This is a genomic window from Hyphomonas sp. GM-8P, from assembly GCF_003263315.1.
Lineage (GTDB): Bacteria > Pseudomonadota > Alphaproteobacteria > Caulobacterales > Hyphomonadaceae > Hyphomonas.
The window spans coordinates 1-56504 of record NZ_AWFE01000067.1 but is presented as its reverse complement, the minus strand read 5'-3'; the positions used below and the strand labels follow the sequence as shown (position 1 = coordinate 56504).

Annotated in this window: 53 protein-coding genes and 2 tRNA genes; 30 read left to right on the top strand and 25 right to left on the bottom strand. The window is 60.1% G+C overall.

The annotated features are described in order from the left end of the window. Positions 1-119 precede the first annotated feature (119 nt). A complete protein-coding gene (locus tag HY26_RS09140) occupies positions 120-635 on the top strand; it encodes a GNAT family N-acetyltransferase (RefSeq protein WP_051599971.1) in 516 nt (171 codons plus the stop codon). Positions 636-653: 18 nt separating this feature from the next. Next, positions 654-1700, top strand: a complete 1047-nt coding sequence (gene obgE, locus HY26_RS09135) for a GTPase ObgE (protein WP_112073464.1) — start codon at positions 654-656, stop codon at positions 1698-1700. A gap of 3 nt (positions 1701-1703) precedes the next feature. Here the strand turns inward: obgE and HY26_RS09130 are convergent, their stop codons facing one another. Further along, the gene (locus HY26_RS09130) at positions 1704-1931 is read right to left on the bottom strand and encodes a hypothetical protein (RefSeq protein ID WP_034766492.1); all 228 of its coding nucleotides are present in this window, start codon (positions 1929-1931) and stop codon (positions 1704-1706) included. Positions 1932-2023: 92 nt separating this feature from the next. Between HY26_RS09130 and proB the strand changes: the two genes are divergently transcribed. From proB to HY26_RS09115, 3 genes are read left to right on the top strand one after another with little or no spacing between them, the layout of a single operon-like run. Beyond that, entirely contained in the window at positions 2024-3148 is a 1125-nt protein-coding gene (gene proB / locus HY26_RS09125; protein WP_370453441.1) for a glutamate 5-kinase, read from the top strand. After that, a complete protein-coding gene (locus HY26_RS09120) occupies positions 3145-3597 on the top strand; it encodes a GNAT family N-acetyltransferase (protein WP_112073462.1) in 453 nt (150 codons plus the stop codon). The genes proB and HY26_RS09120 overlap by 4 nt, the downstream gene beginning before the upstream one ends. 14 nt (positions 3598-3611) lie before the next feature. After that, positions 3612-5084 (top strand): RimK family protein, encoded by a 1473-nt coding sequence (locus HY26_RS09115; protein WP_112073461.1) that lies wholly within the window; start codon positions 3612-3614, stop codon positions 5082-5084. Here HY26_RS09115 and HY26_RS09110 read toward each other — a convergent pair. Continuing rightward, positions 5081-6868 (bottom strand): long-chain-acyl-CoA synthetase, encoded by a 1788-nt coding sequence (locus tag HY26_RS09110; protein WP_112073460.1) that lies wholly within the window; start codon positions 6866-6868, stop codon positions 5081-5083. The genes HY26_RS09115 and HY26_RS09110 overlap by 4 nt on opposite strands. 187 nt (positions 6869-7055) lie before the next feature. On the opposite strand from HY26_RS09110, the gene HY26_RS09105 reads away from it, so the two are divergent. From HY26_RS09105 to HY26_RS09080, 6 genes are all read left to right on the top strand, one after another. Continuing rightward, positions 7056-7928: an acyl-CoA thioesterase II gene (locus HY26_RS09105; RefSeq protein ID WP_034766497.1), complete on the top strand. Its 873-nt coding sequence runs from the start codon at positions 7056-7058 to the stop codon at positions 7926-7928. A gap of 61 nt (positions 7929-7989) precedes the next feature. Beyond that, positions 7990-8066: transfer RNA gene (locus HY26_RS09100), tRNA-Pro, on the top strand. A gap of 31 nt (positions 8067-8097) precedes the next feature. After that, positions 8098-8406, top strand: a complete 309-nt coding sequence (locus HY26_RS09095; RefSeq protein WP_034766499.1) for an ETC complex I subunit — start codon at positions 8098-8100, stop codon at positions 8404-8406. Positions 8407-8428: 22 nt separating this feature from the next. Beyond that, a tRNA-Arg gene (locus HY26_RS09090) sits at positions 8429-8505 on the top strand. 157 nt (positions 8506-8662) lie between these two features. Further along, positions 8663-9328, top strand: coding sequence for a GntR family transcriptional regulator (locus HY26_RS09085; protein WP_051599837.1), 666 nt, complete (start codon positions 8663-8665; stop codon positions 9326-9328). A 3-nt stretch (positions 9329-9331) separates the two neighbouring features. After that, positions 9332-11062, top strand: coding sequence for an amidohydrolase family protein (locus tag HY26_RS09080; protein ID WP_112073459.1), 1731 nt, complete (start codon positions 9332-9334; stop codon positions 11060-11062). Between the two features lie 58 nt (positions 11063-11120). Here the strand turns inward: HY26_RS09080 and HY26_RS09075 are convergent, their stop codons facing one another. Together HY26_RS09075 and HY26_RS09070 are read right to left on the bottom strand one after the other, a co-directional pair. Next, a complete protein-coding gene (locus HY26_RS09075; protein WP_112073458.1) occupies positions 11121-11795 on the bottom strand; it encodes a TetR/AcrR family transcriptional regulator in 675 nt (224 codons plus the stop codon). 155 nt (positions 11796-11950) lie between these two features. Further along, positions 11951-14266, bottom strand: a complete 2316-nt coding sequence (locus HY26_RS09070) for a TonB-dependent receptor (RefSeq protein WP_112073457.1) — start codon at positions 14264-14266, stop codon at positions 11951-11953. Between the two features lie 351 nt (positions 14267-14617). On the opposite strand from HY26_RS09070, the gene HY26_RS09065 reads away from it, so the two are divergent. From HY26_RS09065 to HY26_RS09050, 4 genes are all read left to right on the top strand, one after another. After that, positions 14618-15910, top strand: a complete 1293-nt coding sequence (locus tag HY26_RS09065; RefSeq protein WP_112073456.1) for an MFS transporter — start codon at positions 14618-14620, stop codon at positions 15908-15910. Between the two features lie 80 nt (positions 15911-15990). Continuing rightward, on the top strand, positions 15991-16410 hold the full coding sequence (locus HY26_RS09060) for a heme-binding protein (RefSeq protein ID WP_034765574.1): 420 nt from the start codon (positions 15991-15993) through the stop codon (positions 16408-16410). A 51-nt stretch (positions 16411-16461) separates the two neighbouring features. Continuing rightward, complete coding sequence (locus HY26_RS09055; RefSeq protein ID WP_112073455.1) at positions 16462-17271, top strand: enoyl-CoA hydratase/isomerase family protein; 810 nt, start codon at positions 16462-16464, stop codon at positions 17269-17271. Between the two features lie 3 nt (positions 17272-17274). After that, a complete protein-coding gene (locus HY26_RS09050; RefSeq protein ID WP_112073454.1) occupies positions 17275-18828 on the top strand; it encodes an AMP-binding protein in 1554 nt (517 codons plus the stop codon). Positions 18829-18891: 63 nt separating this feature from the next. Here HY26_RS09050 and HY26_RS09045 read toward each other — a convergent pair whose 3' ends face one another. Further along, positions 18892-19470 carry a VOC family protein gene (locus HY26_RS09045; RefSeq protein WP_112073453.1) on the bottom strand — a complete coding sequence of 193 codons (579 nt, stop codon included), beginning with the start codon at positions 19468-19470 and terminating at the stop codon, positions 18892-18894. Between the two features lie 154 nt (positions 19471-19624). Here HY26_RS09045 and HY26_RS09040 point away from each other — a divergent pair, with 154 nt between their 5' ends. Further along, positions 19625-20017: a nuclear transport factor 2 family protein gene (locus HY26_RS09040; RefSeq protein ID WP_112073452.1), complete on the top strand. Its 393-nt coding sequence runs from the start codon at positions 19625-19627 to the stop codon at positions 20015-20017. On the opposite strand, the gene HY26_RS09035 is transcribed toward HY26_RS09040, so the two are convergent. Beyond that, a complete protein-coding gene (locus HY26_RS09035) occupies positions 20014-21165 on the bottom strand; it encodes an acyl-CoA dehydrogenase family protein (protein WP_112073451.1) in 1152 nt (383 codons plus the stop codon). The genes HY26_RS09040 and HY26_RS09035 overlap by 4 nt on opposite strands. On the opposite strand from HY26_RS09035, the gene HY26_RS09030 reads away from it, so the two are divergent. After that, on the top strand, positions 21164-21928 hold the full coding sequence (locus HY26_RS09030) for a TetR/AcrR family transcriptional regulator (protein WP_112073450.1): 765 nt from the start codon (positions 21164-21166) through the stop codon (positions 21926-21928). The genes HY26_RS09035 and HY26_RS09030 overlap by 2 nt on opposite strands. 115 nt (positions 21929-22043) lie before the next feature. Continuing rightward, positions 22044-22547 (top strand): flavin reductase family protein, encoded by a 504-nt coding sequence (locus HY26_RS09025; protein WP_112073449.1) that lies wholly within the window; start codon positions 22044-22046, stop codon positions 22545-22547. A 41-nt stretch (positions 22548-22588) separates the two neighbouring features. Here the strand turns inward: HY26_RS09025 and HY26_RS09020 are convergent, their stop codons facing one another. After that, on the bottom strand, positions 22589-25726 hold the full coding sequence (locus HY26_RS09020; protein ID WP_034765557.1) for an efflux RND transporter permease subunit: 3138 nt from the start codon (positions 25724-25726) through the stop codon (positions 22589-22591). A gap of 5 nt (positions 25727-25731) precedes the next feature. Continuing rightward, a complete protein-coding gene (locus HY26_RS09015) occupies positions 25732-26838 on the bottom strand; it encodes an efflux RND transporter periplasmic adaptor subunit (protein ID WP_051599833.1) in 1107 nt (368 codons plus the stop codon). Positions 26839-27107: 269 nt separating this feature from the next. On the opposite strand from HY26_RS09015, the gene HY26_RS09010 reads away from it, so the two are divergent. Further along, positions 27108-28004 carry an ROK family protein gene (locus HY26_RS09010; protein ID WP_034765554.1) on the top strand — a complete coding sequence of 299 codons (897 nt, stop codon included), beginning with the start codon at positions 27108-27110 and terminating at the stop codon, positions 28002-28004. Between the two features lie 5 nt (positions 28005-28009). On the opposite strand, the gene mmsB is transcribed toward HY26_RS09010, so the two are convergent. Genes mmsB through HY26_RS08990 form a run of 4 tightly spaced genes read right to left on the bottom strand, consistent with a single transcriptional unit; the run spans position 28010 to position 31603 of the window. Then, a complete protein-coding gene (gene mmsB, locus HY26_RS09005; protein WP_112073448.1) occupies positions 28010-28900 on the bottom strand; it encodes a 3-hydroxyisobutyrate dehydrogenase in 891 nt (296 codons plus the stop codon). Between the two features lie 24 nt (positions 28901-28924). Next, positions 28925-29698: an enoyl-CoA hydratase-related protein gene (locus HY26_RS09000; RefSeq protein WP_199288547.1), complete on the bottom strand. Its 774-nt coding sequence runs from the start codon at positions 29696-29698 to the stop codon at positions 28925-28927. 49 nt (positions 29699-29747) lie between these two features. After that, positions 29748-30101 carry a hypothetical protein gene (locus HY26_RS08995; RefSeq protein WP_112073446.1) on the bottom strand — a complete coding sequence of 118 codons (354 nt, stop codon included), beginning with the start codon at positions 30099-30101 and terminating at the stop codon, positions 29748-29750. A 5-nt stretch (positions 30102-30106) separates the two neighbouring features. Further along, positions 30107-31603, bottom strand: coding sequence for a CoA-acylating methylmalonate-semialdehyde dehydrogenase (locus tag HY26_RS08990; RefSeq protein ID WP_112073445.1), 1497 nt, complete (start codon positions 31601-31603; stop codon positions 30107-30109). A gap of 151 nt (positions 31604-31754) precedes the next feature. Between HY26_RS08990 and HY26_RS08985 the strand changes: the two genes are divergently transcribed. Beyond that, the gene (locus HY26_RS08985; RefSeq protein WP_112073444.1) at positions 31755-32648 is read left to right on the top strand and encodes a LysR family transcriptional regulator; all 894 of its coding nucleotides are present in this window, start codon (positions 31755-31757) and stop codon (positions 32646-32648) included. A gap of 87 nt (positions 32649-32735) precedes the next feature. Here the strand turns inward: HY26_RS08985 and HY26_RS08980 are convergent, their stop codons facing one another. Further along, positions 32736-34820 carry a TonB-dependent receptor gene (locus tag HY26_RS08980; RefSeq protein ID WP_112073443.1) on the bottom strand — a complete coding sequence of 695 codons (2085 nt, stop codon included), beginning with the start codon at positions 34818-34820 and terminating at the stop codon, positions 32736-32738. Positions 34821-35025: 205 nt separating this feature from the next. Between HY26_RS08980 and HY26_RS08975 the strand changes: the two genes are divergently transcribed. From HY26_RS08975 to HY26_RS08960, 4 genes are all read left to right on the top strand, one after another. Beyond that, entirely contained in the window at positions 35026-35703 is a 678-nt protein-coding gene (locus HY26_RS08975) for a Fe2+-dependent dioxygenase (protein ID WP_034765529.1), read from the top strand. 349 nt (positions 35704-36052) lie between these two features. Continuing rightward, entirely contained in the window at positions 36053-36889 is an 837-nt protein-coding gene (locus HY26_RS08970; protein WP_233351585.1) for an alpha/beta fold hydrolase, read from the top strand. Between the two features lie 88 nt (positions 36890-36977). After that, positions 36978-37718 (top strand): SDR family NAD(P)-dependent oxidoreductase, encoded by a 741-nt coding sequence (locus HY26_RS08965; protein WP_112073441.1) that lies wholly within the window; start codon positions 36978-36980, stop codon positions 37716-37718. Continuing rightward, positions 37718-38674 carry an alpha/beta hydrolase gene (locus HY26_RS08960; protein ID WP_112073440.1) on the top strand — a complete coding sequence of 319 codons (957 nt, stop codon included), beginning with the start codon at positions 37718-37720 and terminating at the stop codon, positions 38672-38674. Before HY26_RS08965 ends, HY26_RS08960 begins: the two co-directional genes overlap by 1 nt. Here the strand turns inward: HY26_RS08960 and HY26_RS08955 are convergent. The 4 genes from HY26_RS08955 to HY26_RS08940 all read right to left on the bottom strand — a co-directional run bounded on the left by HY26_RS08955 (position 38671) and on the right by HY26_RS08940 (position 42106). Beyond that, complete coding sequence (locus HY26_RS08955; RefSeq protein ID WP_112073439.1) at positions 38671-39213, bottom strand: GNAT family N-acetyltransferase; 543 nt, start codon at positions 39211-39213, stop codon at positions 38671-38673. The genes HY26_RS08960 and HY26_RS08955 overlap by 4 nt on opposite strands. Before the next feature lie 115 nt (positions 39214-39328). Continuing rightward, on the bottom strand, positions 39329-40495 hold the full coding sequence (locus HY26_RS08950; protein WP_034765605.1) for a CaiB/BaiF CoA-transferase family protein: 1167 nt from the start codon (positions 40493-40495) through the stop codon (positions 39329-39331). Between the two features lie 88 nt (positions 40496-40583). Then, on the bottom strand, positions 40584-40742 hold the full coding sequence (locus tag HY26_RS19415; protein WP_369802183.1) for a helix-turn-helix domain-containing protein: 159 nt from the start codon (positions 40740-40742) through the stop codon (positions 40584-40586). Positions 40743-41008: 266 nt separating this feature from the next. Continuing rightward, positions 41009-42106 (bottom strand): hypothetical protein, encoded by a 1098-nt coding sequence (locus HY26_RS08940; protein WP_158531461.1) that lies wholly within the window; start codon positions 42104-42106, stop codon positions 41009-41011. A 201-nt stretch (positions 42107-42307) separates the two neighbouring features. Here HY26_RS08940 and HY26_RS08935 point away from each other — a divergent pair, with 201 nt between their 5' ends. Beyond that, complete coding sequence (locus tag HY26_RS08935) at positions 42308-42613, top strand: hypothetical protein (RefSeq protein WP_034765510.1); 306 nt, start codon at positions 42308-42310, stop codon at positions 42611-42613. Positions 42614-42693: 80 nt separating this feature from the next. Here the strand turns inward: HY26_RS08935 and HY26_RS08930 are convergent, their stop codons facing one another. After that, a complete protein-coding gene (locus tag HY26_RS08930) occupies positions 42694-43326 on the bottom strand; it encodes a peroxiredoxin (RefSeq protein ID WP_112073436.1) in 633 nt (210 codons plus the stop codon). Between the two features lie 368 nt (positions 43327-43694). Between HY26_RS08930 and HY26_RS08925 the strand changes: the two genes are divergently transcribed. Then, positions 43695-44153, top strand: coding sequence for an Rrf2 family transcriptional regulator (locus HY26_RS08925; RefSeq protein ID WP_112073435.1), 459 nt, complete (start codon positions 43695-43697; stop codon positions 44151-44153). Here HY26_RS08925 and HY26_RS08920 read toward each other — a convergent pair. Genes HY26_RS08920 through HY26_RS08905 form a run of 4 tightly spaced genes read right to left on the bottom strand, consistent with a single transcriptional unit; the run spans position 44150 to position 47565 of the window. Further along, on the bottom strand, positions 44150-44653 hold the full coding sequence (locus tag HY26_RS08920) for a hypothetical protein (RefSeq protein ID WP_112073434.1): 504 nt from the start codon (positions 44651-44653) through the stop codon (positions 44150-44152). The two genes, HY26_RS08925 and HY26_RS08920, sit on opposite strands and share 4 nt — an antisense overlap. Before the next feature lie 2 nt (positions 44654-44655). Beyond that, positions 44656-44775 (bottom strand): cytochrome bd-I oxidase subunit CydX, encoded by a 120-nt coding sequence (gene cydX, locus HY26_RS08915; protein WP_034765495.1) that lies wholly within the window; start codon positions 44773-44775, stop codon positions 44656-44658. 30 nt (positions 44776-44805) lie between these two features. Then, positions 44806-45948: a cytochrome d ubiquinol oxidase subunit II gene (gene cydB / locus HY26_RS08910; protein WP_112073433.1), complete on the bottom strand. Its 1143-nt coding sequence runs from the start codon at positions 45946-45948 to the stop codon at positions 44806-44808. 12 nt (positions 45949-45960) lie between these two features. Then, positions 45961-47565 carry a cytochrome ubiquinol oxidase subunit I gene (locus tag HY26_RS08905; RefSeq protein ID WP_112073432.1) on the bottom strand — a complete coding sequence of 535 codons (1605 nt, stop codon included), beginning with the start codon at positions 47563-47565 and terminating at the stop codon, positions 45961-45963. Between the two features lie 129 nt (positions 47566-47694). Between HY26_RS08905 and cydD the strand changes: the two genes are divergently transcribed. Further along, positions 47695-49386, top strand: a complete 1692-nt coding sequence (gene cydD, locus HY26_RS08900) for a thiol reductant ABC exporter subunit CydD (RefSeq protein WP_112073431.1) — start codon at positions 47695-47697, stop codon at positions 49384-49386. Beyond that, a complete protein-coding gene (locus HY26_RS08895) occupies positions 49380-51026 on the top strand; it encodes an amino acid ABC transporter ATP-binding/permease protein (protein WP_112073430.1) in 1647 nt (548 codons plus the stop codon). The genes cydD and HY26_RS08895 overlap by 7 nt, the downstream gene beginning before the upstream one ends. Before the next feature lie 5 nt (positions 51027-51031). Here HY26_RS08895 and HY26_RS08890 read toward each other — a convergent pair whose 3' ends face one another. From HY26_RS08890 to HY26_RS08880, 3 genes are all read right to left on the bottom strand, one after another. Beyond that, positions 51032-52243, bottom strand: coding sequence for a DUF3422 domain-containing protein (locus HY26_RS08890; protein WP_112073429.1), 1212 nt, complete (start codon positions 52241-52243; stop codon positions 51032-51034). A gap of 129 nt (positions 52244-52372) precedes the next feature. After that, complete coding sequence (locus HY26_RS08885) at positions 52373-53494, bottom strand: PepSY domain-containing protein (RefSeq protein WP_112073428.1); 1122 nt, start codon at positions 53492-53494, stop codon at positions 52373-52375. A 185-nt stretch (positions 53495-53679) separates the two neighbouring features. Beyond that, positions 53680-53949 (bottom strand): hypothetical protein, encoded by a 270-nt coding sequence (locus HY26_RS08880; protein ID WP_146740201.1) that lies wholly within the window; start codon positions 53947-53949, stop codon positions 53680-53682. 571 nt (positions 53950-54520) lie between these two features. Here HY26_RS08880 and HY26_RS08875 point away from each other — a divergent pair. Both HY26_RS08875 and HY26_RS08870 read left to right on the top strand, forming a co-directional pair. Further along, positions 54521-55780 (top strand): site-specific integrase, encoded by a 1260-nt coding sequence (locus tag HY26_RS08875; protein WP_112073427.1) that lies wholly within the window; start codon positions 54521-54523, stop codon positions 55778-55780. Between the two features lie 111 nt (positions 55781-55891). Next, positions 55892-56371: a rhodanese-like domain-containing protein gene (locus HY26_RS08870; RefSeq protein WP_112073426.1), complete on the top strand. Its 480-nt coding sequence runs from the start codon at positions 55892-55894 to the stop codon at positions 56369-56371. The last annotated feature ends 133 nt before the right edge of the window (positions 56372-56504 follow it).

Genomic DNA, 56504 nt, shown 5'->3' with positions numbered 1-56504 from the left:
GGCCGCGGGAACGTGGCCGGATCGCACCAGACGATCAGTTTCCAGGGGGAGGCAGGCCACTGTCTCCCCCTTTTTCAATGCCTCCCCTGCCCGCTTACGACTCAGGAAGGAGTCACAGCATGTGCGCAGCCATAACGACCGACAGATTCGCCCTGCGGCGGCTCCGCGTGGACGATGCACCGACGATCACTGACCTGGTGAATGATCCGAAGATCTACCGTATGGTCGCCCGGATCCCGCCGCACCAGACGGTGGCCCAGTCTGCCGAATGGATCTCCAAGCATCCGGCCCGCCGGGAGCGGAATGCGGCACACATCTTTGCCATCGAACAGGCCGGTGAACTGATCGGCATTGTCGGCGCAGAGAGGGACGAGCTGCAGCTGCCATTCGAAATCGGTTACTGGCTGGCTCCGGCTGCCTGGGGCAAAGGCATCATGACGGAAGCCGCAGGCGCGCTGATCCAGTGGCTGCGCGAACGGGGCGAGCGCGGCTTTGTTTCGGGCTATCTGGCGGACAACCCTGCCTCCGGCCGCGTGCTTGAAAAGCTGCAGTTCATGAAGGCCGACCGGCGCCCCATTTTCTGTATGGGCCGCGGCGAGCGTGTCGACCATTTCGACATGGCGCGTGTCGGCTGATACACGTAAGAGAGCATCATGAAGTTCCTCGATCAGGCCAAGGTATATATTCAGTCCGGAACGGGCGGCTCAGGCTGTGTCTCCTTCCGGCGTGAGAAGTATATCGAATATGGCGGCCCGGATGGCGGCGATGGCGGCCGGGGCGGCGATGTCTGGGCCGAAGCGGTCGAGGGGCTGAACACGCTGATCGACTACCGCTACCAGCAGCACTTCAAGGCAAAGCGCGGCGGGCACGGCATGGGCAAGCAGCGCACCGGCGCGAAGGGCGACGATGTTGTGCTGAAACTGCCCGTTGGCACGCAAATCTTCGAGGAAGACCAGGAAACCCTCATCGCGGACCTGACAGAGGTCGGCCAGCGCGTGCTGCTCGCGCAAGGCGGTAATGGCGGCTGGGGCAATATGCGCTTCAAATCCTCGACCAACCAGGCCCCGCGCCGCGCCAATCCGGGCGAGGAAGGCGAAGAGGCCTGGATCTGGCTGCGCCTGAAACTGATCGCCGATGCGGGCCTGATCGGCCTGCCGAATGCCGGCAAGTCCACCTTCCTGTCGGCGGTGACGGCGGCGCACCCGAAAATCGCGGACTATCCGTTCACAACGCTTCACCCCGGCCTCGGCGTCGTGGATCTCGGACCCGGCACGCGCTTCGTTCTGGCGGACATTCCGGGCCTGATTGAAGGTGCTGCAGAGGGCGCCGGTCTCGGCCACCGCTTCCTCGGCCACGTGGAACGCTGCAAGGTGCTGCTGCACCTGATCGACTGCACACAGGACGATGTCGCGGGCGCCTACCGCACAATCCGCGGCGAGCTCGAAGCCTATGACGAGGAACTGGCCCAGCGGCCGGAAATCGTCTGCCTCAACAAGATTGACGCGCTGACGCCGGAACTCGTCGAGGAGCAGGCAAAGCAGCTCGCCACCGAATACAAGGGCAAGCCCCTGCTCATCTCGGGCGTCACCGGCCAGGGCGTGAAGCAGGCGCTTTACGAGATCGCCCGCCACCTTGGCATCCAGGCTGAACTGGAAGCTGAAGAGAATCCGGACACGGACGACAGCTGGACACCGCTTTAAGGCCTAGTGGTGGTGCGGTTCCGTATTGATCGCGCCACACTTGCCGCACTTCACGATCACGCCATGCGCATCATGATGAGCCACATCCACCAGCAGCGTCGTCTTGCACCGTCCGCAGCGATAGGTCTCGTCCCCTCCGCCTTCGCGCAGCGGCGTGCCCGCCGTGTGCTCCAGCACTTCGTGACCGGCGGCCTGTTCGGGTGTGATCAGGATCATGTTGAACTGCGGCATGGGTACCTCTCTTTTGGCTCCACTGAGGCGCAACGGCTTGCCTTGTCAACGCTCGACTTTTTTCTTCCGGCAAAGCCCGCACTCATGTATCGCTGCGCGCCATGACAGCTGACGCCCTCGCCCATGCAAAACGCATCGTCGTTAAGACCGGATCGGCCCTGATCGCCGAGGACGGGCACCCCCGTCATGCCTGGCTGGAGAAGCTGGCCGCCGACATCGCAACCTGCAGGGCACGCGGGCAGGATGTGATCCTCGTGTCTTCCGGCGCGGTGGCGCTCGGCCGGGCAGAACTCGGCTCGGCGGGCACGGCCCGGCTCGACCAGAAGCAGGCCGCTGCCTCGATCGGCCAACCGCGCCTGATGGCCGCTCTCGCTGCCGCCTTCGTGCCGCATGGGCTGACCGTCGGCCAGGCGCTGCTGACGCCGACCGATACGGAAATCCGCCGCCGCTGGCTGAACGCCCGTGCGACACTGGAAACTCTGCTGGAAGCCGGCATTGTTCCGGTGATCAACGAGAATGACACCGTCGCGACGGAAGAGATCCGCTACGGGGACAATGACCGCCTCGCCGCGCGGGTCGCCCAGATGATGGGCGCGGATTTGCTGGTCCTCCTGTCGGACATCGACGGTCTCTACACTGCTGACCCGCGCAGCAATCCGGACGCAACGCATATCGACGTGCTGGACGCACTGACGCCCGAGCATGACGCCATGGCGACCGGGGCGAATGCCTCGGCCGGGGTCGGCTCAGGCGGCATGGTCACCAAGCTCGCGGCGGCGCGCATTGCGCATGCCGCAGGCTGTTCCACCGTGATCACGATCGGCAACCGTGAACACCCGCTGCTGGCCCTTTCCGAAGGCGCCCGGGCGACGCTGATCCGCGCCAACATAACCCCCGCTCGCGCTCGCGAAGCCTGGCTCGCCGGACACCTGCAGCCGGAAGGCTTCATCAAGGTGGACAAGGGCGCCGCCCGCGCCCTGAAAGACGGCGCCAGCCTGCTGGCCGTCGGCGTCACCGGCGTGGACGGGAATTTCGACAAGGGCGCCGCGGTCGCCATCAAGGGGCCGGACGGCAAGATTGTCGCCCGCGGGGTCACAGCCTACTCCGCCGCCGACATCCAGCGCATCGCCGGGCGCCAGAGCGACGAGACCGAGACCATTCTCGGCTATCGCGGCCGCCCTGCCATCGTCCACCGCGACGACATGGTCCGCACATGACCGCCGTCCGATTACGGCCCGCGACTGAAGCCGACATCCCCGCCCTTGTGGCGCTGGAGCAAAACTTTCCCGAGGACGATCGTTTCCCTGTCCGCACCTGGCGGCGCCTGCTGCGCGGCCAGTCAATGGCCTATGTCGCTATTTCAGATGGCGAAATCTGCGGTGCGGCCGTCTACCTCTACCGCACAGGGACGAAAGCGGCCCGGCTCTACTCGCTGACCGTCGCGCCAGACCACCGCGGGAAGGGCATCGCATCGGCGCTTATGGCCGCCGGGGAGGCCGATGCAGCCCGCCGGGGCTGTAACCGGGTGCGCCTGGAAGTCCGCCAATCCAACGCCACTGCAATCCGGCTTTACGAACGCCACGGATTCCGCGTAATGGCGCAATTACCGTCTTACTATCCGGACGGGGAAACAGCAGCCCGGATGGAAAAGCCCATCCAACTCTGAGGCATAGCAGATTCATGACCGACTGGGTCATTCTCGTTGAAAACGCGAACGATATTTCCCAAGCCGAGACGCCGCACAAAGTGCTCCGCGTCGCCGACTATATCACCAGGCCGGCCCTGTTCGCCGGACGGCGCCCCTATATCCTGAACCTCTGCCGCTCCTATGGCTATCAGTCGGAAGGCTATTACGCCTCCCTTCTGGCCGAGGCGCGCGGCCACCGCGTCAGCCCCAGCGTGCAGACCATGGTCGAGCTTTCGGCCAAGGGCCTCTACAATCACGCCCTGCCCGACCTTGGCGAGCGGCTGCGCGAAGCCCGTGCCAAGGGCGCGCCGGAAATCGAGAGCCTGTTCGTTGCTTTCTCAAAGCCCGAAACAGCCGGCTATGAGCGGCTCGCCCGTGAAGTCTCCGACTGGTTCCGCGTACCGGCGCTGGAGGTCGAGTTCGACGCAGATGCTCCGCATGGCATCGCCCGTGTGCGGATGGTGCCACCGCAGAAATTGAAAGGCGAGCGGCGCGATTTTTTCCTCCGCGCCATGGAGACCTATACCAGCGGACGGATCAGCGAGCCGAAAACCAAGGCACCCGCCAAGTGGGCCCTCGCCGTTCTGGTGGATCCGAACGAGAAACACACTGCCCCGTCGAAGCCAGCCTCTATCAAGCGCCTCGCCGACGTCGCCGCAAAGATGGGCGTTGAAGTTGAGATCATCGAGCCGTCGGACCTGACCAGTCTCGCCGAGTTCGATGCCCTGTTCATTCGCGCAACGACGCAGATCAACAACTACACCTACAAGTTCGCCCGCCGGGCGGAGCAGGAAGGCATGCCCGTCATCGACGACACGCATTCCATGATTCGTTGCACGAACAAGGTGTATCTCAAAGAGATTCTGGAGAAGGCCGGACTACCCATTCCGCAGACGGAGATCCTTGACGAGAAGTCAGACCTGGAAGCCGTGTTCAACAAGCTCGGCTCGCCGGTCGTTCTGAAGACACCGGATGGATCATTCGGCTCCAACATGGTGAAAGCCAAGACGCTGGAAGAACTCAAGGATGGCGTAAAGGCCATGTTCGAGACGACTGCGCTCGTCATCGCGCAGGAATTCGTGCCGACGAAGTTCGACTGGCGCATCGGCGTGCTGAACGGCGAGCCCCTCTATGCCTGCCAATACCGGATGGCGCGCGGCCACTGGCAGATCGTGAAGCACGGGCCGGGCGGCAAGACGACCGAAGGCGGGTTCAAGACTGTCGCCGTCGAGGATGCCCCGCCGGACATTGTGGACGCCGCCGTGCGCTCCGCCCGCCTCATCGGCGACGGCCTCTATGGTGTGGACCTGAAAGAGACCGACCGGGGCGTAATGATCATCGAGATCAATGACAACCCGTCGATCGACCATGATGTCGAAGGCGCCATCCTGAAGGATGAACTGTGGCGCCGCCTGATTTCCTGGTTCTCCACACGCCTCGAACAGCGCATGGGCCGGATCGCCTAGAACCGGCCACCGCCGCTCACGACTTTTTTGTAGACCTCTTCCGTCATCGGCTCGTAGCGGTCTTCTTCGGCATTGTAGACGTAGAGCGGATCACGCACCTGGTGAGGATCGAACCCGTCCTTGACCAGTTCGAACTTGCGATACTTGAAGGTGCCGGTCGTCTCCGGCTCTTTCTGCACGCGCAGGAAGACCGGGATGGCATATCCCGGCAGGCGTTCTGCCAGCAGCCGGTGGAGGCCAGCTATGTCGAGTTCATCCGACGCCGTGATTGCCGCCATGCCCGCTTTGCCATCGGCGCCGGGCACGGCAATTCCATAAACATTGGCCGTCTCCACACCCTGGATATGTGAAAAGGCTTCGCCGACCTCATTCGTGGCGACGTTTTCGCCCTTCCAGCGGAAGGTGTCGCCGATCCTGTCGACGAAATAGACATAACCGTCCTTGTCCTTCCGCATCAGGTCGCCCGTGCGGAACCACATGTCGCCCTTTTCGAAGACATCGTGCAGCACCTTGCCTTCGGTATCGCGCTTGTCGGTATAGCCTTCGAACCGGGTGCGGTTGTCGTCGCCGATCCGGCCCAGCACTTCGCCAACTTCATCCACGCCAGCCCGAATGCAGAACCCGTCTTCGCCGCGAACCGGCTGCTCGGTTTCCATGTCCGGCGTCACAAAGGCCACATGGGCAAACGGCTTCTTCATCCATGGCGGGATGCGGCCGCAGGCTCCGATCTTGCCGTCAATGTTCAGGAGGCTGACATTGCCCTCGGTTGAGCCGTAGAATTCCTTGAAATCCGACACGCCGAACCGGTCTGCAAAACGTGCCCATACATCCCCTCGCAGGCCATTGCCGAAACCGCCGCGGATCTGGTGTGCCTTGTCGGCTGGTCCCGCCGGCTGGTTCAGCAGGTAACGGCAGATTTCACCGATATAGACGAACAGGGTCGCCCCGTTCAGCGCCGCCTCGTTCCAGAACCGACTGGCGGAGAATTTGCGCTCCAGGATCAGGCTTGCCCCGCTCATCAGCGCCGCGCCCACGGCGCAGACGCCGCCGGTCGCGTGATAGAGCGGCAGCGCCTCCAGGATACGGTCCTTTGGGGTAATCTCGCACGGGCCGATGAAGTTGCGCATCAACGTGCGCACCCGCGCATGGGTCAGCTTCGCCGCCTTTGGCATACCGGTCGTGCCGGACGTGTAGACAAAGAGGCAGGTATCCTTGCCCTTCAAGCCCGCACGGCGCAGGCGTGTCGGACGGTGTGTGGGCATATCCTTCAGGTCAGCCCGAATGTCTCGAAAGACGGGGCTGTTAAACGACCAAACGTCGAGCGGCTGCTCCAGACAAGGCTGCGCAGTGTGAACGGCGGCCTCGAACCCTGTGCCGGTGATCAGTTTCCGCGCGCCGACAATGTTGAGGCTGTAGGCCAGCGCCTCGCCATCGAGATTGGTGTTCACCAGCGCCGTGATGACGCCCACCTTCGACAGGCCGACCCAGGCCGCGACATAGTCCGGCCGGTTCTCCATCAGCAGCGCGACCACATCGCCCTTCTTCAGGCCCCGCTGCAGCGCCCAGTGGGCATACTGGTTCGCGCGGGCATCGAACTCGGCATAGGTCGTCAGGCGGCCCTCAAAGCGGAAAGCGATGCGGATCTCGTGCTCATCTACAGCTCGCTCGAAATCATCCGGCACGAGGAAATCGCTGTCGGGCGAGATCCCCTTTGTCCATTTCAGGAGGCTCAGCGCCCCCGTCAGGAACTTTGCGTCTCGCTGCAGATTTGACAGGGCCTTCATCGACAACCGCCTTGCACACCACCAGAATGTCGTTAGCGCACACTGTAATCGAACAGGGTGAACGGCCCGGTTCGGGAATCGTTGAAATTTCATCGATTTGCCCGCACACAGGCCCATAAACAGGCAGGGATTGCATCTGCGGCACGGTTCTGTATCTGCTGCAGTGCACAATGGGAGGCAAACAAGAATGACTGATCCGGTAGGCGATCTGCTGGCCCTGCTCGATATCGAGCGGCTCGAAACTGACCTTTTCCGCGGCCAGAGCCCGGATGAAGAGGAAAGCCAGCGCGTTTTCGGCGGGCAGGTCATCGCGCAAAGCCTCGTGGCCGCCTATCGCACTGTGCCGGAAGACCGGCCATGCCACTCACTGCACTGCTATTTCATCCGCCCCGGCGACCCGAATGTGCCCATCATCTACCAAGTCGACCATTCCCGCGACGGCGGCAGCTTTACCACACGGCGCGTCGTCGCGATCCAGCACGGCAAGCAGATCTTCAACTTCGCCGCCAGCTTCCAGGTGGTCGAAGAAGGCTGGCACCACCAGCATGACATGCCTGAGGTTCAAGGCCCGGAAACGCTGGGTGACCGCATCGAATGGCGCCGCAAGTTCGCCGAGAAAGTGCCGGAGCGCCATCGCGGCCATTTCCTGCGTCCCCGTCCGATCGAGATGCGCGAAATCGATCCGCTGGACCCGCTGAAGCCGGAAAAGGCCAGCGACCAGCAGAATCTCTGGTTCCGCGTCGCCCGCGAGATCGACGAGGCGCCGTGGCTGCACCACTGCCTGATGGCCTATGCCAGTGACATGGCGCTGCTCGGCACCGGCAACCGCCCGCACGGCATTTCCTGGATGACCGGAGAGCTGATGTCCGCCAGCCTCGACCATGCCATGTGGTTCCACGCACCCATCAAGTTTGACGATTGGCACCTCTATTCCATGGACAGCCCCTATGCCGGCGGTGCGCGCAGCTTCAATCGCGGCTCCATTTACTCCCAGGACGGCCGCCTCGTGGCCAGCGTCGCCCAGGAAGGCCTGATGCGCCCGGCCCGGAAAAAGCGCTGATCACTGTTCGCAACCGCGAAAAGGACTTGCACCGGCGGGCGCGATCATTACACCGGGAGTCCGGAGCGTAGCGCAGTCTGGTAGCGCATCTGGTTTGGGACCAGAGGGTCGTAGGTTCGAATCCTATCGCTCCGACCATTTTTTTCAGGCGGCCTACAGGGACAGGCAGATGCAGGCGAGAATTTACAAGCCCTCCAAGAGCGCGATGACGTCGGGCCGTGGCAAGACCAAAGCTTGGGTGCTTGAATTCGTTAAGGAAAATGTCCACCGCACTGCAGATCCCTTGATGGGCTGGACCAGCATCGACGACACATCCGGTCAGGTCCGCATGGAATTCGACACCCAGGAGCAGGCCGTCGAATTCGCCAAGCGCGAGGGTATCGCCTTCCGCGTCGAGCCGACACATGAGCGCAAACGCCTTGTAAAGTCGTATAGTGCCAATTTCGACGCCAACCGGAAACAGCCCTGGACGCACTAGTCGCGCATCCGGGTCCGGATTCGGCCCCGTAGCTCAGCTGGATAGAGCATCCGCCTTCTAAGCGGACGGTCGCAGGTTCGAATCCTGCCGGGGTCGCCAGTTCCCCAAAAACACAACCTGTTTGCTGCCCCACACATATGCAGGTTCGGCTGCGCTGCGCGGGCGATTTCGCTTGTCGTGACTTCGCTCCAGGATCCCACCCTCAGATTGTCTACAATATTGTTGACAATCTGAGGGTGGAGCGAAATATTTGGGCATGTCCAAATACGCCCTCAAACCGGATCCTTCGCCGAAGCCCTCGGCGATCAGCATGGTTCACGCCATTATCGAAGGATTGGAGGTTGGCGAATACATACCCGGCCAGCGACTCGTGGAAGCGGAACTCTGCGCACGGTTCGGCGTCGGCCGGCAGGCTGTGCGTGACGCCCTGCAACAGCTCCAGGTCCGGGGCGTGGTGTCCATCACCCCCAATCGCGGCGCCGCCCTTGTGACGCTCACGCCGCAACAGGGTGTCGACACACTCAAAGTTACCGAATTGCTGTTCGGCCTGGCGGCCGAAAGCGCTGCATGTGAAATTGCCAAAGGGGCAAGCAGCGACCGGCTCGCCTTCGCAACGGCCGAGCTGGAACGCCTCCAGAATTCCATGTCGCCTCGCGACTTTGTCACCGCGCGCCGTCAGTTCTACAGCGCGCTCGCTGCCACAGCGAACAATGACGAGCTGTCTCACCTGCTCGCCCGCGTACGGGTTCACGTTCTGCGGGCCCAGTACGGTTTTCTGAGGCTGCGCGGACAGCACGCCTCTGAACTTATCGCTGTCGGAAAAAAGATCCTGGAAGGCGACCCGGCCGGTGCAGGCAAACTGAGCCGGGAGCATGTCCGCAAACTACAAGAAACACTGAAAGAATATGAAAAGGGAGCATGAACGATGAGCTATGACATGGTCATTCGGGGAGGAACGGTTTTCGATGGAACCGGAGGTGCTCCCTACACTGCAGATATCGGTATCCGTGACGGTCGCATCGAGGCGGTCGGATCCATCGATACCAAAGGCGATCGTGAGATTGACGCGTCCAACTACATCGTGACGCCAGGGTTCATCGACATTCACACCCACTATGATGGGCAGGTAACCTGGGAGAACCGGCTGGCTCCTTCTTCAGGCCATGGCGTAACGACTGTCCTGATGGGGAATTGCGGTGTCGGCTTTGCGCCTTGCCGACCTCACCAGCGGGACATGCTCGTCAAGCTGATGGAAGGCGTGGAAGATATCCCTGAAGTCGTCATGGTCGATGGTCTGCCGTGGAACTGGGAAAGCTTTCCCGACTATCTCAATGCGCTGGAAGATCGCGCGCTCGACATCGATGTAGCGACCCAGGTGCCCCACTCCGCCCTGCGCATTTTCGTGATGGGAGAACGTGCGGCCCGCAAGGAAGCGCCGACAGCCGAAGACCTGAAGCAAATGCGGGCGCTTGTCACCGAAGCCATCGCTGAAGGTGCGTTCGGTGTGACGACGTCACGTAACATGATGCACCGGACCAAGGCAGGCGAATTGGCGCCAAGCCTGTATTCGGAGACGGACGAATTGAAGGCCCTGATGGATGGCCTTGTCGATGCCGACGCGGGCGTCTTTCAGCTCATTCCGGCGCCGGATGGTGATGCCGAATCCGAGTTCTCATTGGTGCGTCAGGTCGCCGAGCATGGCCGCCGCCCCATATCTTTTACGCTTCTTGACGTTCCGAACCAGCCGGGGCGCGGCTGGCGAGCTGTGCTTGAAGCACTGGAAGCCGCCCGCGCCGATGGACTGAAAATACGCGGCCAGGTCGCGCCCCGGCCAGTCGGCATGTTCTTCGGTCTCGATCTCAGCCTGCACCCTTTCACCGCCCATCCGAGCTACAGGGAAATCGCCTCCCTGCCGCTGGCAGAGCGCGTCCGCATCATGCGTGATCCGGAGTTCCGCGCAAAGCTGCTTTCGGAAAAAGCCGACGATTCCAATCCCGTCACGCTGAACCTCATCAATGCGTTCCGCGCTTCGCATGAGTGGGACAAGGCACCGAATTACGAGCCGACGCGCGAGGATCGCATTGAATCCCGCGCCAATGCTGCCGGTCAAACTGTCGAAGAGTATGCCTACGACCTCCTGCTGAAGGATGACGGCAAGCGGCTCTTCTACCTTCCCGCTGCGAACTACACCGAAGGCAATCTCAACGCCGTTCGCGAAATGCTGGGCCACCCTGATACAGTCATGGCGCTCGCCGATGGCGGCGCCCACTATGGTCTGATCTGCGATGCAAGTTTCCCGACCTATTTCCTGCAACGCTGGGTACGTGACGCCAAGGAAGAAGAGCGGATCTCCCTCGCCGATGCGATTGCGGAATTGACCTCACGGCCCGCCGACACGGTTGGCTTCACAGACCGCGGACGGATTGCCCCTGGCCTGAAAGCTGATCTGAATATCATCGATTTCGATGCGCTCTCACTTCATGTCCCGACCGTCAATTACGACCTGCCGGCTGGCGGCAAACGCATGAACCAGCTCGCCGATGGATATATTGCGACCCTCGTTTCCGGTGAAATCACCTATTGGCAAGGCGAACAAACGGGCGTGCTACCCGGACGCCTCGTGCGGCGCGGGAAAGAGGCAATTTCAGTTTCGTAACTTGACGAGATCAATCCCAGGAAGTGAAGCGTTCCAGGCAGGCGTGATCGGTGATCTTTTATGCCCGCTTGGCCGCCTTCCCTGTGCGGACAGGCTTCTTCGGTTTGGACTTCGGACTCACTTTCAGACCCTCAACTACGATATCGAGGAAGGCTGCGCGAAAGTCTGCGGCGGGTGCCTCTTCGCCGGGGGTTTCGCCGAACGCAATCTCCACCAGAGGCGCAACATTGAAGTAAGTGACAATGGCGCCATGGAGCAGCATCAGGATCTGGTGTGGCTTGTGGTTTTTGATCTGCCCACTGTCTATTCCTCTTTGAATGAGCCGGCAGAACCCGGTGTAGGACGTCTTCATGACCATGTCGTACAGCCATTCAAGACGCTCACCGCCAGCCTGCCCTTCCAGCAGGATGAACCGGCCCAGTTCGGGCCGCTGAATTGAAACATCGACAATGAGGCCGCAGAGGTACTGGAGCGCCTCGACCGGTTCCATTTGCTCGACAGTTTCCCAATCAGTCGGAATTTCCGATCCGATCTGGGCTGCCAGAGATTGGATTGCCGCGATCCAGAGCTCCGTCTTGCTGCCGAAATGATAATGGATGCTGGGTTGAGACACTCCCGCCGCAGCTGCGATCTGGGTCGTGCTTACGCCGTCATACCCGCAGGTCGAAAAAAGCTCGATCGCAGCCTCGAGGATCTGAGAGTACTGCTCAGTGTATTTTTCTCGCTTCAACATTCATCAGACACTTGAATTGTTTGGTGATTGCAGAACCATACGGCCAGCCGTCCGAAAAAGAAACAGCGCCGAATGAAGAAGCCATGGGCCTTTCATCCGGCGCTGAAGGTGACCCGTCACGTTGGAGGATCCGTCTGATTGGGCAAGAGCCCCGCCTAGAAGGACTTTCGGACGGAGAGGTAAACGGTTCTGGGAGGATTGTACGCGCCCACGACCCCGGCCGACAGCAGGGGCTGAATGAACGAAAACACTTCATAGCGCTCTTCAAACGCATTCTTGACTTCAGCCCTGACTGACCATCCCGACAAGGTGTCGTTCAGTCCGATATGGAAGTCAGCCACCTGGTATTCACCCGTGCCACGCGGCAGGGCCGGGTTTCGGTGGAGTTGATTGGAACTGAAGGACAATCGGCCGCCGGCATTGAGTTCCAGGTTTCCAGATATTGGCCGGATATAGTCTGCACCAATCATTCCACTGACTTTAGGTGCATCAGCGAGCCTGGTGCCCGTAGACTGGCTCTTGGCTTCAAGGAGGCCAATATTACCGTAGGTGGTGAGATTGTCCGTCAGACGGTATCGCGTTTCCAGCTCAAGCCCGTAAGTTTCGGCATCGAAGCTCTGGATGACGAACGCACCGGTGACGCCCACGTTCGGATCAAAGACCGAGTCCTGGAAATCTGTCAGATCAGTGTAGAACGCCGCGGCGCTCATCGTTCCCCGGCCGCCGGCATAACTCCCCTTGGCGCCGATCTCAACAGAGCGCGCGACTTCCTCAGGAATGATAAATGGCTCAGGCGTGAACGAGCCGCTGATGGTCGCATTGTTAAACGCTGCGCTCTTCGTGCCCTGCGCGAAGGAAATGTACGTCATCCAGTCATCATTGATGTCGTAGCTGAAATTCAGGCTGCCATCGACGGACGTATCATCCGTCGTTGTGGTCGGCACGACACCTGCGGCGTTGATCAGCGGATAGATCGAGATTCCTGCGCGCTGATCGACCGGCAGGAAGAAGTCGCCCGGAACTGAAATCGGATCAAGACCGATCAGGTCCAGCAGAGTAACGGAAAAGTCGGCTGTCTTTTCTTCGTATCCGATACGCAGACCACCGCTGACTGAAAATCTGTCCGTAAAATCATGCGTCATCAGGCCGAAAAGAGCATAGGACTCCAGATCCTGATCAAGCAGCGCATTGGACGTGCCCGCGAAGGCAAATCCACCGACGTCGACGCCGCCACTGATCGTGCCGGGCGAGAACCAGGTCTGCAGGCGGATCGTCCGGTCGAATGCCAGGCTCTGGTCCTGATACATGCCGCCAATGAATCCATGCCAGGAATCACCCGAGTAGTTCAGGCGAACCTCCTGGGTGAATTGCTCGAAATCCTCTTCGAACAGCTGGTACCCCTTGGGCTGTCCTGCGGCATCGCTGGAAGAATAGAAGATGCTGGAATAGTTGGAGTAATCCATCACCGAATAGGCGCTGACAGAGGTCAGCGTGAGGGTGTCGGACAGTTCCCAATCAAGGGTCAGGACGGCATCAGTACTATCTTGGGAATCGGCGTCGGCCGGAACGGAAACACCGTCGATGAACGTCGTCGTCGGGTTCAGATTTTTCTCATAAGGCCTTGTCGTATAACCGAAATAGGACACAAGCGCCGGGTTCAACGCCTCCGTCAGCTGGAACGCGTTACCCGTCGTGTCCTGTTCCGAGTGCTGGAGCATGAAAGTCGCGGTCAGCGAATCCGTTGGCTCCGCGACCATGGTCCCGCGAACAATGTAGCGCTCGGTTGCCGGCACATCGTCTCCGCCGGCAAGGTTCTTCACATAGCCGCCCGCATCGGAATACTGGCCGCCGACCCGGAACCGCAATTTGTCACTGGCCGGAAGGTCCGCTGTCGCACCGACCGTGTAGCTTTCATTCTCGAATTCATAGCTACCGTAAACGTCGCCGCCGAATTCGGCACCCGGCTTGCGCGAGACAACGCTGATAGCACCGACGCTCGTGTTCTTTCCGAAGATAACGCCCTGCGCGCCTTTGATGACTTCCACCCGCTCCACATCGAACAAGGAGTCACGATATTGGCGGGCCCGCGGTTTGTAGACGTTGTCCACAAACAGACCAACCGACTGTTCAGCGGTCTGGTTCGCGTTGTTCGTGCCAATGCCCCGAATGACGATCGACGGCAGGTCGCCAGGCGACTGGCTAAAGGTCAGGCCGGGCACGTCCTGGGCGATTTCACTCACTTCCAGGATATTTCGGTCGGCGAGGTCCTGTCCACTCACGACCGAAATTGCGATCGGCGTTTCCTGCAGCGTGGTTTCGCTTTTAGTTGCCGTGACGATCACGACCGACTGCCGGCTCTCGTTTTCCTGGCTGGCGGGCGCTTCGTCTTCCTGAGCGACTGCCACCTGAACACCGGACATGGCCAGCATCGAAAGCACAATGGTGCTGGCACCAAACTTGGATCTATACATTTGACCTCCCTGGTCGCTCGGATTTTATCTGTGAGCTTTATCTGATAAGTCTATAAGCCTTTCCTTGCGGTCGCCAAGCCCCAATTACAAAAATTTTTTCCTCATGAATTGAGAGCCTCATTCTTCCTCCGTACGCTAACATTCATACAGTGACGGGTGATCCTGGCGGGAGGCCTGCACTAACTGTCCCGCCTTCACGCGGCGGAAACTTGTCGTTTGCCAAAACAGCTATTGATCCTGATCGATTTATCAGAATACTTGCACTCAATCCGCCCGCTCGGGGCCTCCCTTTCCATTCAGGAAGGCTGGCATGCCCGCTCAGAAGAGGCCCGGAGTTCAAGGAGGAATCTCATGTCTGCGGTGTCAGAGGCAAGTCATACCCGAAGCAGTTACTACCGATATTACGTGCTGCTTGTCCTGATGATCGGACAAACATTGAGTGTGGTGGACCGTGGTCTCATCTCGGTAGTCATGACGAACATTCAGAATGATTTCCAACTGAACGATACGCAGCTTGGCCTTCTCGGTGGGACAGCTTTCGCCCTGTTTTATGCCGCATTCGGCATACCGATCGCTCGCCTGGCAGACCGGACGAACAGAAAAAACATTTTCGCGGCAGCTGTTACGGTCTGGAGCCTGGCGACCGCTGCATGCGGCGCGGCCAGCGGCTTCGCTTCCCTGTTTCTGGCGCGAATGGGTGTTGGAATCGGAGAAGCTGGCGGCACGCCCTCCAGTCACTCTCTCCTGTCCGACTATTTCACAAAGGTGGAGCTCGGCCGGGCGATTGGATTTCTGTCCATGGGGGGCGCGCTCGGTGTCCTGGGCGGTCACCTGATCGGGACGGCACTCGTCGAGGCTTATGGCTGGCGGATGGTCTTCTACATCACGGGCGTCCCAGGCGTGCTGCTCGGCCTGCTCACCTATATCTCCATACGGGAACCGGAGCGTGGCAGGTTTCTTGAGTCCGGTCTGCGCCGCAGCGGCCAGGCCCCCTTGGGTGACACCATTCGGTCGCTGCTCCGCAACAAAGTCTATGTCGGAACGGTTGCCGGGCACACATTTGCACTGGTCACCGTGCAGGCGCTGCTCGTTTGGCTCTATCCCCTGATCGAGCGCAATTTCGGCATGCCCAAGACCGAGATTGGCGCCTATGCGGCCGGTGTGCTTCTGTTCTGCGCCATGCCTTCCCTGTTCATCGGCGGCGTCCTTTGTGATTTCATGGCCAAGCGCGACCTGAAATGGATGAGCTGGCTGCCCGCGATCTTCGTCGCTGCATCAATTCCCTTCTATTATCTAATGCTCGGCGCAAACTCACCATTGGTCTTTTTTGCCTTTCTCGGCGCCTTCAACATCTTCATCAATCTTGAAACCGCGCCCGTATTCGCATCGGTTCAAGCCAATTCCGACCCGTCCGAACGCGCCCTGGCTGTCGCCCTGCTCGCCTTTTGCGTCACGATTGTCGGGTATGCCATCACACCTGTTGTCGTCGGAACACTGAGCGACACGGTCTTTTCCGACATGGGGGAGCGTTCGCTGCACGCAGGGCTCGCACTTGTTGGCGTGTGTGCCCTGATTTCGATCTGGTGTTTTCACTATGCCGGCCGTCACGCAATCGACCCGATCTTACCGGTTCCATCAATATGAAACGAAATCATCATTGACGACATTTCCGGCGAACACCTATCAATCAGACTGATAAGTCTATCAAATTCGAGGAGAATCACATGGAACTCGTAAAAACCAAAAGCACCATCACCAGCTACGCTGCGCAGAAAATGATCGAGGCCGCCAAGGCCAAAGCCGAAGAGATGGGCAAACCCATGGTCATCGCCGTTGTCGACGATGCAGGCGCCCTCAAGGCCTATGAACGTATGGACGGCGCCCCATTGCTCAGCGTCGAAATCGCCCAGGATAAGGCCTACACCGCCATCTCCTTCGGCATGGCGACCCATGAGTGGCACGCATTCATCGAGAACGATCCGCCGCTGCTGCACGGCATCGTGAAGACCGACCGCCTTGTCGTTTTCGGTGGCGGCTATCCGGTATTCGTGAACGACGAACTTGTCGGCGGCATCGGCGTCAGCGGCGGTCACTATTCGGACGATATGGAAGTCGCTCAGGCCGGTCTCGCGGCTATCAGCTGACCCACTGGGCAAGGCCGCAGAAAACATAACATCCGGGAGGAACAGCGGATCATGGACTACCAACACCTGATACTTGAACGGGAAGGTCACATCCTGACCTGCCGGATGCACAATCCGCCCAACCAGACGCTCAACACCCAGATGCTCTACGAACTGCATGACATGCTCAATGCGGTTGAGCAGGACGAAGACCTGCGTGTCCTGGTCGTGACAGGCACCGACGATGTGTTCCTGCGCTGGATGGAACTGACCGAGATGCAAAGCCTGGCGCACGGTGAGCGACAAATCGACATCCCGTCGGTCATCAACGCCAACCACACGCTGGCCCGGCGCATTGAAGCCCTCCCGGTCGTGACGATTGCGGCGATCAACGGCAATGTCGGCGGGGGCGGCTGCGAGTTCTCGCTTTCCTTCGACTTCCGCCTGATGAAGGATTCTCCGACGGCCACTTTCGCCCTGCCCCAAAGCAGCTTCGGCCTCGTGCCCGGCGGCAGCGGCGCCTGGTTCGCCTTGAAATACCTTGGCCGGGCGAAGGCGCTGGACATCCTGCTCCATGGGGAATTCCTTCAGCCCAGAACGGCACTGGAACTTGGTCTGATCTCCCGCCTGTATTCGGAAGATGAGTTTGACTCCGAGGTGAAAGCCTTCGCGGAAAAATTCGCGGCTCGTGCGCCGCTCGCCATGCGCGGGATCAAACGCCTCATAAATGCCGGAACCAATCAGGACCAACTGAACTTCATGGCTGAGGAAGCAAAAGAGATCATGAAAATCATCGTCTCCGAAGACGCCCAACATGCGCTCGATATGTGGATCAGCAATCCCGATCCTGAAGCCTACAAACCCCAATTCAAAGGCAAATAGCCGATGAGTAGCCTGCACGTCGCCATGGACAAGGATTTCCACTGGCTCCTGAAAAACCACGCACACCGGCGTCCGGATGCTCCGCTCCTTCACTGGGAACCCTTTGAAGGCGACGCGAAGACCTGGACCTATGGCGCCTTCTACAAGGACGTGCGCCGCGTTGCGGCGGGCCTGCATGCGAGAGGGGTCCGCAGGGGCGACTTCCTTTTGCTACATGCGAACAACTGCCCGGAATTCCTGATTGCCTACCATGCCTGCGCAGCCATTGGCGCGGTCGTGGTGACGACCAATCCTCGGTCGGCCGTTGAGGAAATGCGCTATTTCATCGGCCATTCCCGGGCGCGCTTTGCCATCACGCAACCTGAATTCGTAGACCTGCTCCGCGAAACAGGGCCGGACCTCGAATGGATCGCCAGTACAGAGCAAAACAGCGCCGAACCATCCGAGCCCGTACCGGCCGGCATCGTAGCTTTCGACGACCTCTTCGCCGACGATACGGATTTCGAGATTGAGCGGAATGATCCGATGGCGCCGTTTTCCGTGCAATACACATCCGGCACGACATCCCGGCCCAAGGGTGTTGTCTGGACGCACGCCAACGCCCTCTGGGGCGCGCAGACGGTGGCCTCCCATAATTTGCTACGGGACATCGACACCGCGATCGTGTTCACACCGCTTTGCCACACCAATGCGATGAGCTGGGCACATTATGGTGTGCTGTGGTCTGGCGGCGCCATGGTGCTGCAGCCGAAATTCTCAGCCAGTCGCTTCTGGCCGACAGCGCTGAAACACGGATGCACCTGGGCCAATGTCATTCCGTTTGCGATGCAGGCATTGGCGACCCTGCCGGTGCCGGACGATCATGCATTCCGCTACTGGGTGATCGGCGCTGCAAACATTGGGCCCGTTGAAGACCTGTTCCGCATCACTTTTGTCGGCGCCTGGGGCATGACGGAACTAATCGCTCACGGAACATATACACCGCCTCAGCTCTCCAGCCCCGAACGATCCATGGGCTTGCCTGCCCCGGAATTCGAGCTGAAGATTGTTGATGAAAGCGGACAGGATGTGTCACGCGGCGAGACAGGGCTTTTGAAGGTGCGCGGGGTTCCGGGCATCACTTTGTTCAAGGAATACCTCTACAATCCAGAAGCAACAGCGGGCAGCTTCGATGATGAAGGCTGGTTCGATACCGGGGACCGGGTTTACCAGACGGCGGACGGTCACCTTCGTTTTGCAGACCGTGCCAAGGACATGCTGAAAGTTGGCGCAGAGAATGTTGCCGCGTCCGAGATCGAAGGCGCTGTCATGCTGACAGAAGGTGTCCTGGAGTGCGCCGTGGTCGGCAAGCCTGACAAGATGAAGGATGAAGTACCGGCCGTGTTCGTCCGCGCTGCGGAAGCATCCGATGTACTGGCATCAGCGATCCTTGAAACCTGCCGCGCCCAGCTTGCGGATTTCAAGGTGCCTGTCGAAGTGATATTCGTGGAAGATTTTCCGCGTGCGGAACTGAACAAGATCGCCAAGGCAAAACTACGCAAGCTATTTGAGGATTGAAAAACCGCCAGTCTCAGTAAAAGAGACCGGCGGCCATTCGCCTTGAATGATCAGATTGGGCGATCAGATCCCTGGATAGGGAATATTGCGATTGTCGAGAGCTTCTGCGCCGAATTTCCCGACCTTTTGTTCCCGGGTACGTTGGACCCATTCATCGAGGTTCTTGCGCGCCTTGGGCCCCTGCTCCGTGGCATAATCCGTGTAAGTTGGGGTCTTGGTGGTGATCTCCACCTGCATGCCGTTCGGATCATACATGTAGACCGACTTCAGGAACCCATGATCCACCGGGCCGAGGCACATGACGCCCTTTTCGTTGATCTTCTTCTGCCAGGCGAGCATCTCCTCTTCGGAGTCCACCTCGAAAGCGATATGACGGTCAAAGCTGTGAGCCGCCGCAAAATGGGCCGGCGTGGCGTTGGTTGGCTCATCGAAGAAGGCGATGAAGTCACCATTTCCCAGCTGGAAAAACAGGTGCATGAATGGCGTCGGCTCATTCGTTCCCGGAACATTTTCTTCGGAGAAAGCTATGCGTAGCGGCAGCCCGAGCACGTCCTCGTAGAACCAGCGAGTTTGCTCCGCATCACGGCAGCGATACGCCGTATGGTTAGCGTTATTCAGAATGTTTTGTGCTTCTGTTGGCATTGGCCCTCTCCCTGCATTCACTTGTGTCTTTGCCTTTTACCCGGGCCTGAACCCGCACGAAATCACTTCTGGCAATGCACTTAATATCTGATAGTTTTATCAGTTCCGACTGTCAACGTTTACCGCCCAAACTAGGAAGTGAGATTTCCCAGCCATGAACGACCCGAATGGAACCGCCACGAGATTCTTCGACGCCATCGAGCGGGCCAGCTTTGCAGAGATCGAGGAAATCTATTCCGACGATGTCGCCATCTGGCACAGTAATGATGACCAGACACAGGGAAAGGTCGACAATCTTGCTGTCCTGAAGAGGGCAGCAGGCCTGCTTAGGTTCCGATACCAAGTCCTCCACCGATCGGTGGAGGGTGATGTCGTTGCACAACACCACCAGCTCTACCTCACCCGTCGCGACAATGGCGCGGAAACGATGATTCAGGCAGCTATCTTCATAAAGATTTCCAACAACAGGATTACGCAGATCGATGAATTCATCGAACAGTCTGCGGAGGAAAGAATAAGCAACCTCCTGGCGGACCCGTCTCGCTAAACGAGCGGATACTGTACCGGCAATTCCAGCATGTTCCGCCCGGTGACTTCACGGGACGCATCCCAGTCCCAGAAGGCATGCGAGCAGATCGTGTTCAGGTCGCGCCAGTAGCGTTGCAGAGGCTGATCGAGGTGATAGCTCGACGCACCGGCGTTCATCATCATAGCGTTCACCGACTGACGGCAATGGTCGGATAGAAAGGCGACCCGTCCCTTCATCGCGATCCGCTCATCCCAGGAGAATTCGCCTGCAGCGACGATCCCATCGGCACGTCGATAGACATCCTGCGCCATCTCATGCGCGACCTGGGCACGGATCCCCATTTCACCCAGCATTATGTGGGCGTGCTGCAGGTCCTTGACCACAACGCCGGTAAAATTGCGTACACGCCGGGAGATCATTTCTTCGAATTCCGCCCTGGCGCCCGCAACGCCGCCTGTTACGACCGGAACGATGGTGCAATAAGCCAACAGCAGGAACGGCGCCTGGTACAGCGGGTTGTCATGCAGGCTGGAGCCTTCAGTTTTGCCGCCGTTGAATTCCACAAGGTCTAGTGAGCGATGGTCCGGGACAAATACCTTTTCCACGGAGTAATCATTGCTGCCCGTCCCGGCCGCACCAGCGAAATTCCACGTGTCGATCATGTTCATTTCGGACGCCGGGATCAGGAAGGACCGCCCACTGTCGCCAACACGCCCACTGATCTGCACCCAATCGGCATGCACAACACCTGATCCCCACACCGCTCGTCCACTGACTTCCCAGCCACCTTCGACTTTCCGCGCGTCCAGGTTCGGCGCGGTGGCGGCCGGCATTTTGACATAGCCGTGAGGAGAGAACAGTTCCTCCTGCGCCTGCTCGCTGAAGCGCGTCACATAGATATTGTGTCCCGCATAAAAGGCCGTGATCCAGCCGGTGGAGACGCATGCGCTGCTGATCGCTTCTATCACCTGCCGCATCGTATCGAGACTGGCTTCCGATCCGCCCCACCGTTTTGGAACAAACATCTGAAGGAGCTCCGCATCCGCCAGCTCCTGAAGGGTTTCGTCAGGCACATGACGCTTTCGTTCGGTTTCTGCGGCGCGCGCCTTGATCTTCGGGACCAGGGCTTTTGCGCGGTTGATCAGCTCAATATCGGTGGCAGGCATGAATGCTTCCTCGTCAAAATTTTGCGAAGGAATACCATTTAATGTCCACTTGTCTATTTTTATTTTTTTGGATTTGGAAATTTTTGTCACCTATAAGCGCCGAATGATGAACAAGACTGTGAAACGTGGAAAAGGCCGTCCTGCCGCCGGTGGCAAGCACGTCGTCGACGAAGAAAAGTGCATGGAGATTGCGCTCGAAACCTTTGCAGAATTCGGATTCGAAGGCGCTTCGGTTCGCGATATTTCCCGCAAGAGCGGCATCAGTCACAGCCTGCTCAATGCGAAGTATGGGTCAAAGAGAGACCTGTGGACCGCAGCCTTCGACTTTGGGATGGACCGGCTTTACGACCGCATGGCCGCCTACGAACAGACCGAAGCGCCTGAGGACAATCTTCCGGACCAGCTGCGACAGGTCAGCCTCAATTTCCTCATGGGACTCGTCGAATCGCCAACCATCTTCATGATCATGAATGCTGAAGGCGGACACCAAAGCGACCGACTGGACTACATAGTCGAAAAATTCTTCCACCAACGGAATTGGGCCTTCACGGACATTCTGAAAAAGGGCCAGAGCAAGGGCGTCTTCAAGAATGTGAACCCTGTTGTCCCCTTTACCCTGCTCGCTCACGGCGCAGGCGCCATGCTGGCGTTACGCCCCCTGATAAAGACCGTCGATCCTCGCCTGACTGCATCCGACCGGGCCGTGCAGAAGTCATTGGAGGACGCCGTCGATATCATCGTCACCGGTCTTCTGGCCGGGTGATGACATCCTTGCCCGAACGCCGCCAGACATCATCCTCCTGAACTCGCTTTTAATTGACACGTGGTTATTTTTTCGTAGGCATGCATCGTCTGTGCGACACAAGGACGATGACCCGATGAGTGAGAACAACCATGAAAAGATTGCCGCCGGGCTTCGCGCCACGATGCGCCGAGTTGCCTCGACTGTGTCGATCATTACGACGAATCATAATGGTTCAGACTACGGAATTACTGCAACATCCGTCACCTCTGTCTGCCTGAGTCCGCCAGTCATTCTGGCGTGCATTAATCAGAGCACCAGACTTTATAATGCGGTATTGGCCGCCGGATATTTTACCGCGAACTATCTGGCCGACCATCAGGCAGGCATCGCTCAGGTCTTCGGAACCCCAAACACGCCGGACCGCTTTTCCACCGGTCACTGGAATCACGGCGAATACGGCCCCTTCCTTGTCGATGCCATGGGTGTCCTGAATTGCGAACTTTCTCATTCCTTCACGTTCGGAACACATTCCATCCTGATCGGAAAAGTCGTCAGAACCAGCGCACGGGAGGCGGATCCGCTTGTGTACTTCGAAGGTGAATTTTCCAGGATCGTGAAAGAACCAAAAGCTCAGTAAGGCCCTGCCGGCAGCGCACGCGCTTACCGGCAGGGATTCCCCTATTCCGCCGGTGAGGCCGCCGCCTCGTCCGCTTCCTGCTCTTCTGCTTCCAGGCGCCGGGCGACATCGCTGGGCGAGCCGGAGCCGCGCGCGATCAACGCATAGGCCGTCGGCACGATCAGTACTGTCACCAGCATGCCTGCCAGAACACCGGACAGGATCACCACGCCGATGGCCTGGCGCGTCTCGGCCCCTGCCCCGCTGGTCAAAATTAGCGGCACAGCGCCGGCTGCTGTCGTCAGGCTGGTCATCACGATGGGCCTGAGGCGCGTCAGCGCGGCTTCCTTCAGCGCATCGAGGAATTCCATGCCCTCATCGCGCAGCTGGTTGGCAAATTCCACGATCAGGATGCCGTTTTTCGCCGACAGGCCGATCAGCATGATCAAACCGATCTGCGTGTAAATGTTCAGCGAGTTGCCGGTCAGATAGATGCCCAGGAGGCCGCCCGCCAGTGTAGCCGGAACGGTCAGCATGATGATGATCGGATGGCGGTAGCTCTCGAACTGCGCCGCCAGGACCAGGAACACGATGATCATCCCGATGGCAAACACAAACAGGATGGAACTGCCGGAACTCTTGAAGTCCAGCGACTGGCCCTTGAAGTCGATCTGTGCCTCGGCAGGCAACACGTCCCGCGCAATCTGCTCCATCTGGAGCAACACATCCCCCAATGAGGCCCCATCCGCCAGCCCCGCTTCGATCGTGATCGAGCGGACCCGGTTGTAACGGTTCAGCATCGGGCTGTCAGCGATGCCGACGATCTGCACCAGGCTTGCCAGCGGGATCAGATTGCCGGATGTCGAGGACCGAACATAGATGTTCTGCACGTCATTCGGCGAGTTCTGTTCCGACCGCAGGCCTTCCAGGATGACGTCATACTCCTCGCCATTGTCGACATAGGTCGTCACCCTGCGCGAGCCGAGCATGGTCTGCAGCGTATTGCCGATATCGGCCACGGTCACGCCCAGGTCTGCTGCCCGGTTGTAATCGATCTGCACACGGTATTGCGGCTGGGTTTCCTTGTAGTTCCAGTCGATATCCACGACGCCGGGATTGTTCTCCCGCAGCGCCTGCAGGAATGTGTCCCGCCATTCGGTCAGCTGCTGGTAGTCCGGCCCGCCAAGAACGAACTGGACAGGCTTGCCGTTCCCGCCGCCAAGGCCCTGCCGCATGATGGCAAAGGCTCGGATCCCCGGCAGGTCGCTCAGCTTCCTGTTGATCTCGCCGATGATCTCGTTCCCCGGCCGGCGCTCGCCCCAGTCTGACAGGGACACGACCACAAAGGCCTGGTTGAACGCGTTGCTGCCAAAGCCCGGCGCCCGCACCAGCACGCGCCTCAGTTCGGGATTGTCCCCTTCGGTATAAGGCAGCAGCCGGCGCTCAATCTCGTCGACATATTGTTTCATATAATCGAACGAGGCGCCTTCCGGACCGCGGATCATGATGAAGAAGCTGCCCCGGTCTTCCTGAGGCACGTATTCCTGCGGCACGGTCCGCAACAGGCCGAACGCGCTGGCAAACAACGCCACGAGCACAATCCCGACGGCGATCGGGCGCTTGATGAGTTGGTTCAAAAGGACGGAATACCCGCCCCGCAATTTCCTGAACCCGCCATCGATCAGATTCGGCAGAATTGAGAACACACCACGCGGCGGCGTCGGGGAAAGAAGCTTCGACGCCAGCATCGGCGTCAATGTCAGGGCCAGAATAGCCGAGAAGGACACAGCCGCCGCAATCGCCAGCGCAAACTCCGTAAACAGACGGCCAAGATCGCCCTCAAGGAACGTGATCGGCACAAACACGGCGATCAGAACCAGCGTCGTCGCCACAACGGCAAACCCCACCTGACGCGTCCCGCGGAAGGCTGCGACGAGTGGCGACTCTCCATACTCTTCCATGCGGCGGTGGATGTTCTCCAGAACCACGATGGCGTCATCCACGACGAGACCAATCGCCAGAACGAGCGCCAGCAGGGTCAGCAGGTTCACCGAGAATCCAAGTGCGAACAGGACGATGAATGTCGCCGTGATCGAGACCGGCACCGTAATGGCCGGCACAATGGTCGAGCGGAAACTGCCCAGGAACAGGAAGATCACCAGCGTCACGAGAGCAACGGCAATGCCAAGCGTTACCCAGACTTCCCGGATCGACGCACTGATGAAGACCGAGCTGTCATAATTGACGACAATCGTCATGCCGTCCGGCAAGGTTCCATTCAGCTGGTCCGCCAGCGCCCGAGCCTCTTCGGCGACGGACACCGTGTTCGCCGTCGACTGTTTGACGACGCCGAGGCCGACCTGCGGGACACCATTCCCCCGGAACAGGTTCCGGTCTTCCTGAGTGCCTCGCTCAACCCGCGCCACATCACCCAGCCGGATGAGGTAGCCATCTGTCCCCCGTCCGATGACGAGGTTCGCAAACTCGTCGGGCGTCCGGAACGCCCGGTCGATCCGGACCGTATAGTTACGTGCGCCGGACTCGACGCTGCCCGCCGGAGCTTCGACATTTTCCCGCCTCAAGGCGTTCTCGATATCGGAAACAGTCAGGTTCCGCGCGGCCAGGGACCGGCGGTCGATCCAGACCCGCAGGGCATAGGAGCGGTCCCCGCCGACCCGGACGCGTGCCACGCCATCCAGCGCCGAGAAGCGGTCGACGAGGTAGCGGTCAGCATAGTCCGACAATTCCGGCGTCGTCATGTTATCGCTGGCCAGGTTCAGCCACATGATGACGTCTTCGTTGTTGTCGGCCTTCTGGATTTCCGGCGGATCGGCTTCGGTCGGCAGATTGTTCAGGACCGTCGAGACCCGGTCACGGATGTCGTTCGCCGCCGCATCGATGTCCACATTCACAGAGAACTCGACGCTGATGCTGGACCGGCCGTCCGTGGAGTTGGAATCGATAAACCGGATGCCGGACACGCCGGCAATCTGGTCCTCGATGATGCGCGTGATGCGCGTTTCGACAACGTCAGCAGACGCGCCGGGATAATTGGTCTGGATGTTGACGATCGGCGCGTCGATATCCGGGTACTCGCGCAGCGGCAGCCGCATGAACGACACGATGCCGAAGATGACGAGGACGAGCGAAAGGACCGATGCAAACACCGGCCGCTTGATGGAAACGTCTGACAGCAGCATCGCGGTTACCGGCCGTTGGAGGCGCCAGGCGAGGCCACGCCACCACCTGTCTGCAGCACGGTGCGGTCACGCACGACAATCGGGGCGCCATCGCGCACGCGGATCAGGCCGTCGGTGATGATCTCTTCACCCGGCTCCAGCCCGGCGATGACTTCCACCTGGCCGCCCTGGCGCAGGCCGACCTGAATTTGCCGGCGCTCTGCCACCAGCTGGCCGTTCTTGTCAGTCGCAACATAGACGAAACTGTTCGGTCCGATCGGCTCGATCGCCTCTTCCGGCACGGAGAGCGCGCGGCGCGGATCGGCCAGCAGCGTCACTTTCATGAACATACCGGGCTTCAGCAGGCGGTCCGGGTTCGGGAGGATGGCACGCACGCGGATGGAGCGGGTGACCGGATCGATGCTGGCGCCAACCGTGTCGACGGTCCCGTCGAAGGACATGCCCGGCAGGTCGTCGGTCTCGACGCGCACATCCGTTCCCTTGCGCACCGAGCGCAGGAAGATGGACGGCACGGAGAAGTCGAGCTTCATCTCGCTGTCGTCGATCAGTTCGGCCACCACATCGCCGGCGCGGACATAGGAGCCGACGCTGACGAGGCGGAACCCGAGGACACCGTCGAACGGCGCCACGAGGACACGGTCTTTCTGGCGGGACTGGACGGCGCGCAATTGGGCATTGGCAGCATTCAGATCGCGCTGGGCCTCGTCGAGGACAGATTGGGACACTGTGCGTCCCTCGACCAGTTGCTTGGTCCGCTCATAGCGCTGGCGCGCTTCATTGGCGGTCGCCTCGGCGGCATCCACCAGGGCGGCCTGTTCGCCCTGGGCGAGGGAGAGCAGCGTCTTGCCCTTGGTCACCCGGTCGCCATCATCGAAATAGATGGCCGTCACGCGGTCGGCGACGTTCAGGGTCAGGTCAACGCTTTCACGGGCTTCCAGCGTGCCGAGGGCTTCGATCTGCATGGAGAATTCGGCTTCCTGCACGGGCGCAGTGAAGACGCTGGCAGCGCCCGGTCCGCGCTGGGCTTGCGCCGGCAAAGTGCCAGCCGTGAAAATCACGGCCAGCGCAGCTGCCAGGGCCGCGTGCCAGTGTCCGAAAATCCGGGTTTTCATTTCTACTCAATCCTGTCCGGCGGCATAAACCGCCTTTCCATATCCATTCGGGCCGACCATGCATTGCACAACCAGCCTCCAAATCGCCCGTACCAGCAAAGATAGTCCAAAGTGACCAAAGTCCATACGCGTATTGTTGCAGCTGCACACATTTTCGTGAGATTGCGGCAATTACGGATTCAAAATTCTCTTAAAGGTTGCAGATGAACCCTTCTGTAAGCTTATACGGGCAAGTGATTGCTTTGGACGTGTTACTTTAGGAGGAATCGATGCTGGGCGGGATCGAAGCGGGTGGCACAAAAATCGTTTGTGCAGTCGGGAGCAGTCCTGACCAGATTTTGGCCAGCCAGGTCATTCCGACGGCAGAGCCCGCAATCAGCTTCCAGCAGGTCTGCGCCTTCTTCGACAAGGCCCAGGCCGTGCATGGAAAAATCGACGCCATCGGGGTGGCGGCCTTCGGCCCGATAGACATTGATCCCGGTTCCCCCGCCTACGGCACAGTGCAGCGCACACCGAAACCCGGCTGGGCTGGTGCAAACTGGGTGGACGGGCTCGGCCGCCTGCCCTGCCCGGTGATAGTCGATACGGACGTCAACGGCGCGGCGCTCGGCGAATGGCGGCTCGGCGCCGGGAGAGGACACGATACCCTTGCCTATGTCACCGTGGGAACCGGCATTGGCGCTGGCGTCCTGAAGAATGGCCGCTCCCTCTCTGGCGCGGGCCATTTCGAGATGGGCCACATCTACCCGCCGCACGACTATGAATCAGACCCGTTCCCCGGCCGCTGCCCGTTCCACAAGGATTGCCTGGAAGGCCTCGCCAGCGGCCCGGCGATCACTGACCGCTGGGGCATTGACCTGTCGCAAATGCCGGTAGGCCATCCGGCCTTCGCCCTGCAAGCGGGCTATCTCGCCCACCTCGCCGCAACGATCATCCTGACCCACATGCCGGACCGGATCATTTTCGGCGGCAGCGTCATGAAGGCGCCCGGCCTGATGGAGCGCCTGCGCGCCGCCACCCGCATCCTTCTGGCGGACTACCTGTACGGTGGCCCGGCGGGCGGCGACCTTGTCGCCTATCTTGTGCCCCCGGCCCTTGGCGATCAGTCCGGCGTCACCGGCGCTCTCGCCATGGCGGAGGCGCGCGCCGCCCATGCGGCACACTGAGGCGCTTAAAGCTTGCCCTTCAGGTCCTTCATCACGCCGGAAAAATCGAGCCCGGCATGGCCGCGCGCGTCGAGGTCGCCATAGACCTTCTCGGCCATCTCGCCGAGCGTGATCTTCGCGCCCGCCGCCACAGCGGCCTCATGCGCGAGCTTCAGGTCCTTCAGCATCATCGCAACGGCAAAGCCCGGCTGGTAATCCCGGTTCGCAGGCGAGGTCGGCACCGGCCCCGGCGCTGGGCAATAGGAGGTCATGCTCCAGCACTGCCCGGACGAGACCGACGAGATGTTGAAGAAGGTCTGCGCGTCGAGGCCCAGCTTCTCGGCCAGGTTAAACGCTTCGCAGGTGCCGATCATGGAGATACCGAGCAGCATATTGTTGGCGATCTTCGCCGCTTGCCCGTTCCCGCTGCCGCCGGCGTGGAAGATGTTCTTGCCCATGGCGTCGAGGATCGGCTTCGCCTTCTCGAAGGCTGACTCCAGCCCGCCAGCCATGAAGGTCAGCGTGCCTGCGTCCGCCGCTGCTGTACCGCCGGAAACCGGCGCGTCGACCATCAGGAACCCGCCCGCCTCGGCCTGCTTCGCCGCCTCGCGCGCGTCTTCCACAGCAATGGTGGAACAATCGATGAACAGCATGCCCGGCTTCGCATTCGCCGCGACGCCATCGTCGCCGAAATAGACCGACAGGACGTGCTTGCCCGCGGGCAGCATGGTGACGACCACATCGGCCGCCTTCACGGCGTCGGCCAGCGTCAGCGCAGGCAGCGCGCCATGCGCCGCCGCATCCTGCACGGCCTTTTCGTTCAGGTCGAAGGCATGCACCTCATGCCCCGCATTGCAGAGATTGGCACACATGCCCGAGCCCATGTTCCCGAGCCCGATGAATGCGATCTTGGCCATGACGGCCTCCCTTTGACTTTGTTCTTATTTGTCCTTGAAGTCCGGAGCGCGCTTCTCGACGAAGGCGCTCATGCCTTCCTTCTGGTCGGCGGTGCCGAACAGGCCTTGGAACAGGCGGCGTTCGAACTTCACACCTTCGGCAGTTGAGACTTCCAGCGCCCGGCCGACCATTTCCTTGGCGGCCATGATGGACGGAATGGAATAGCCCGCGATTTCCTTCGCCGCTTCCATCGCCGTGTCCATCAGCTTGTCATGCTCGACGACGCGGGAGACGAGGCCGATCCGGTCGGCTTCAGCGGCGTCGATCATGCGGCCGGTCAGAACCATGTCCATGGCCTTCGCCTTGCCGACGGCTTTTGTCAGGCGGATCGAGCCGCCCATGCCCGGCGTGACCCCCAGCTTGATTTCCGGCTGGCCGAACTTCGCCTTTTCCGACGCGATGATCATGTCGCACATCATGGCGAGCTCACACCCGCCACCGAGCGCGAAGCCGTTCACCGCCGCGATCACCGGCTTGCGGCACGCCGCGAACCGGTCCCAAAGGCCGAAAAAGTCGTCGACATACATGTCGGAAAAGCTCTGCGGCTGCATCTCCTTGATGTCGGCGCCCGCCGCAAAGGCCCGGCCCTCACCCGTCAGTACACTGACGGCAATGTCCTTGTTCCGGTCGATCTCGGCGAAGACATGCGCCACTTCGCTCATGACTTCCTGGTTCAGCGCATTCAGGCTGTCCGGCCGATTGATCGTGACCAATGCAATGCGGTCAGAATGTTCGAAAGTGATCGTGTCGTAGGTCATCATTGGCATCTCATTGTTTTGGTATCTCGGACTCGCTCCAAAGTGAGCATTATTCTTGAGGATACGGCTCGTAGGTCAAAACCTTATCTTCACAGGAGAAGTGGTACACCCGATCGCCGACCAACAAAGGCCCCCTCTGCAAAGAAAAGATCATTGCTGTCGCCTCACCATCCTGAAGAGAAACTGTGACATTGCGATTGAAATTGGCTCGATGTGGAAACTCGATTTTCAAAGACTCTATTTCGCTTTCAAGGACTCCAGACAAATCGGCCAGGCATTGGACATCCCAGTTCGAACTGGTCAGGGTTTCCGACTGTACGGTCCCGGCGCCCTCACCATACGCAGCGAAGAAGGGAACGGTCAGAAGCAGAACTGTCAGAGTTGCTGCAATCCTTAGAGCCAATTGCCTTACCCCATCGTCGGAATGATGAAGGCCTGATCGCCGATGTCGCCTTCCGGCCAGCGCTGGGTGATCGTCTTGATCTTCGTCCAGAACCGTACGCCTTCCGGGCCATGCTGGTTCGTATCGCCGAAGGCCGAGCGCTTCCAGCCCCCGAAGGTGTGATAGGAGACCGGCACCGGGATTGGCACGTTGACGCCGACCATGCCGACATTCACCTGTGCCGCAAACTCGCGCGCGGCGCGGCCGTTCGAGGTGAAGATCGCGCAGCCATTGCCGTACTGGTGATTGGAGGGAAGCGCCGCGGCCTCTTCCAGAGACTCCGCACGCACCACCTGCAGCACTGGCCCGAAGATCTCTTCCTTGTAGGACTGCATGTGCGGCTTCACATTGTCGAACAGGTTCGGCCCGATGAAGTATCCGCCCTCGGCGCCCTGCATGGTGAGGCCCCGGCCATCAAGCTTGAGGTCAGCGCCCTCGTCCACACCCATCTGGATGTAGCTTTCCACTTTGGCCTTGTGAGCGGCGGAAACGACCGGGCCGTAATGCGCCTCCGGATCGGTCGAGACGCCAACCTTAAGCCCGCGCGCCGCATCCAGCATGCGGTCGACGAACTCATCGCCCGTCTTCTTGCCGACGGTCACGGCGACGGGAAGCGCCATGCAGCGCTCGCCTGCCGAGCCGTAAGCCGCGCCGACGATGTCCTTCACGGCCTGCTCCATGTTCGCGTCCGGCATGATGATGCCGTGGTTCTTCGCCCCGCCCATGGCCTGCACGCGCTTGCCGTGCGCCGTGCCGGTTGCGTAGACATATTGTGCGATGTCGGACGATCCGACGAAGCTGACGGCCCTGATCTCCGGATGTTTCAGGATAGCGTCGACCGCCACCTTGTCACCGTTGACGACGTTCAGCACGCCTTCCGGTGCGCCGGCTTCCAGCAGCAGTTCAGCCAGGCGCATCGGCACGGACGGATCTTTCTCCGACGGCTTCAGGATAAATGTGTTGCCGCAGGCGATGGCCACGGCCGCCATCCAGCAGGGGATCATGGCGGGGAAGTTGAACGGCGTGATGCCCGCCACGACGCCCAGCGGCTGGCGCATGGAATAGACGTCGATGCCAGGGCCTGCGCCTTCGGTGTATTCGCCCTTCTGCAGGTGCGGAATGCCGCAGGCGAACTCCACCACGTCGATGCCGCGCTGCACGTCGCCCTTGGAGTCGGCAACCACCTTGCCATGCTCGGAAGACAGCAGCTCGGCGAGCTCGTTGATGTTCGCTTCCAGGAGGCGCTTGAATTCGAACATGACACGTGCACGGCGCTGCGGGTTCATGACAGACCAGGCCGGGAAGGCGTCTGCGGCATTCGCCACCGCCGCATCCAGTTCGCCTTCCGTCGCCAGCGCGACACGCGCCTGAACCTCGCCGGTGTTCGGATTGTAGATGTCGCCGAACCGGCCGGACGTGCCGATCACGCTCTTGCCGCCGATGAAATGATGCACTTCGCGCATGGTGGACTCCCTTGAGTAATGACGGGAATGGATCCCGTGGAATTTTCACGGGCATAGATCCCTGACTTTGACGGGACCGTATAGTGCGCTTAATTTCAGGTAAATGGACAATATCGCAGCTACCAGCTGCGTATTTGCAGGTGAAAAGACAATGAATTGGGACGATCTCCGGCTGCTCCTCGATGTGAGCCGTCATCCGCGCCTGGCCGATGTCGCCGCGCGCACCGGCCTCGATGCGACGACGATCAGCCGGCGCCTGCGCAGACTCGAAACGGACCTCGGCCTTGAACTCTTCGAGCGCACGTCGAAGGGCCATCTGCTCACCCCGGCCGGGCAAGCCGTCGCCGACAAGGCCGAAGGGCTGGAACACTCCGCCGCCGAGATCGCAGGCCTGTCAGAAACCGAGGGCCCGCTCGCTGCGGGCCGCGTGCGCCTCGGCGTCACCGAGGGCCTCGGCAGCCTGCTGATCGCCCCAGCCATGGCCCGCTTCGCCGCGCAGGCCCCGCATATCGGGCTCGACATCATCGCCGTCTCGGGTTTCGTCTCGGTGCCCAAGCGGGAAGCCGACATGTCGATCATGCTGACACGGCCCAAGACCGGGCGCCTCAAGGTGCGGAAACTGTCGGACTATGTGCTGCAGCTCTACGCCCATCCGGACTATCTGGCCCGCAACGGCCGTGTGCGCACGGTGGCCGACCTCGCCGAGCATGACCTGATCGGATACGTCGACGACCTGATCTATTCCTCGCAGCTGCGCTATCATGAAGACATCATGCCGGGCCTGACGCCCCGCTTCTGCAGCCCGTCTATCGTCGCGCAGTGGCAGATGGCGCGGGAAGGTGCGGGCATCGCCGTGCTGCCGCACTTCATCGCCGGGCACGACCCGCAGCTGACCTCCGTGCTGCCGGAGGCCGTGCGGATTGAGCGCGCCTTCTGGCTGGCCGTGCACGAAGATATCCACGCCACCAGCCGTGCGCGGGCGGTGAATGCTTTCCTTGATGAGCTCTTCGCCAGCTCGACTGACCGCCTCATCGGCTCCGCCTGAGCCCCCACCTCCTGTAGGGGGAGGAGACACCGCTGCGGGGGATCAGCGGCTGGAGGTGAGGGCCAGGCGGGTCTTCCGGGAGGAAGCCTAGAATGCCGCGCGAATGCCGACGCGAATGTTGCGGCCTGGCGCAGGCACGCGGTCCTTCAGAACGCTGGTCGCGTAGCGGATCTCTTCATCCGTCACATTGCGCGCATCGACGAACAGCGTCGTGCCGTCATGACCAAAGCCGAGCGCGGCGAGGTTCAAATCCGCCCGCAGGTCCAGCTGCGTGTAGCCATCGGTCGGCAGCTCGCCCGTCGCGACATCTGTCTGATCATCCGCCCACGTCACATGCGCCCCGGCTGACCAGAGGCCCCAGTCCGCCTTCGCACCGGTATTGATCGTCAGCGGCGGCATCAGCGGGACGTTGCCGCCCTTGTTCAGTTCGCCCGAGACAACATCGATGCCGCCGTCCAGCGTCCAGTCCGCCTTCAGCAGGCCCTGCGGGATATAGGCCTGTCCATAAATCTCGGCGCCGGTGAAGGTCGCGTCTTCCTGACTGAACAGGTAGACTGGCAGGCCGTCGACTTCTTCGAGCCCTTCATAGAGGCCGGGCGCCAGATAGATGAATCCGTCGAACGACGTACGGAACAGGTTCACACCGAAGCTCGCATTCGCACTTTCCCAGCGCGCCGTCGCCTCGATATTCAGGCCCTTCTCCTTGTCCAGATTGACGCTGCCGACTTCATACTGTGCGGTCGCGAGGTGGGCGCCGTCGGCATAAAGCTCGCTCTCGTTCGGGGCGCGTTCTGTGTGGGAGACCTGCAGGCCGACAAACCAGCCATTGTCCCAGTGCTGGTGCGCACCGATGGAGGCGCTGAACAGGTCGAAATCGGTATCACCCGCCGCATTGCCACGCTCGGCATTCTCGACCCGCGCGCCGCCTTCAAGGCCGAAGCCGTTTTCCCAATCGATCGTCTCGTACAGGAACACGCCGAGGCTGTTCGAATCCGTCTTCGTGATGAAGGCTTCATCGCCAAACGCGTCCAGTGTCTTGTCGGTATATTGCACACCGACGGCGCCTTTCAGCAGGCCGATCTCGTGACTGGCTTCGACGCGCGCTTCAGTGCCGTCGGTTTCATAGATCGTGCCCGGCTCGCCTGGCGCTTCGAACTCGGTGTGCTCGTAGTCGGCCTGCGAGACCGTCGTGGTGAGTTCCTTCAGGATGCCGGTATCGAACTTGATGCCGCCGCGGAAATCGTAGCGGGTCTGTTCCATGTCGATGAAGGGATTTTCCTCCGCGGCGACGCCGTCGCCTGCGTCACCGTCCTCATCGCCATGCTCATGGGCCGAGCCCGGCAGGCCGTACTGCGCCTGCTGCTGGCGCACGGCCACGCCCAGGAAAGCCTTCTCGCCGACCCACGATACACCGCCCGCCAATGACGTCGTCTGGGCGAAGGAGTTTTCCATCGTGCCGGAGGCGTGCTCCTCTTCCTCATGCGCCGGGCCTTCCTCGGCCTCTTCCATCGCATGCAGCTGCGCCGACTCGGCCATCCCCGGAATGTCATAATTTCCGAAGTCGCGGGCAGAGCCCGTCAGGGTAAAGACGAACGGTCCCTGCACCATCTGGCCGCGCCCGGCCACTTCCGTGCCTTCGTTGACGTCATTATAGGCGCCGAACATGTCGGCGGACTCCTTGCGTTCCGGCAGGACGTCCGGTAGCAGGCCGTCGATCACATTGACCACGCCGCCTATGGCCTGCCCGCCATAGGCCAGCGCCGCCGGGCCGCGCAGGATCTCGATTTTCTCCGCATCGATGCCGTCGGCCGCAGCCTGGTGGTCGGGCGAGGCGGCAGAGACGTCGATCACGCCGATCCCATTGGTCAGCACCTGCACACGTTCAGCCCCAAGCCCGCGCAGCACTGGCCGGCTCGCACCCTGTCCGAAGAAAGTGGTCGAGACACCCGGCTGGCGATCCAGCGTATCGCCCAGCGTCGGGCCCAGCGTCTCGATAATGCCTTCCCGGCCAATTGAGGTCGCATTGCCGATCAGCTCGCCCTCCAGCCTGTCGGGCCCCGGCGCCGTGACGATGACGGATTGCTGGCGCAGGTCTGTGTCTTCCGGGGCATCGGCATGGGCAAAACCGGCGAGGACCGCCGAAGAGGCAGCGAGAAGGAGGAGCTGTTTCATGAGGGAGGGAGGATCCACTTGCTGTATTGTTATACTATTGCATTATCGTATCGACAGCCAGCGTCAAGCTACCTTCCAGGGAAAGTCCCCGGGTTTCAGCAGCAGCGGATCTGGGCTAGGCGGGAGAGCCTCGATGGTCACCGTGGCAATCGACCAGATCATGCTGACACCTCGCTGACGCACTAACAAAGGCTCCGCAAATCCCATGATGATCACGCTCAGCAGCGTCCTCACCCCAGACCAGGTCCGACAGGTCACCAGCCTCGCCTCCGGCCTCAACTGGCGGGACGGTGCCACCACCGCCGGCGCCGTCGCCCGTCAGGTGAAGCGCAACGAGCAGGCCGAGCTGGCCGGCGCCACCGGCACGGCCGCGAAGAAAATCCTGACCGAAGCGATCGAGCGCCACCCCGTGCTGCGCGCCGCCGCCCAGCCGCGCCGTTTCTCCACGCTGATGATCAGCCGCGCCAGCAATGGCGGCGGCTATGGCCGCCATGTCGACAATGCCTTCATGGGCACGGGCGACCGGCGCCTGCGCACCGACCTCTCCTTCACGCTCTTCCTCAGTGACCCGTCCACCTATGAAGGCGGCGAGCTCGCCGTTGACACGCCGTCCGGCGAACATGTCGTGAAGCCGGAGGCGGGGGACCTTGTCCTCTATCCCTCCACCACGCTGCACGAGGTACGGCCCGTCACCTCCGGCGAACGCATCGTCTGCGTCGGCTGGATCGAAAGCGCCGTGCGCGATGCCGCCGCGCGCGAAATCCTTTTCGACCTCGAAAACCTGCGCGCCACGCTCGTGCAGCAGCATGATGCGCAATCGCCCGAAATGCTGACCCTGGCGAAAGCGATCTCGAACCTGCTCCGCCTATGGGGCGACGCCTGAGTCTGGTCGTCTATCGTCCGGTATAGCCAAGATTAGTCACACCTGATCATGGCGTAGACGGATATTGGTCTGGAGTAATCCTTCCTGATTGCATTACGCCCGATGACCAGCGGCCATCTGGGCGCCCGTCCCTCATGACGCTGCCATTGCGCCTGCCGCATCGCGCCAGCCCGCCCTCTGACTCTCCTTCTGCCGGAAACCCGGTGCGCAATCTGCACCCGAAAATCTGACCTTCCACCAACCGCCTTCACGAGCGCCGCACCTGCTGGGCGCAACGGCATGTCTGGACAAGTCCGCCGCAGCGCCCGACATTCGCGCCATGATTACAGGACCGACTTCACATTCGTTCATGTCGCAGCGCCTGCGGCTTCATTATGTCGACTGGGGCAATGAAGGCGCCCCGACGCTGATCCTGCTGCATGGCGGGCGCGACCATTGCCGTAACTGGGACTGGGTGGCCCAGGAACTGCGCGACGACTGGCACATCATTGCGCCAGACCTGCGCGGCCATGGCGACAGCGCCTGGTCGTCGGACGGGGAGTACAGCCCCCGCGCCAATGTCTATGACCTCGCCCAGCTGATCCACCAACTGAATGTCGGCCCGGTCCACATCGTCGCCCACTCCTATGGCGGCAACATCTCGCTGCGCTATGCCGGGATCTATCCGGACATGGTGAAGAAGCTGGTCGCCATCGAGGGGCTCGGCCCGTCGCCGCGGATGTTGTCTGAGCGCTCAACCGTTCCGCCGGACAAGCGCATGCGGGACTGGATCGAAAACAAGCGCGCCGCTGCCGGCCGCACACCGCGCAAGTACGCCACGCTGGAAGACGCCTACAAGCGCATGATCGAGGAGAACTCCTACCTGTCCGCCGAGCAGGCACGCCACCTGACCATTCACGGCATCAGCCAGAATGAGGACGGCACCTATTCTTGGAAGTTCGACAATTACTTCCGCGTGATGACGCCGCACGACATGCCGCAGGACGAGCTGGAACAGCTGTGGGCCAATATTAGCTGCCCGACCCTGCTGCTTTATGGCGAGAAAAGCTGGGCCTCGAACCCGCAGGAAGACGGACGGCTGAAGCATTTCCGCAATGCGCAGGTGAAGCTCTACAAGGATGCCGGCCACTGGCTGCACCATGACAAGCTCGATGAGTTCGTCGCCGATCTGAAAGCCTTCCTCTAGGGCTTTCCCTTGTGGCCTGACCATGGGTCACGACTGGTGCATGCGCCCGTCCCGGCTAGACTGGCGCGAAATGTATCAGGAGGAACACATGGCAGATCCGCTTTTCAGTCTTGAAGGCAAAGTCGCCCTCGTCACCGGCGGCAGCCGCGGCCTCGGCTATCAGATGGTCAAGGCTTTTGCCGAACGCGGCGCCGATGTGATCATCGCCAGCCGCAAGGTCGAGGCTTGTGAAGAGGTCGCCAAAGAAGTCCGCGTCATGGGCCGCAAGGCCCTCGCCATCGGCGCCCATTGCGGCAAGTGGGACGACATCGACCAGCTGATCGAGGCCGCCTATGCCGAATTCGGCCGCGTCGACATCCTCGTCAACAATGCCGGCATGGGCCCGATGGTGCCCAGCCACGAAGTGCCGGAAAACCTGTTCGACAGCGTCGTGAACCTCAATTTCAAAGGCCCTTACCGCCTCGCCGCCATCATCGGTGACCGCATGAAGAAGGCAGGCGGCGGCTCCATCATCAACATCTCCTCCATCGCCTCGCTGGTGCCGATGCCTCGCGTCGTTTCCTATGCCGGCGCCAAAGCCGCGCTGAATGCCATGACCACCAGCTTCGCCCGGGAATATGGCCCCGAAGTCCGCGTGAACTGCATCGCAGCAGGGCCCTTCCTGACAGACATCTCCAAGGCCTGGACGGAAGAGGCGCGCGAGACTTCAGATAACGCCCTCGGCCGCCCAGGCCGGCCGGAAGAGATTGTCACCGCTGCGCTCTATCTCGCCTCCGATCATTCCAGCTTCACGACCGGCTCCATCATCCGGGTTGACGGAGGCGCGTAATGTCATCCGAGCATCTGCTGGAACCGGACCTGAAGGATTTCTTCCTGTCCATGCCGCCCTTGACGCTGTCGCGGGAGGCCATGCCCGCCATCCGCGAAGCGCGCGAGAAGATGGCGATGGAGCAGATGCCCCCGCTGCCGCCGGAAGTTTCCATCGTGCAGGAACTGGCGCCCGGCCGCGATGGCGCGCCGGATGTGCGGATGAAGATCTACCGCACGCCGTCCGACCGCAAAGACCGGCCTGCCATCCTGCACCTGCATGGTGGCGGCTACGTGCTGGGCAGCCCGGAAAGCAATGCGCCGCAGCACTGCGCCTGGGCAAAGGGCATGGATGCGGTCGTCGTCGCACCGGCCTATCGCCTCGCGCCCGAGACGGCCTATCCCGGCAATGTCGAAGATGCCTATGCGGCGCTGGCCTGGCTCCACAGGAATGCCGATCAGCTGGGTGTCGACACATCGAAGATCGCCGTAGCTGGGGAAAGTGCAGGCGGCGGGCTCGCTGCGGCGCTCGCACTGCTCGTCCGTGACCGGAAGGAGTACAGCTTCTGCTTCCAGTACCTGATCTTCCCGATGCTGGACGATCGCACCACGATCCGCGCCGACCTCTCGCATATGTTTGGGGAATATGTCTGGGACCGGGAGAAGAACCATTTCGGCTGGGCCGCCCTGCTGGGTCAGGCGCCGGGCGGACATGACGTCTCGCCCTATGCCGCCGCAGCGCGGGCGGATGACCTGTCCGGCCTGCCGCCGACCTTCATCTCGACCGGCGCGCTGGACCTCTTCACGGAAGAAGACCTCGAATATGCCCGCCGCCTGATGGCGGCCGGGGTGCCGGTGGAGCTGCATGTCTATCCCGGCGCGCCGCACGGCTTCATGTGGGTGCCGAAAGCGCGGGTGACGAAGCAATACGCCCGCGACGCCTGGGACGCGTTAGCGAGGGGGATCGGGGCCGCCTAGACGCCGGTGGCCCGAGCCTCGTCCGCAGTGATGCAAAAGACAAGGCTCGGCGGCGCGTCCGGCCAATCCTTCACCGTCTCGGTCTGACGCATGTTCAGCTGTTCCAGCGCCTCAATGATCTTCTGGTTATCCGGGCGGACAATGGCGTGAACCGCACCCGCGTCCAGCAAATCGAACGCCTCGTGGAAACTTGCCCGGCCAAGTTCCTGCCCATATCCCTTGCCCCAGGCCTCACGGGCCAGGCGGAAACGGAGATTGAACCGCTCCCTACCGTTGATTTGCCGGTAAGCCAGCCCGCCGAAGCCGATCACATGGTCCCGGTTCTCCACTGTTGAGACCGCCCAGTGACCGAACCCATATTTCCACCAATGGTCTTTGATGGTCTGGAGCATGCGCCGGCTGTCACTCTTGTCGACCAGCGGGCCAGACGGCGCATAGGCAGAGACCTCCGGGTCGCTGAAAATCGCGAAATGGCGCTTCAGATCATCCATTGTCGGTTCTCTGAGCGCCAGAGAGCCAAAGGTCGTTAGTTCACTCATGAACGCGGTTCCACATTTCCCGCCGGGATTTGTGGCTACAGTCCTGATGCCCGCAAAGCGCGGTGTCAATTTCAACTGAAAGGAAAACTGTGAATCGTTCTCAACGGGAGAAACGTCAGTCCTTCTTCAGGCCCAGCTCAGAAAGCACATCCTCGGTATGCTCTCCGATGGCCGGAGCCGGCGTGATCTCCCTCTGCGGCTGGCCGACGAACTGGACCGGCGGCTGCGTTTCCCAATAACCACCTTCCGTCGGGTGTTCGCGGCGCTGGAAGAAGTTCACAGCCTTCAGATGCGGATCGTCCTGAAGGTCCGGAAAATCATTCGCCCGTGCTGCCGGAATGTCGGCTTCGGCCAGCAGTTTCAGCCAGTGCTCTGTCGTGTGATTGACGAAATAGTGCTGCACGCGCTCCATCATGTAATCCATGTTGAAGAAACGGCCGCGCCGGTCAGCGATGCGCTGGTCCTCCAGCTCCTCCGGCGCACCCATCACCTCAAACAGCTTCACCCACCGCTGATCCACATAAGGCGCGATCACGATATAGCCGTTCGCCGTCTGGAGCGGCTGGCGGCACGGATCGACCTGACGCTGGTAGCAGAACGGACCCACTGCCGGATCGAACGCCGCCTCGTAGAAATGCTCCTCGAGCAGGAAATGCGTGATGCATTCGAACATCGGCACCTCCACATGGACGGCCTCACCGGTCCGATCGCGCTGGCGGAGCGCTGCCAACGTCGCATAGACCGCATGGAGGCCAGAGACCTTGTCGGCAAAAGCCGTCGGGATGAATCGTGGGCGCGGATTGCCATCCACTTTCGGCAACAGACTGGTCGCAGCGGAGAGGCCCTGGATCAGGTCGTCATAGGCCGGCCGGCCTGCATAGGGACCTTCCGATCCGAAGCCGAGGCAATGGACATAGACAATGTCCGGCTTGATCGCCTTCACTTCCTCGAAAGTCAGCCCCAGCCGCGCCACGGCATCCGGGCGGATATTGTGGATGAACACATCGCTGCGCTCGATCAGCCGGCGGATCGCTTCCTGGCCTTCGTCGGATTTCATGTCCCAGACGACCGATCGCTTGCCGCGATTGATCGTCATGTGGCAGGGACCCATATGTCGGTTATTGGCAGACTTGCCCACATTGCGAAAATCGTCGCCGCTGGCTGGCTCAACCTTCACCACATCTGCGCCCATATCGGCCAAGGTCTGGGTGCAATACGGCCCGAAGATCACCGTGGTCATGTCGGCAATTCGGATATCGGACAGCACGCTTGTTCCCGGCATGGGCATCTCCTCGTTTTTCATCTTCAATGGGACAGGCCGGAAGGCCTTGGCAAGGCCTGCCGTGCGGGGATTTCCTAAGGGAAACAGGTCAGGTGAGCAGGCCGACCGGCACGTCCAGAGCGTCCGACAAACGTTTGGCCGTTTTCAGCCCATACGGCATGCCACGCTCAATAGCGGAGATATGATTGGCGCGTATCCCGCTGCGCTCGCCCAGTTCCTTCTGGGTCAGCAACCGATACTGGCGCACGGCGCGAACCGGATTTTCGCCCTGATCGATCAGCTCCAGCACATCGGCGGGTAGATTCGCCGGGTCTGTTGCGCTGACTTCGCGGGCGAGGCGATCCAGAGACTTTTCGAGCGACGCCACTTTCGCCTCAAGGTCCAACACCTTGATCTCAAGAGAATAAACGAACTGAGGATCGCCAGACATATCGGAACGCCCCGTACCTTCGGGCCTTCCATATGTCTGTTCGTCAACGGTTTCTTGTCTGAGCCGTCAAACTTATGTGACAGTCAGGATGCCTGCATCAGATCAGCCGCGCCATGTGCACCAGCTGCTGCAGCCCGGAGATTCCCTGCCATCCAGTCAAGCGAGGTGTTCACACGCTCCACTGCATTGCGCTCTGCACTCAGCACGCTCTGCTCACCGCGCGGAAGATAGAAATAGGGGTTTGCCTCCCACAGGATGACACTGCCATCCGGACGGATGCTGTAGTCGACTGCCGCAAAGTCCAGCCCGAGCGCCTGCACGGCCTGAACAAGCGTTCTGGCATGGAGCGGATCGGTGTCAAAATAGGCCTTGTCTTCCCGGATCAGATCCTCGAGCAGCTTGCGATTGTAGCCCAAGCGATGCCCCAGGCGCCGGCGCGGGCGAGCCTCCCGCTTCAGCAGGCAATTCGACAGGCCGACCACAGTACCGGAAGCGAAGAACAGGTGACTCGGCATGACCGCATCACCGAACACGAAGGCGCGGGCCTTGTGGTGGTAACGAGAAAACAGGCTGGAGGGGTTTGCCTTGGCGGCACGGTATTCCGACCGGATATCGAACAGCTGGATGACCGCGACGGGGAACACGCATTCACGCGCCGCGCGTTCCACATCCGCCTCAGTTCGGACAATCCGGACATCCCGTTGGGCATGTTCGACATCGGATCGAAGAATACAGTTGCCGCCCAGTTCCTTGCAAACCTGCGCCAGGCTGGAGGGCCTGTTGACGATGCGGGCGCGCGCCGACGGCACGCGTTCCTGGTTCCAGATCGCGGACTGGCGTGTCTTCGCCGTATTGCTCAGCGCTTCGGGACCGTTGAGGACACGGATATTGGCGGCGCGCGCAGCATTGGCGATGTCGACCGCCTCGGCAAAGCAATCGGGATATTTCTCTTTCAAAGGATCGCCGAGCCAGAACATGACGAGGCCAACGCCCGATAGATCTGGCGGGTGTGAGCCAGTTTCATGACAGCGAATGCGCGCCGCAAGGTCAGGATCGGTTTGCCGGACGCGATCCATGAACACGCCGCCTGTTGGCACATCGCGGCCGCGCCCCGGTCCATGAACAACTATGAGAATGTCGCCCTGCGTGCCCATCGTCCTGCTTGCGCCTTCCTGTGCCAATACGTTCCGGAACCCTGCTCCGGAGGCCTTTTGCCAGGACCATTCGCAACTTTCTTGCCAGTTGAGTGGCGACGACCGAATGGCGTGAACAGGCGTATTTATTGGGAATTACGGGATCATACCTGGTCCCGCCGGCAAGACTTAACCGACCTTAACCGAATCGCCGGCATGCTTTCGTCATCCCGGAATGAGGAGGCTGATATGTCCATCAAATGGGTTCGGCGGCGCGCACATGTCCGGCGTCTGGCATCGGGGGACTGTGTCCAGGTTGCGCCCAGTTGGGTGCCCGTGGAGGACAAGGGCGGCGATGCGAAGGGCGCATCTTTCCACTCGGCCTGCCCGGTTTGCGATGCCCCGATTCTCAGTCTGCGCATGCCAAATGGCGGCTGGGTCCATTTCGAACGGGGCATTGGCCTGTCCCGCCTGAAACACCCTTGCTTCTATATCGGCGAAGATATCGCGAATGTCCGCGACGAGGCGACCGGCGACCTGTTCGGCGACGCCTGAAAAGGAAATCGCGCAGGTGACGGGCACCTGCGCGATCCTGGCCGCCCTAAAGGGAGGAGGTCAGAAGGGCAGCGGTCTCATCAGGCCTTCACGTCCGTGAGGCGCAGATAGGGACGAAGGGTTTCCCAGCCCTGCGGGAACAGGGACTTGGCTTCCTCATCGCCGATAGACGGCGGAATGATCACCTTCTTGCCCGGGACCCAGTCTGCCGGCGTCGCGATCTTGTTCGCGTCGCTGGTCTGGAGGGCGTCGATCACGCGCAGGATCTCGTCAAAGTTCCGGCCAACAGCCATGGGGTAGGTCATCGTCAGGCGGATCTTCTTTTCAGGGTCGATAATGAAGACCGACCGTACGGCCTGGGTGTCACTCTGATCGGGATGGATCATGTCGTAGGCCTGTGCGATCTTGAGATCCTTGTCGGCCACAATCGGGAATTCCAGATTGGTGTTCTGGGTATCGTTGACGTCCTCGATCCATTTGATGTGCTCTTCCACCGTATCGGTCGACAAGCCGAGGGGCTTCACATTGCGGGCGGCGAATTTATCCGCCAGCTGAGCGGTGCGCCCCATTTCCGTGGTGCAGACCGGCGTGAAGTCAGCTGGATGGGAAAAGAAAAAGACCCAGCTGTCGCCTGCCCAGTCATGGAAAGAGATCTCTCCTTTCTGGGAGGCAACGGTAAAGTCCGGGGCGATATCTCCGATACGCAATGACATGGCAGTATTCCTTTCGTGAAGTTGGCGATCTTTTTCCGGCTTCGGCCAGGCTGTTTACCGGGCCGCTTCCTAGAACTTATGTGTTATATTATGTAACACTTTTCAAACTCATTCTGCCGATGCCTGCCATAGGTAGAATTTATGGAAAAACGCGTGGCGCGGACGACACTTAGAACCGGATTATTGTTCTGTTTTTTATAACTAATATTTGCAAGAACCGGCATTCAGAATAGCCAGAAGATACTGATCCACGTAGAGTTACGGATTGACAATGCTCTCTGTGCCCCCAGAATAGTGTCAATAACTTTCACACTTTTATGTGTCATAAACAGGCTGGGTGGCGGACCAACCGGGAGGAAACAGGACACGTGCGACTAACAGCCTATACAAACTATGCGCTCCGGACGCTGATGTATTGCGCATTGCACCCGAACCAGCTGGTGCGTATTCAGGATGTTGCCGATGCGCATGGCATCTCCAAGGCACACCTTCTCAAGGCAGCGCGTCAACTGGGCCAGCTCGGTTATCTGGAAAATGTCCGCGGCCGCGCTGGTGGCGTGCGCCTTGGACGTCCGCCGGAACGCATTATCATCGGGGAAGTCGTGCGTCATACGGAAGGCGATCTCGAAATCGTCGAATGCTTCAACCCGACAACCAATACCTGCCCGCTGATCGGTGTTTGCAAGTTCAGCACATTGTTCCGCGCAGGCCTGCGCGCCTTCTTTGCCGAACTCGACAAGGTGACTTTGGCCGACATCGTCGCCAACGGCCCGGTATTGCTTGAACGGCTGGAATCCAACCGGGAAGCTCTCGCGACAGGCTGCTAATCCGCCGCTTCATCCTTCACTTCGACGACCTTGTAGCTGCCATGGCAGGCGGCGCATTTTCCCATGATGCCACTGACGGCCAGCTGGATCTCACCCATCTCCGCCGTCATGGCCATGCCTGAAATATCACTGAAATCCTGACGCATGGATTGGCCGATAGCCCGGAAGCCGTCCGGGGCTTTCGCCTGCACGGCCTGCCCTTGACCATTGCCGCGGCGGAGGCCGTCCGTCACATCGCGGATGGTTTGCCGGTCTTCTTCGGCAATGGCCGTTTCGATGGCCTCCAGCCCCTGAAGGAAGCCCAGCATCTCGGCGCTGACATGGGAACGGTCGTCCGCTGTAAAGTAAAGCGCCAGGCGGCCATCGGCCGTGCGTTCCGGCCGCGCCGTTTCGGCCGCCAGTTCGCTGAGGTCCTCTTGCGTCGAGACAAATCGCATCAGGCCAATGCCCATGATCAGGCCGAAAAAGATCCAGCCAAAGGCCGCCCAGGCTATCTTCATGATCAGTCGATCTCCAGATCGTTTTCACCGGCTTCGCCCATGGACACTTCATTCCACATCGCGTTGAGGATGCCGAAGGTCAGCGCAAGGCCGAGGCCAAGAATCCAGCTGAAATACCACATATCGTTTTCCTTCCGCTTGATAAGCGCGAACTAGTAAGTGCCGGGGGCGTTAGCCTCCTCCGTGGTCAGACGACCAAAGAGGACTTTGAACACCCAGGCCGTATAGGCCAGAACGATCGGAACGAAGATCACCGTCACGATCAGCATGATGAACAGGGTGAGATGGCTGGAAGAGCTGTCCCACACAGTCAGGCTGGCGTTGGGGTTGATCGAGCTTGGCAGGATGAATGGGAACATCGAGGTGCCAACCGACGCCACGATGCCGGTCGCCGCCAATCCTGAACCGATCAGGGACAGCGACGTCTTGTTCCGGAGGCCAACAAAGGCCAGGGCCGAACCGATGAAGCCAAGCGCTGGCGCAAGGATCATCCACGGATACTTTCCGTAATTGGTCAGCCATGCACCTGCTTCCACCACCACGTCCTTGCGCAGCGGATTGGCGACACCGTTCGGATCCATGTCCGTCACGATACGATAGCCCATGCCGGTCACAGCGAGCCAGATGCCAGCAGCGGCATAGAACACGATGACCAGAAGCGCCGCGATCTGTCCGAACTTGGCCGCCCGGTTCATGACGTGACCGTGCTCAATCTTCACGACCAGCCACGATGCGCCATGGACCACCAGCATGGCGACGGACGCCAGGCCACACAGCAGGGCGAACGGGTTCAACAGGCCAAGCAGACCGCCGGTGTAAGTTGCCCGCAGCGTGCGGTCGATATCGAACGGAACACCCTGCAGCACATTGCCGAGCGCGACACCAAAGATCAGGGCAGGCACAAAGCCGCCGACAAATAGCGCCCAGTCCCAGGATGTGCGCCATGTCGCGCTCTCCCGCTTGGACCGGTACTTGAATCCTACGGGCCTCAGGATCAGCGCGGCCAGCACCACGAACATGGCGAGATAGAAGCCTGAGAAACTGATCGCGTAGACGTAAGGCCATGCGGCAAACAATGCGCCGCCACCCGTGATCAGCCACACCTGGTGGCCTTCCCACATCGGCCCGATGGAGTTGATGACGAGACGGCGTTCCTTGTCGTTCTTTGCCACGAAGGGCAACAGCGAGGCGACGCCGAGGTCATAGCCGTCTGTCAGGGCGTAGCCGATTAGCAGCACACCGACGAGGCCCCACCAGAGGACTTTCAGCGTTGCATAGTCGAGAGGAAGCTCCATTGTCCTGTCCTCCTATTTGTCAAACTGGATGGTGCGCGGACGGGCCGGCACGGCGTCACTGTGGGTGTCGGGACCTCCGCCGCCTACACCCTGAGGCAGGATGCGTGCACCGGGGCCGAGCTTCACGGCGCGGATCATCAGGGTGATCTCGATCACGGCCAGCGTGCCGTAGAGGAGCGTGAAGCCGACCATTGTCATGATCACCTGCGTTGCCGACAGGCTGGAGACGCCCATGAAGGTGGGCAGCACACCGTCAATCACCCAGGGCTGGCGTCCGGTTTCAGCGAGAACCCAGCCAAGCTCCGCCGCAATCCACGGCAACGGGATGGAGTACAATGCCAGATACAGGAACCAGCGCGGAACTTTTCGCTTCAGGCTGACGAAATAGAAAGCCACGGCGAACACCGCGATGAACAGGAATCCGATCCCAGCCATGAGGCGGAACGAGAAGAATGACAAGGCCACGTTCGGAACCGTGTCCATTGCGGCCTTCTCGATCGTCGCACGGTCGGCGGTTGCCGGGTCATCGACATACCGTTTCAGGAGCATGGCGTAACCAAGATCCGTCTTGGTCTGTTCGAAGATCTCGCGCGCCTTGACGTCGTTCGGGTTGTCGTTCAGCGATTCCACTGCTGTGTAGGCGCGGATCCCGTTTTCGATCCGGTCTTCCGCCACTGCGACGAGCGGCAGGATACCTTCCACTTCGCCATCCAGCGAGCGCGTCGCGATCAGGCCCAGCACATAAGGGATGTGAATGGCATATTCGGTTTTGTGCTCTGCCTGGTTGGGAATACCGATCAGTGTCAGCCCGGCCGGAGCCGGTTCCGTTTCCCACATGGCTTCCAACGCGGCGAGCTTCATCTTCTGGTTATCTGTCAGGGCATAACCGCTCTCGTCGCCAAGGACGACAACCGACAGGGCCGACAGAAGACCGAAGCTGGCCGCAACGGCCATCGAGCGCTTGGCGAGGCCGAGGTGCCGGTTCTTCAGAACATACCAGGAAGAAATGCCGAGCACGAACACGGAGGCCGTCACATAGCCCGCGCTGACCGTGTGCACGAACTTCGCCTGCGCGACCGGATTGAACAGAACTTCCATGAAGTTGGTGACTTCCATCCGCATCGTGTCCGGATTGAATTCAGACCCGACCGGGTTCTGCATCCAGCCATTGGCGATCAGGATCCATAGCGCCGACAGGTTGGAGCCAAGCGCGACAAGGAAGGTGACCAGCCAGTGCGCCGGGCGGGACAGCTTGTCCCAGCCGAAGAACATCAGGCCGACCAGCGTCGCTTCCAGGAAGAAGGCCATCAGGCCCTCAATCGCCAGCGGAGCGCCGAAGATGTCGCCAACATAATGCGAATAATAGGACCAGTTCATCCCGAACTGGAATTCCATCGTGATACCGGTCGCAACGCCGAGCACGAAGTTGATGCCGAACAGCGTGCCCCAGAATTTGGTGGTGCGTCGCCACACCTCCTTGCCGGTCATCACATAAGCGCCTTCCATGACCACCAGCAGCATGGAAAGCCCAAGCGTCAGCGGCACGAAAAGGAAATGGTACATGGCTGTCAGCGCAAATTGCCAGCGCGACAGGTCAGCAACTAATAATTCAGGCATGGTCGTCTCCCGACCGCAAATCGGCGGTCTCTGGTCTACATGACGGCACAAATATGCCTGCCTTATTTAACAAACGATAGCGCAAAAAGTCGCATGCAATATAACACTTATAAGTCCTAATGACCCAATATGCCGGAAACCACTGAAATATCTGGGAAAAAGCGGACGCGGATTGCCCTGCAATCATGGGTAGGCAGATCGCAGCCGGCGGTCAGGCTTGGGCTTTCCTGTCAGCTGTTGGCGATGGCCGGCTGGATCGCAATCGCCTGGGGCATCGGACACAGCGTCGCTGCCATCACTGCAGGTCAGCCGGCTGGGCCCGGCCTGCCGATCGCAGCCGCAGGCGTCCTGTTCCGCGGTGTTTCAGGTTGGCTGGGCGACCTGCTGCTCGCCCGCGCCGGCCAGACTATGGTCACTTCCGCCCGCGCAGACATCTTCAAAACCCTGTCGGACGCCGGGGCCGGCTGGCTCGGCGGTGCTGACGCTGGCACACGCACGGCGCAGATCATTGATCGCACCGCAAAACTCGAAGGTTACGCCTCGCGCTGGCTTCCCGGAATGCGCCTCGCCGTTGCCGGGCCGGTAATCATTCTGATCGCTGTAGCGACGCAGACATGGCTGTCCGCCGTTCTTCTGCTGGTATCCGTCATGGTGTTGCCCATCTTCATCTGGCTGACCGCCAGCGAAACGGCGGCCCGGGCCAAGGCGCAACAGGCCGCGCTGGACCAGCTTTCCGGGGCATTCCAGTCCCGGGCCGCTCAATCCGGCCTGATACGGGCTTTCCGTGGCATCCGACGTGAGTCTGCCAAGCTCGAAGAAGCCTCCCTCCAGCTGCGCGACCGGACGATGTCCATCCTGCGCGTGGCGTTCCTGTCCACTGCCGTGCTGGAATTCTTTGCATCCGTCTCCATTGCGCTGGTCGCCGTCTATATCGGATTCAAGCTGTTGGGCGTTTTCCCCTTCGGCACGGGCGAAACTCTGACGCTTGCGGAGGGACTGACAGCGCTGATCCTCGCGCCGGAATTCTTCAGCCCTATCCGCAAACTCTCCAGCCTGCACCATGATCGCGCAGATGCGACCGCGGCTGCAGAGATGCTCTCGGAATGGCTGGCACACCGCGAACACCACCCGGTGAATAAACTGGCGCCGCTCCCCAAGGCCCCAGTCATCGTGTTCGATGAGGTCGCTCTTGGCTGGGGTGATGACCGCCTGGCTATCTCTGATCTCTCATTCGAAGCGCAACCAGGCATGGTGACCACACTCGCCGGTCCATCCGGATCTGGAAAATCCACGGCCCTGCTCGCCTTGATCGGCCGTGTCCGATTGGCCAGCGGACAGATCCGTGTCGGCCCGCATTCACTCGCACCCGGAGACAGTCTCGCAGATTCCATCGCCTATATCGGTCAGACGCCCTGGCTGATGGAAGGCTCGATCCGGGAAAACATTGCCATCGCCCGGCCGGACGCCAACCCTGTTGAGATCGAGGAAGCGGCGGCGCAGGCGGGCATTCTGGACTTCGCTTACGACAGCCGTGGCGGACTGGAGCAGACGCTCGCCCGATTTGGCGCGGGGCTGTCCGGCGGCCAGCGCCAGCGGATTGCCCTTGCCCGGTCTCTTTTGAGAAAAGCGCCGATCATCCTGTTGGATGAGCCGACAGCCCATCTGGATCCGGATGCAGAAAGGAAATTTCTTTCCAAGCTCGAAGACCTGGCAAAAGGCCGGACGCTTTTGGTGGCGACTCACTCCGACGCCCTTATCGCCGCTTCCGATGCGGTTATACGACTGCAGCCGCAACAAATGCCGGAGGAAGCCGGATGCTGAACCTCTGGCGCCTTCTCGGCCGGCCCGCGAAAATCCGTTTTGGCCTGACCCTGCTCCTCTCTGCCCTTGCCGGTGCATCGAGCATCGCCTTGCTTGGCCTGTCAGGCTGGTTCCTGACCGCTGCTGCGATCGCAGGCTCTGCCGGCGCGGGATATATCTTCAACCACCTCTATCCGAGCGCTGGCGTACGGGCAGCGGCATTCTTGCATGTCCTGACGCGCTATGGCGAACAACTTGTCGGCCACGACGCGACATTGAGCCTGTCGGCTCGCTTGCGCCCCCAGCTCTTTGCGGCGAGCGCAGCCACCCAGCGGGGTTTCACCTCCATGCCAGCCCGTGAGCTCAGCACACTGATCGATGATGTCGAGGCAGCAGAGGCTGGATTCCTGCGCGTCTTCAGCCCGGCTGCGGCTGTCATCGCCGGCATTGCAGTCGCGCTTGGATTTGTCTTCGCAAATGACTGGGTCAGCGGGTTCCTCGCGCTTGGCGCCTTCCTGTGTACGGGCTGGATTTGCCCTGCCATGGCCGTCCGCCGGTCCCACCAGGCCGCCGAAGCTCATGCCCGACAGGCAGAACTGGCGCGGGAGCAAACGGCCCGTCTCGTTGAGAACGCCATTGAACTCGACATTCTTGGCGCCATCGGCCGTGAGACGGAAGCGGCGCAGACCGCACTGGAACAGCAGGTTGCCACCCGAGATGCCATCGAGGCACCCTACCGCAATCTCGGCACCTTCACAGCGACCGTCGGCCTTGCGCTGGCACTGCTCGTCCTATGGCGTGCCGCCGGAGCGCAGTCAGGTATCGCGATAGCAACCGGCGCAGCCCTCGCCCTCATGGCGGCGTTCGAGTCGACGGGCGCGATGCTGAAGATTTTCGATGCCCGTGCCCGCTCCGGCGTCGCGGCAAACCGCCTGGCCGCGCGCCTTCAGACAAGTGAAGCGAGTTGGGATCCTCCACTCGAAGCCGCACCTGTGCTGGACACGCTCTTCCCTCTCAAAGCGACCGGTCTCATGGCTCAGGCCGCGACCAATGCGCCAGTGATCGGCCCGCTGAGTTTTACTTTGAAACCGGGAACGCTGTTGCAGCTGATTGGTCCATCGGGCAGCGGCAAGACGACGGTCGCCGAAACACTCATGCGCCTTCATCCGGTGTCGCCCGGCATGCTGCGGTATGGCGATGTTCCCGCAGAGACTGCGCGTATCGCAAGCGTCCTGACCCATATCGCGATCAGTCCGCAAATGCCGGCTTTCCTGCCAGGCACACTCGGCGATCAGATGCGCCTTGCAGCGCCGGCAGCCTCGGATGACGACATCTGGAACGCGCTCCGCATCGCCTGTGCCGAGGCATTTGTGACGGCCCGGCCGGAAGGCCTGAACACCAGTTTCGGTGAAGACAATTTGCCCTTTTCCGGCGGCGAGTTGCGCCGCATCGGTCTCGCCCGCGCCCTGCTGGCAAAACCTGAAATCCTGATCCTGGATGAGCCTTTCGCAGGGCTGGAGGCTGAACTCGCCCAGCGCCTTGCTGCAAACCTCGATGACTGGGCAACACAGGCACCCCGCGCCCTCATCGCACTGACCCACAAACCTTTGGATGCGCCGTTTGAACACCTCGTCTCGGAACGGGTCTTCATCCAGTCTTGAGGCGCTCAGACTTCGTCGATCCGCGTTTTCGCCCGGCGCACGTTCAACCAGACCAAAGCGATCACGGCAGGCACGCTGACCGCCTGGAGAACAGGAACACTCACCACCGTGTGCGGCAGCGATTTGATCAGCACACCAATCAGGCCGACGACATAGTAGGAAATCGCCGCGACAGAGAGCCCCTCGACAGCCTGGCCGAGATGCACCTGCTGGCGCGCACGCTTTTCCATCGAGACCAGCAAGGCCTGATTGTGTTCCTGCGAAGCCTGCTCCAACCGGGTCCGTGCCAACGCCATCGCTTCCGACAAGGTGACTGAAACATCTGCGATCCGACGGTCAAAGGCAGAAACGGTCTTGATTGCGGGCGCCAGGCGATGATCGACGAAGCCTTTCAGGGTCTGGCGCTGACCGATCGGTGCTTCGGCCAGGCTCTCCAATCGATCCGATACAATATCATAGTAGGCTTTCGACGCGGCCATGCGGTAACGGAGGTCGTCCCGCAAAGCACCAACTTCAGCAAGAAGCGCTGAAATCTCCCGGATCGTGTCTCCCAGAGTTTCGCCTTCGGACGCGCTCAAGGCGCGCATGGCACGCCCGGTCCGCGCTTCCAGGGACTGAAGCGCCGGCGTCGCTTGCCGAACCACCGGCAGGCCAAGAAGTGATGCCATCCGATAGGTTTCAAGATCGACCAGCCGCTTGACCAGCCTCCCCCGCGCAAAAGCGTCCTCGAATGCTCCAGACAATATATAAACGACCATCTGGTCTGCTCCGACCTGGAAGTCGGTCGCAACCTCCACCCCGGAAAACCGGGCAGCTCCGCCAAATATACGACCTGGTCCGAAGACGTCTGCCATACCACTCCATCCGGCGGGCCGGATCAGGATCCGCGCTCCGGCCAACTGGCGCCCCGGACAGAGCGCGATGATGCTCAAGCTCTCAGTGTCAGGCGGTCCTTCGCCCAGCCATGTGACAGAGACAAATTCTGTATGCCGCTCAATTCGCAATTGCCCGGCGGCAAGCTCCAGCACTTTGTGTCTGCAAGCCGGATCATACGGCGCTTGCCAGACTGCCGGATCTTCCGGCAAATCGTACAACACCCAGTTCCATACTTCAGCGGTCTCTGGCTCGATGGCCAGCGGCGGGCGCGCATGCGCCTCGGCCTGAATGCCGGCACGTTCCGGGTATTGTTCAAAGACCGGTCGGTTCGCTGTGCTCATCGAACACCTCCCCGGCCAGCCAAAGCAGGACACGCACCATGACGCCGACTGGCCGTCAGCTCATTTTACGTTTTTGTAAAATGAATTCTGAACGGCCGCCATGCGACGGATTGCGCAGAGCCCGGAAAATCAGGCTTTCGATGAATTTCGTATTCGGATCAAGCGCCGGATGGCCAAAGAGATTCCCGTGTAAACGAGGACAATCGCGGCAATGGAAGCAAGCCCTGCCAGCGTCTGCCCGATGAGGCCATAGATCTCTCCGGTATGCACAAAACGTAGATAACGGCGGGCTTTCGACGCCGGGCTGGAAATATCACCAACTGGCGCCCCGATAAAACCGGAACCATCACGCGCGACACTCACGCTGCGCTGTTTCGACGCCTGGGTGCCATTGCCCCAATCGACCGCGAGCTCGAGCGTTGTCGCATTCGGCTCGGGAAGCGTAATGGAAACACGGCGCCAATTGCTGAATGGCTCAGTAGCCTGTGCGACCAGTTGATCAAGAGGCTGGACCTCCCCGGTCAGCACTGGTGGCGCTGCCGCAGCAGGCTGTCGCCCCGCACGTTGACCGCCTGGCGTTTCGCCGAATGCCGCATAGACCAGCTTGTTTGCCCAGCTGTAGGAGAAGACAGCGCCCGACACGATGATCAGGAAAAGTGGTACGAAGCTCCACGCCGCGAGTACATGGTGCCAGTTGTAGTGACGCGCCTTCGCATTTGTCAGGCCGCGCCGGAAAAAGAGCTGCATCTTCACCAGCGGCCACTTCCATTTGCGCGGCCACCAGAGCACAACGCCGGAAATCAGGAGCGCCCCAAAAATCAGGTTTGCTGCACCATTCACCGCGGCGCCCAATTCATTGCGCCCGCCTGTGAAAGCCAGCCAGCGATGAATGCGCATGACACGGCCGAAGAAGGCTTCAGTCTCTTCGCCCGCCCCATCGAGCACTTCGCCTGTATACGGATCAAGCAGGACCGAGTCCCGCCGCCCCTTGGACAGAGTCACAACATCCGAGGCACCCCTTTGAATTATCAAGGTATTTCCGGGTGCCCCACCCAGCGCCGCGGCCGCTTGTGAGAGCGCTTCAATACTCAACGGCTCAGCGCCGGCCGGCGCCTCAACAGCCGCGTTCTGCGCGGCGGCAACCATCTGGCGCTCATAGGTGAGCAGCACACCTGTTACAGACATCAGCAGGATCAGCGCTCCTGCCGCGAGCCCCATGACGAAGTGCGCCCAAAAGAAAATACGCCGCATACCAGAAGCCCCTTCATGAGTCCGTCTGCCAGATCTAACGACCCGGTAACATAAATCTGTCGCTGCTCACTGCATTGCCTCCGGCGCCTGCACCAGATGACAAAAGACCCCGGCGTGAGGCTCATGGGGACATTCCACTCAGACGCCGGAGTTGCCCCGCGGCCTACATCGGCAAGCTCAGCGGCCTAGTGCCGGTTTCTGGACGCGCAATCCACCTTCACGCTCACATCCTGGTCGCCGGAAATCTCGAGCATGGCCAGGAGCAATGGAAGCGCCATATAGGCTGGGTATTTTTCGGAAAGGCACATGCACCAGCCGGAGTCAGAGCCTGCTTGATGATCATCGGCCAGCTGCACGCCGATTTCCTTGCACTCCGACCAGAAGCTTCGCAGCGCATCCCACCACCCCTTGGGTACGGGAATGTTCCCTCGCAGGACCGACTGCGCCTTTGACACAGGCACATCCTCATTCAATCGTGAGCTGATAATGTATACAAGATCCTCGGGCTGAATTCCGAGAAATTGCGCGCAAACCACAAAACCATAAGATGTATTCATGGATGTCCCCACAGCCATAATTAGAAACTTATTCGTGGGGATTGGAGTTTTCAACTATTGCGAAGCAATGTCTTGAAAATTCCAGGTCTCTGCATCCTTGTTGGTCATGTTCTGGAGCCGCACCGGCTCGCAAACCAAGCACAAATGGCCAAAGCCAAATTGAATACGGACCTTTTCCGCATAAGAAAAGCCCCCGAAATCCGCAAGGAAATCAGGGGCTTATTGGGTGCGGGAGTAGGATTTGAACCTACGACCTTCAGGTTATGAGTCGCCCCCGGGCTAATTCCCATATCATCTCGATATATAATTGAAAATCTCGATTTGTCCGTAACGTATTGATATTATTGCATTAATAAGGAAATTCGATTTCTTGGAATTTCCCGGCTCAACCCGCTCGTTCTCGATTATCTGCTACCATGGAGCGACCCTAAATTGTATCATCTGGCCAACGAGAATTGTGAGGTGGCAGATGAAAATCACGCAGAAATTTGTAAACTCTCTGAGCGCATCTGACGTTGGAGAGACCTATTGGGATCCAGACCTCAAAGGGTTTGGCCTGCGGGTGAACCGCAACCTCACGATGTCATACATCGTTCATTTCCGGGTGGAAGGAAAGCAGAGAAAGAAGGTGCTCGGACGCACGAGCTCTGTAAAAGCCGACGAAGCAAGAAGACGGGCTCAAGTTTTGATTGGAGCAGCTTCAGGCGGGGAAGACATAATCGGCGACTTAGCAGAGGACGCGAAAGCTCCAACGATTTCTGATCTCGCGGAACGGTTTAAAGCAAACTACATCCCGTATCATTTGAAGCCTTCGACTCAAAGCGAGTACACGCGCAACATCGAGCTTTATATTGTTCCATTGCTGGGTGAGAAGAAGGTTTTGGAGATAAGCCGCAGCGATGCAGCACAACTCCATCAAAGCCTCTCCGATAGACCTTACCAAGCAAATCGCGTGTTAGGCACATTCTCAAAGATGATTTCTCAAGCAGAAGTTTGGGATTTACGCGGCGAGAAAGCTAACCCGTGCATGCGTGTAAAAAGGTTCAAAGAAGAGAAAAGAGAGCGCTTCCTCTCGAAAGAAGAACTTGTACGTTTGTTTCGAGCATTGGATCTCGAAGAAACACTCTCGCCCATGTCGGCGGCGGCTTTCAGACTCCTCATATTTACAGGATGCCGTCTTGGTGAGATCCAGTATCTTCGATGGAGAGAAGTCGACTTTGAGCGTGGCGAATTACGTCTAGAAGATTCAAAAACTGGTAAAAAGACAATCTATCTGACCCCAGAAACAACAGCGATCCTAAAATCGATTCCGCAAGCAGCTGACAATCCATTTGTCATTCGGGGGATTGTGCCTGGTCAGCATCTCACGGATTTTCAAAAACCATGGCGTCGGATCAGAATATCCGCCAAGATCCCAGACGTAAGAATCCATGACTTGCGGCATACGTTTGCGTCGATCGCCGCTTCCCAGAATCTGGGACTACCGATCATCGGAAAACTATTAGGCCATACGCAAGCTCAAACCACCGCGCGCTATGCGCACCTTGGAGCCGCGCCAGTAAGAAATGCCAATGCCGGAATCACCAGAGAATTGGGGAAACTGATGAACTATTCACCGGAAGTCGTGAGCGGGCAGGAGAAAACAGCAACCGATGCGCGCCCGCAACATCTCCCCATAAAGCCAATGTCTATGAGTGGGTATAAAGTTTCTATTCAATATGGCTCATGACGCTGGCTTGCTTCCGAAGACCCGGCCCTTAGTTTCACTTGGGAACAGCTCTGATATGGAGTTAAGCTGCGAGCCAGTTTATCTGGAGCAGAGCATTTAGAGGTTTGGAAAATGATCAGATCATTTGTGATAGCTGTATCAGGATGTTTCATCGCGCTCACCGCGTCAGCAGAAGAATTGATGACACTCGAAGAGGTCGCGGCTGCTGCTAAGGACGGCATCGAATTCGTAGATAATTCCTACATTTTGGAGCGCCAATCCAGCAACGCAGACCTTATGCTCGTGGACGTTCGATCTAACGGTGATTTCGAAGTCGGTCATATCCCTGGCGCCATCTCTATGCCGCGCGGCACCGCAGAGTTTGAGTTCGCAAAAAATGTTCGAGACGCAAATGCCGAAATAATACTCTATTGCCGGACCGGTAGCCGGGCCTCACTCGTCAAAAAAGCCTTATCTGCGCAAGGTTATACAAATGTATCTGCGCACAGTGGGTTCGAAACCTGGATAGAAGGCGGACATCCCGTCGAGAACAAGTTTGGCTCGTTTCGACAAGACGCGTTGGAACAAGAAGACGACACGGGTTCGAAGTAAATTCTGCTCTACCAATCTTCTAAATGAATCGGGCGATTGCCTCTTCATCACGTATGAGCAGGCGGCCTCGCAATAGCTTGACCCACCCGAGCTTTTCCCATTTGACCCAGCCCCGTGATCCGGGCCGTTCATT

What these genes read in the sequence shown, in the direction of transcription:
- HY26_RS09010 (WP_034765554.1), top strand. Translation starts at nt 27,108, where the DNA reads ATGCTGGGCGGGATCGAAGCGGGTGGCACAAAAATCGTTTGTGCAGTC.
- HY26_RS08960 (WP_112073440.1), top strand. Translation starts at nt 37,718, where the DNA reads ATGTCATCCGAGCATCTGCTGGAACCGGACCTGAAGGATTTCTTCCTG.
- HY26_RS08990 (WP_112073445.1), bottom strand. Translation starts at nt 31,603, where the DNA reads ATGCGCGAAGTGCATCATTTCATCGGCGGCAAGAGCGTGATCGGCACG.
- cydB (WP_112073433.1), bottom strand. Translation starts at nt 45,948, where the DNA reads ATGGAGCTTCCTCTCGACTATGCAACGCTGAAAGTCCTCTGGTGGGGC.
- HY26_RS09055 (WP_112073455.1), top strand. Translation starts at nt 16,462, where the DNA reads ATGGACTACCAACACCTGATACTTGAACGGGAAGGTCACATCCTGACC.
- HY26_RS09020 (WP_034765557.1), bottom strand. Translation starts at nt 25,726, where the DNA reads ATGCTGCTGTCAGACGTTTCCATCAAGCGGCCGGTGTTTGCATCGGTC.
- HY26_RS08980 (WP_112073443.1), bottom strand. Translation starts at nt 34,820, where the DNA reads ATGAAACAGCTCCTCCTTCTCGCTGCCTCTTCGGCGGTCCTCGCCGGT.
- HY26_RS09045 (WP_112073453.1), bottom strand. Translation starts at nt 19,470, where the DNA reads ATGCCAACAGAAGCACAAAACATTCTGAATAACGCTAACCATACGGCG.
- HY26_RS09095 (WP_034766499.1), top strand. Translation starts at nt 8,098, where the DNA reads ATGCAGGCGAGAATTTACAAGCCCTCCAAGAGCGCGATGACGTCGGGC.
- HY26_RS08970 (WP_233351585.1), top strand. Translation starts at nt 36,053, where the DNA reads ATGTCGCAGCGCCTGCGGCTTCATTATGTCGACTGGGGCAATGAAGGC.
- HY26_RS09015 (WP_051599833.1), bottom strand. Translation starts at nt 26,838, where the DNA reads ATGAAAACCCGGATTTTCGGACACTGGCACGCGGCCCTGGCAGCTGCG.
- HY26_RS08875 (WP_112073427.1), top strand. Translation starts at nt 54,521, where the DNA reads ATGAAAATCACGCAGAAATTTGTAAACTCTCTGAGCGCATCTGACGTT.
- HY26_RS08930 (WP_112073436.1), bottom strand. Translation starts at nt 43,326, where the DNA reads ATGTCATTGCGTATCGGAGATATCGCCCCGGACTTTACCGTTGCCTCC.
- HY26_RS09060 (WP_034765574.1), top strand. Translation starts at nt 15,991, where the DNA reads ATGGAACTCGTAAAAACCAAAAGCACCATCACCAGCTACGCTGCGCAG.
- HY26_RS08870 (WP_112073426.1), top strand. Translation starts at nt 55,892, where the DNA reads ATGATCAGATCATTTGTGATAGCTGTATCAGGATGTTTCATCGCGCTC.
- HY26_RS09075 (WP_112073458.1), bottom strand. Translation starts at nt 11,795, where the DNA reads ATGTTGAAGCGAGAAAAATACACTGAGCAGTACTCTCAGATCCTCGAG.
- cydX (WP_034765495.1), bottom strand. Translation starts at nt 44,775, where the DNA reads ATGTGGTATTTCAGCTGGATTCTTGGCCTCGGCCTTGCGCTGACCTTC.
- HY26_RS08905 (WP_112073432.1), bottom strand. Translation starts at nt 47,565, where the DNA reads ATGCCTGAATTATTAGTTGCTGACCTGTCGCGCTGGCAATTTGCGCTG.
- HY26_RS09085 (WP_051599837.1), top strand. Translation starts at nt 8,663, where the DNA reads ATGTCCAAATACGCCCTCAAACCGGATCCTTCGCCGAAGCCCTCGGCG.
- HY26_RS09025 (WP_112073449.1), top strand. Translation starts at nt 22,044, where the DNA reads ATGAGTGAGAACAACCATGAAAAGATTGCCGCCGGGCTTCGCGCCACG.
- HY26_RS09115 (WP_112073461.1), top strand. Translation starts at nt 3,612, where the DNA reads ATGACCGACTGGGTCATTCTCGTTGAAAACGCGAACGATATTTCCCAA.
- HY26_RS09040 (WP_112073452.1), top strand. Translation starts at nt 19,625, where the DNA reads ATGAACGACCCGAATGGAACCGCCACGAGATTCTTCGACGCCATCGAG.
- HY26_RS09035 (WP_112073451.1), bottom strand. Translation starts at nt 21,165, where the DNA reads ATGCCTGCCACCGATATTGAGCTGATCAACCGCGCAAAAGCCCTGGTC.
- HY26_RS08965 (WP_112073441.1), top strand. Translation starts at nt 36,978, where the DNA reads ATGGCAGATCCGCTTTTCAGTCTTGAAGGCAAAGTCGCCCTCGTCACC.
- HY26_RS08955 (WP_112073439.1), bottom strand. Translation starts at nt 39,213, where the DNA reads ATGAGTGAACTAACGACCTTTGGCTCTCTGGCGCTCAGAGAACCGACA.
- HY26_RS08885 (WP_112073428.1), bottom strand. Translation starts at nt 53,494, where the DNA reads ATGCGGCGTATTTTCTTTTGGGCGCACTTCGTCATGGGGCTCGCGGCA.
- HY26_RS09080 (WP_112073459.1), top strand. Translation starts at nt 9,332, where the DNA reads ATGAGCTATGACATGGTCATTCGGGGAGGAACGGTTTTCGATGGAACC.
- HY26_RS09050 (WP_112073454.1), top strand. Translation starts at nt 17,275, where the DNA reads ATGAGTAGCCTGCACGTCGCCATGGACAAGGATTTCCACTGGCTCCTG.
- HY26_RS08975 (WP_034765529.1), top strand. Translation starts at nt 35,026, where the DNA reads ATGATGATCACGCTCAGCAGCGTCCTCACCCCAGACCAGGTCCGACAG.
- HY26_RS08985 (WP_112073444.1), top strand. Translation starts at nt 31,755, where the DNA reads ATGAATTGGGACGATCTCCGGCTGCTCCTCGATGTGAGCCGTCATCCG.
- HY26_RS08935 (WP_034765510.1), top strand. Translation starts at nt 42,308, where the DNA reads ATGTCCATCAAATGGGTTCGGCGGCGCGCACATGTCCGGCGTCTGGCA.
- HY26_RS09110 (WP_112073460.1), bottom strand. Translation starts at nt 6,868, where the DNA reads ATGAAGGCCCTGTCAAATCTGCAGCGAGACGCAAAGTTCCTGACGGGG.
- HY26_RS09120 (WP_112073462.1), top strand. Translation starts at nt 3,145, where the DNA reads ATGACCGCCGTCCGATTACGGCCCGCGACTGAAGCCGACATCCCCGCC.
- HY26_RS09000 (WP_199288547.1), bottom strand. Translation starts at nt 29,698, where the DNA reads ATGACCTACGACACGATCACTTTCGAACATTCTGACCGCATTGCATTG.
- HY26_RS08890 (WP_112073429.1), bottom strand. Translation starts at nt 52,243, where the DNA reads ATGAGCACAGCGAACCGACCGGTCTTTGAACAATACCCGGAACGTGCC.
- HY26_RS09065 (WP_112073456.1), top strand. Translation starts at nt 14,618, where the DNA reads ATGTCTGCGGTGTCAGAGGCAAGTCATACCCGAAGCAGTTACTACCGA.
- HY26_RS09105 (WP_034766497.1), top strand. Translation starts at nt 7,056, where the DNA reads ATGACTGATCCGGTAGGCGATCTGCTGGCCCTGCTCGATATCGAGCGG.
- HY26_RS08950 (WP_034765605.1), bottom strand. Translation starts at nt 40,495, where the DNA reads ATGCCGGGAACAAGCGTGCTGTCCGATATCCGAATTGCCGACATGACC.
- obgE (WP_112073464.1), top strand. Translation starts at nt 654, where the DNA reads ATGAAGTTCCTCGATCAGGCCAAGGTATATATTCAGTCCGGAACGGGC.
- HY26_RS09070 (WP_112073457.1), bottom strand. Translation starts at nt 14,266, where the DNA reads ATGTATAGATCCAAGTTTGGTGCCAGCACCATTGTGCTTTCGATGCTG.
- HY26_RS08920 (WP_112073434.1), bottom strand. Translation starts at nt 44,653, where the DNA reads ATGAAGATAGCCTGGGCGGCCTTTGGCTGGATCTTTTTCGGCCTGATC.
- HY26_RS08895 (WP_112073430.1), top strand. Translation starts at nt 49,380, where the DNA reads ATGCTGAACCTCTGGCGCCTTCTCGGCCGGCCCGCGAAAATCCGTTTT.
- HY26_RS09140 (WP_051599971.1), top strand. Translation starts at nt 120, where the DNA reads ATGTGCGCAGCCATAACGACCGACAGATTCGCCCTGCGGCGGCTCCGC.
- mmsB (WP_112073448.1), bottom strand. Translation starts at nt 28,900, where the DNA reads ATGGCCAAGATCGCATTCATCGGGCTCGGGAACATGGGCTCGGGCATG.
- HY26_RS09030 (WP_112073450.1), top strand. Translation starts at nt 21,164, where the DNA reads ATGAATGCTTCCTCGTCAAAATTTTGCGAAGGAATACCATTTAATGTC.
- cydD (WP_112073431.1), top strand. Translation starts at nt 47,695, where the DNA reads ATGCCGGAAACCACTGAAATATCTGGGAAAAAGCGGACGCGGATTGCC.
- HY26_RS09130 (WP_034766492.1), bottom strand. Translation starts at nt 1,931, where the DNA reads ATGCCGCAGTTCAACATGATCCTGATCACACCCGAACAGGCCGCCGGT.